Annotated in this window: 56 protein-coding genes and 2 tRNA genes (2 of these 58 only partly in view); 22 read left to right on the forward strand and 36 right to left on the reverse strand. The window is 60.1% G+C overall.

The annotated features are described in order from the left end of the window. Positions 1-871: the 3' portion of an MFS transporter gene (locus C4J91_RS03460; RefSeq protein ID WP_124361166.1), read on the forward strand. It extends 419 nt beyond the left edge of the window; only the last 871 of its 1,290 coding nucleotides appear in the window; its start codon lies beyond the left edge, outside the window; its stop codon occupies positions 869-871. A 155-nt stretch (positions 872-1,026) separates the two neighbouring features. After that, complete coding sequence (locus C4J91_RS03465; RefSeq protein ID WP_124361167.1) at positions 1,027-2,343, forward strand: PAS domain-containing methyl-accepting chemotaxis protein; 1,317 nt, start codon at positions 1,027-1,029, stop codon at positions 2,341-2,343. Between the two features lie 174 nt (positions 2,344-2,517). On the opposite strand, the gene C4J91_RS03470 is transcribed toward C4J91_RS03465, so the two are convergent. The 3 genes from C4J91_RS03470 to ggt form a co-directional block, all read right to left on the reverse strand. Further along, complete coding sequence (locus C4J91_RS03470) at positions 2,518-2,754, reverse strand: hypothetical protein (RefSeq protein WP_124361168.1); 237 nt, start codon at positions 2,752-2,754, stop codon at positions 2,518-2,520. 465 nt (positions 2,755-3,219) lie between these two features. Beyond that, on the reverse strand, positions 3,220-4,029 hold the full coding sequence (locus C4J91_RS03475) for an AraC family transcriptional regulator (protein WP_124361169.1): 810 nt from the start codon (positions 4,027-4,029) through the stop codon (positions 3,220-3,222). A gap of 141 nt (positions 4,030-4,170) precedes the next feature. Next, positions 4,171-5,982 (reverse strand): gamma-glutamyltransferase, encoded by a 1,812-nt coding sequence (gene ggt / locus C4J91_RS03480; protein ID WP_372238298.1) that lies wholly within the window; start codon positions 5,980-5,982, stop codon positions 4,171-4,173. 197 nt (positions 5,983-6,179) lie between these two features. On the opposite strand from ggt, the gene C4J91_RS03485 reads away from it, so the two are divergent. Beyond that, complete coding sequence (locus C4J91_RS03485) at positions 6,180-10,496, forward strand: AvrE-family type 3 secretion system effector (protein ID WP_124361171.1); 4,317 nt, start codon at positions 6,180-6,182, stop codon at positions 10,494-10,496. Between the two features lie 58 nt (positions 10,497-10,554). On the opposite strand, the gene C4J91_RS03490 is transcribed toward C4J91_RS03485, so the two are convergent. Beyond that, a tRNA-Met gene (locus C4J91_RS03490) sits at positions 10,555-10,631 on the reverse strand. A gap of 212 nt (positions 10,632-10,843) precedes the next feature. Further along, complete coding sequence (locus tag C4J91_RS03495) at positions 10,844-11,392, reverse strand: RNA polymerase sigma factor (RefSeq protein WP_124361172.1); 549 nt, start codon at positions 11,390-11,392, stop codon at positions 10,844-10,846. A gap of 264 nt (positions 11,393-11,656) precedes the next feature. On the opposite strand from C4J91_RS03495, the gene C4J91_RS03500 reads away from it, so the two are divergent. Genes C4J91_RS03500 through sctU form a run of 11 tightly spaced genes read left to right on the forward strand, consistent with a single transcriptional unit; the run spans position 11,657 to position 21,797 of the window. Continuing rightward, positions 11,657-12,721 (forward strand): HrpJ domain-containing protein, encoded by a 1,065-nt coding sequence (locus C4J91_RS03500; RefSeq protein WP_124361173.1) that lies wholly within the window; start codon positions 11,657-11,659, stop codon positions 12,719-12,721. Then, positions 12,718-14,811 (forward strand): type III secretion system export apparatus subunit SctV, encoded by a 2,094-nt coding sequence (gene sctV / locus C4J91_RS03505; RefSeq protein WP_124361174.1) that lies wholly within the window; start codon positions 12,718-12,720, stop codon positions 14,809-14,811. Before C4J91_RS03500 ends, sctV begins: the two co-directional genes overlap by 4 nt. 37 nt (positions 14,812-14,848) lie before the next feature. After that, the gene (locus C4J91_RS03510) at positions 14,849-15,748 is read left to right on the forward strand and encodes an FHA domain-containing protein (protein WP_164484576.1); all 900 of its coding nucleotides are present in this window, start codon (positions 14,849-14,851) and stop codon (positions 15,746-15,748) included. After that, positions 15,745-17,103, forward strand: a complete 1,359-nt coding sequence (locus C4J91_RS03515; protein WP_124361176.1) for a FliI/YscN family ATPase — start codon at positions 15,745-15,747, stop codon at positions 17,101-17,103. Before C4J91_RS03510 ends, C4J91_RS03515 begins: the two co-directional genes overlap by 4 nt. After that, positions 17,090-17,518 carry a YscO family type III secretion system apparatus protein gene (locus C4J91_RS03520; protein WP_124361177.1) on the forward strand — a complete coding sequence of 143 codons (429 nt, stop codon included), beginning with the start codon at positions 17,090-17,092 and terminating at the stop codon, positions 17,516-17,518. Before C4J91_RS03515 ends, C4J91_RS03520 begins: the two co-directional genes overlap by 14 nt. Beyond that, on the forward strand, positions 17,515-17,973 hold the full coding sequence (locus C4J91_RS03525; protein ID WP_124361178.1) for a type III secretion system HrpP C-terminal domain-containing protein: 459 nt from the start codon (positions 17,515-17,517) through the stop codon (positions 17,971-17,973). Before C4J91_RS03520 ends, C4J91_RS03525 begins: the two co-directional genes overlap by 4 nt. Next, a complete protein-coding gene (locus tag C4J91_RS03530; RefSeq protein WP_124361179.1) occupies positions 17,970-18,983 on the forward strand; it encodes a FliM/FliN family flagellar motor switch protein in 1,014 nt (337 codons plus the stop codon). The genes C4J91_RS03525 and C4J91_RS03530 overlap by 4 nt, the downstream gene beginning before the upstream one ends. Next, positions 18,980-19,633: a type III secretion system export apparatus subunit SctR gene (gene sctR / locus C4J91_RS03535; protein WP_124361180.1), complete on the forward strand. Its 654-nt coding sequence runs from the start codon at positions 18,980-18,982 to the stop codon at positions 19,631-19,633. Before C4J91_RS03530 ends, sctR begins: the two co-directional genes overlap by 4 nt. Before the next feature lie 7 nt (positions 19,634-19,640). Further along, the gene (sctS, locus tag C4J91_RS03540) at positions 19,641-19,904 is read left to right on the forward strand and encodes a type III secretion system export apparatus subunit SctS (protein WP_124361181.1); all 264 of its coding nucleotides are present in this window, start codon (positions 19,641-19,643) and stop codon (positions 19,902-19,904) included. A 10-nt stretch (positions 19,905-19,914) separates the two neighbouring features. Beyond that, a complete protein-coding gene (gene sctT, locus C4J91_RS03545; protein ID WP_124361182.1) occupies positions 19,915-20,703 on the forward strand; it encodes a type III secretion system export apparatus subunit SctT in 789 nt (262 codons plus the stop codon). Next, on the forward strand, positions 20,700-21,797 hold the full coding sequence (gene sctU / locus C4J91_RS03550; RefSeq protein WP_124361183.1) for a type III secretion system export apparatus subunit SctU: 1,098 nt from the start codon (positions 20,700-20,702) through the stop codon (positions 21,795-21,797). Before sctT ends, sctU begins: the two co-directional genes overlap by 4 nt. Here the strand turns inward: sctU and C4J91_RS03555 are convergent, their stop codons facing one another. The 19 genes from C4J91_RS03555 to C4J91_RS03645 form a co-directional block, all read right to left on the reverse strand. Continuing rightward, a complete protein-coding gene (locus tag C4J91_RS03555; protein ID WP_256658910.1) occupies positions 21,798-22,163 on the reverse strand; it encodes a transcriptional regulator in 366 nt (121 codons plus the stop codon). It abuts the gene before it with no gap. 2 nt (positions 22,164-22,165) lie between these two features. Next, positions 22,166-22,369, reverse strand: coding sequence for an HrpT family type III secretion system protein (hrpT, locus tag C4J91_RS03560; protein WP_124361185.1), 204 nt, complete (start codon positions 22,367-22,369; stop codon positions 22,166-22,168). After that, positions 22,366-24,498, reverse strand: a complete 2,133-nt coding sequence (gene sctC / locus C4J91_RS03565) for a type III secretion system outer membrane ring subunit SctC (protein WP_124361186.1) — start codon at positions 24,496-24,498, stop codon at positions 22,366-22,368. Before sctC ends, hrpT begins: the two co-directional genes overlap by 4 nt. 14 nt (positions 24,499-24,512) lie before the next feature. Further along, on the reverse strand, positions 24,513-24,905 hold the full coding sequence (locus tag C4J91_RS03570; protein ID WP_124361187.1) for a type III secretion protein: 393 nt from the start codon (positions 24,903-24,905) through the stop codon (positions 24,513-24,515). A gap of 1 nt (position 24,906) precedes the next feature. Continuing rightward, positions 24,907-25,125, reverse strand: a complete 219-nt coding sequence (locus C4J91_RS03575) for a type III secretion protein (RefSeq protein ID WP_124361188.1) — start codon at positions 25,123-25,125, stop codon at positions 24,907-24,909. 87 nt (positions 25,126-25,212) lie between these two features. Beyond that, complete coding sequence (gene sctL, locus C4J91_RS03580) at positions 25,213-25,806, reverse strand: type III secretion system stator protein SctL (RefSeq protein WP_124361189.1); 594 nt, start codon at positions 25,804-25,806, stop codon at positions 25,213-25,215. An 11-nt stretch (positions 25,807-25,817) separates the two neighbouring features. After that, positions 25,818-26,390: a type III secretion protein gene (locus C4J91_RS03585; protein WP_256681647.1), complete on the reverse strand. Its 573-nt coding sequence runs from the start codon at positions 26,388-26,390 to the stop codon at positions 25,818-25,820. Beyond that, positions 26,380-27,180, reverse strand: coding sequence for a type III secretion system inner membrane ring lipoprotein SctJ (gene sctJ / locus C4J91_RS03590; RefSeq protein ID WP_124361190.1), 801 nt, complete (start codon positions 27,178-27,180; stop codon positions 26,380-26,382). Before sctJ ends, C4J91_RS03585 begins: the two co-directional genes overlap by 11 nt. A 5-nt stretch (positions 27,181-27,185) precedes the next feature. Then, entirely contained in the window at positions 27,186-27,551 is a 366-nt protein-coding gene (locus tag C4J91_RS27680; RefSeq protein ID WP_256681648.1) for an EscI/YscI/HrpB family type III secretion system inner rod protein, read from the reverse strand. A gap of 114 nt (positions 27,552-27,665) precedes the next feature. Then, entirely contained in the window at positions 27,666-27,863 is a 198-nt protein-coding gene (locus C4J91_RS03600) for a hypothetical protein (protein ID WP_124361191.1), read from the reverse strand. A gap of 181 nt (positions 27,864-28,044) precedes the next feature. Further along, on the reverse strand, positions 28,045-28,977 hold the full coding sequence (locus tag C4J91_RS03605; RefSeq protein ID WP_124361192.1) for a sigma 54-interacting transcriptional regulator: 933 nt from the start codon (positions 28,975-28,977) through the stop codon (positions 28,045-28,047). Between the two features lie 303 nt (positions 28,978-29,280). Continuing rightward, positions 29,281-30,381: a redox-regulated ATPase YchF gene (ychF, locus tag C4J91_RS03610; protein ID WP_124361193.1), complete on the reverse strand. Its 1,101-nt coding sequence runs from the start codon at positions 30,379-30,381 to the stop codon at positions 29,281-29,283. 21 nt (positions 30,382-30,402) lie between these two features. Further along, positions 30,403-30,987 (reverse strand): aminoacyl-tRNA hydrolase, encoded by a 585-nt coding sequence (gene pth / locus C4J91_RS03615; RefSeq protein ID WP_003188350.1) that lies wholly within the window; start codon positions 30,985-30,987, stop codon positions 30,403-30,405. A gap of 168 nt (positions 30,988-31,155) precedes the next feature. Continuing rightward, positions 31,156-31,761 carry a 50S ribosomal protein L25/general stress protein Ctc gene (locus C4J91_RS03620; protein WP_124361194.1) on the reverse strand — a complete coding sequence of 202 codons (606 nt, stop codon included), beginning with the start codon at positions 31,759-31,761 and terminating at the stop codon, positions 31,156-31,158. Positions 31,762-31,899: 138 nt separating this feature from the next. Continuing rightward, the gene (locus tag C4J91_RS03625; RefSeq protein WP_003208392.1) at positions 31,900-32,841 is read right to left on the reverse strand and encodes a ribose-phosphate pyrophosphokinase; all 942 of its coding nucleotides are present in this window, start codon (positions 32,839-32,841) and stop codon (positions 31,900-31,902) included. Between the two features lie 46 nt (positions 32,842-32,887). Next, positions 32,888-32,962 (reverse strand) — tRNA-Gln (locus C4J91_RS03630). Between the two features lie 37 nt (positions 32,963-32,999). Then, positions 33,000-33,803 (reverse strand): 4-(cytidine 5'-diphospho)-2-C-methyl-D-erythritol kinase, encoded by an 804-nt coding sequence (ispE, locus tag C4J91_RS03635; protein WP_256681682.1) that lies wholly within the window; start codon positions 33,801-33,803, stop codon positions 33,000-33,002. A gap of 49 nt (positions 33,804-33,852) precedes the next feature. Next, positions 33,853-34,470 (reverse strand): lipoprotein insertase outer membrane protein LolB, encoded by a 618-nt coding sequence (gene lolB, locus C4J91_RS03640; protein WP_124361196.1) that lies wholly within the window; start codon positions 34,468-34,470, stop codon positions 33,853-33,855. Positions 34,471-34,474: 4 nt separating this feature from the next. Continuing rightward, positions 34,475-36,199: a tetratricopeptide repeat protein gene (locus C4J91_RS03645; protein WP_124361197.1), complete on the reverse strand. Its 1,725-nt coding sequence runs from the start codon at positions 36,197-36,199 to the stop codon at positions 34,475-34,477. Positions 36,200-36,381: 182 nt separating this feature from the next. Here C4J91_RS03645 and hemA point away from each other — a divergent pair, with 182 nt between their 5' ends. The 6 genes from hemA (at position 36,382) to C4J91_RS03675 (ending at position 41,747) form a co-directional block, all read left to right on the forward strand. After that, a complete protein-coding gene (hemA, locus tag C4J91_RS03650) occupies positions 36,382-37,671 on the forward strand; it encodes a glutamyl-tRNA reductase (protein ID WP_124361198.1) in 1,290 nt (429 codons plus the stop codon). Beyond that, positions 37,668-38,750 (forward strand): peptide chain release factor 1, encoded by a 1,083-nt coding sequence (prfA, locus tag C4J91_RS03655; RefSeq protein ID WP_124361199.1) that lies wholly within the window; start codon positions 37,668-37,670, stop codon positions 38,748-38,750. The genes hemA and prfA overlap by 4 nt, the downstream gene beginning before the upstream one ends. Next, a complete protein-coding gene (gene prmC / locus C4J91_RS03660) occupies positions 38,751-39,581 on the forward strand; it encodes a peptide chain release factor N(5)-glutamine methyltransferase (protein ID WP_124361200.1) in 831 nt (276 codons plus the stop codon). Next, the gene (locus C4J91_RS03665) at positions 39,575-40,330 is read left to right on the forward strand and encodes a molybdopterin-synthase adenylyltransferase MoeB (RefSeq protein ID WP_124361201.1); all 756 of its coding nucleotides are present in this window, start codon (positions 39,575-39,577) and stop codon (positions 40,328-40,330) included. Before prmC ends, C4J91_RS03665 begins: the two co-directional genes overlap by 7 nt. Beyond that, complete coding sequence (murI, locus tag C4J91_RS03670) at positions 40,323-41,129, forward strand: glutamate racemase (protein WP_124361202.1); 807 nt, start codon at positions 40,323-40,325, stop codon at positions 41,127-41,129. Before C4J91_RS03665 ends, murI begins: the two co-directional genes overlap by 8 nt. A 99-nt stretch (positions 41,130-41,228) precedes the next feature. Continuing rightward, a complete protein-coding gene (locus C4J91_RS03675) occupies positions 41,229-41,747 on the forward strand; it encodes an acyloxyacyl hydrolase (protein ID WP_124361203.1) in 519 nt (172 codons plus the stop codon). Between the two features lie 153 nt (positions 41,748-41,900). Here C4J91_RS03675 and C4J91_RS03680 read toward each other — a convergent pair whose 3' ends face one another. The 11 genes from C4J91_RS03680 to C4J91_RS03730 form a co-directional block, all read right to left on the reverse strand. Next, on the reverse strand, positions 41,901-42,206 hold the full coding sequence (locus tag C4J91_RS03680; RefSeq protein WP_124361204.1) for a YkgJ family cysteine cluster protein: 306 nt from the start codon (positions 42,204-42,206) through the stop codon (positions 41,901-41,903). Between the two features lie 53 nt (positions 42,207-42,259). Then, on the reverse strand, positions 42,260-42,739 hold the full coding sequence (locus C4J91_RS03685) for a DUF2878 domain-containing protein (RefSeq protein WP_124361205.1): 480 nt from the start codon (positions 42,737-42,739) through the stop codon (positions 42,260-42,262). Continuing rightward, entirely contained in the window at positions 42,732-44,003 is a 1,272-nt protein-coding gene (locus C4J91_RS03690; protein ID WP_124361206.1) for a cyclopropane-fatty-acyl-phospholipid synthase family protein, read from the reverse strand. The genes C4J91_RS03685 and C4J91_RS03690 overlap by 8 nt, the downstream gene beginning before the upstream one ends. Continuing rightward, complete coding sequence (locus tag C4J91_RS03695) at positions 43,990-44,799, reverse strand: DUF1365 domain-containing protein (protein ID WP_124361207.1); 810 nt, start codon at positions 44,797-44,799, stop codon at positions 43,990-43,992. Before C4J91_RS03695 ends, C4J91_RS03690 begins: the two co-directional genes overlap by 14 nt. Beyond that, on the reverse strand, positions 44,796-46,043 hold the full coding sequence (locus C4J91_RS03700) for an NAD(P)/FAD-dependent oxidoreductase (RefSeq protein ID WP_124361208.1): 1,248 nt from the start codon (positions 46,041-46,043) through the stop codon (positions 44,796-44,798). The genes C4J91_RS03695 and C4J91_RS03700 overlap by 4 nt, the downstream gene beginning before the upstream one ends. Beyond that, complete coding sequence (locus C4J91_RS03705; protein WP_124361209.1) at positions 46,040-46,822, reverse strand: SDR family oxidoreductase; 783 nt, start codon at positions 46,820-46,822, stop codon at positions 46,040-46,042. The genes C4J91_RS03700 and C4J91_RS03705 overlap by 4 nt, the downstream gene beginning before the upstream one ends. Further along, the gene (gene phrB / locus C4J91_RS03710; RefSeq protein ID WP_124361210.1) at positions 46,819-48,258 is read right to left on the reverse strand and encodes a deoxyribodipyrimidine photo-lyase; all 1,440 of its coding nucleotides are present in this window, start codon (positions 48,256-48,258) and stop codon (positions 46,819-46,821) included. The genes C4J91_RS03705 and phrB overlap by 4 nt, the downstream gene beginning before the upstream one ends. Continuing rightward, the gene (locus C4J91_RS03715; RefSeq protein WP_124361211.1) at positions 48,259-49,188 is read right to left on the reverse strand and encodes a MerR family transcriptional regulator; all 930 of its coding nucleotides are present in this window, start codon (positions 49,186-49,188) and stop codon (positions 48,259-48,261) included. A gap of 3 nt (positions 49,189-49,191) precedes the next feature. Further along, positions 49,192-50,151 carry a DUF523 and DUF1722 domain-containing protein gene (locus C4J91_RS03720; protein ID WP_124361212.1) on the reverse strand — a complete coding sequence of 320 codons (960 nt, stop codon included), beginning with the start codon at positions 50,149-50,151 and terminating at the stop codon, positions 49,192-49,194. Between the two features lie 111 nt (positions 50,152-50,262). Further along, positions 50,263-50,478, reverse strand: coding sequence for a TIGR02450 family Trp-rich protein (locus tag C4J91_RS03725; RefSeq protein ID WP_124361213.1), 216 nt, complete (start codon positions 50,476-50,478; stop codon positions 50,263-50,265). Beyond that, positions 50,475-51,461, reverse strand: coding sequence for an NAD(P)/FAD-dependent oxidoreductase (locus C4J91_RS03730; protein WP_124361214.1), 987 nt, complete (start codon positions 51,459-51,461; stop codon positions 50,475-50,477). The genes C4J91_RS03725 and C4J91_RS03730 overlap by 4 nt, the downstream gene beginning before the upstream one ends. A 212-nt stretch (positions 51,462-51,673) precedes the next feature. Here C4J91_RS03730 and C4J91_RS03735 point away from each other — a divergent pair, with 212 nt between their 5' ends. Together C4J91_RS03735 and hemH are read left to right on the forward strand one after the other, a co-directional pair. After that, positions 51,674-52,573, forward strand: a complete 900-nt coding sequence (locus C4J91_RS03735; protein ID WP_124361215.1) for a TIGR01777 family oxidoreductase — start codon at positions 51,674-51,676, stop codon at positions 52,571-52,573. A 14-nt stretch (positions 52,574-52,587) separates the two neighbouring features. Continuing rightward, entirely contained in the window at positions 52,588-53,613 is a 1,026-nt protein-coding gene (gene hemH / locus C4J91_RS03740; protein ID WP_124361216.1) for a ferrochelatase, read from the forward strand. 128 nt (positions 53,614-53,741) lie between these two features. Here hemH and C4J91_RS03745 read toward each other — a convergent pair whose 3' ends face one another. Beyond that, positions 53,742-55,766, reverse strand: the 3' portion of a protein-coding gene (locus C4J91_RS03745) for a TonB-dependent siderophore receptor (protein WP_124361217.1). Its footprint extends 69 nt past the window's final position; 2,025 of the gene's 2,094 nt are visible here — the last part of the coding sequence; the start codon falls outside the window, past its right edge — the gene reads right to left on this strand; it ends in the stop codon at positions 53,742-53,744.

Below are 55,766 nucleotides of genomic sequence, written 5' to 3' on the forward strand. Positions count from 1 at the left end.
CAGCGCCTGGACCTTCGTCGCTGAACACGCCCCGCGCAGCCATCGCGGTTATGCCCTTGGTTTTCTGCAAGCCGGCCTGACGTTCGGCTACTTGCTCGGCGCACTCACGGCCACCCTGCTTGCACAGGTTTTTACCCCGGCCGAGATACTCGACTACGCCTGGCGCTTGCCCTTCCTGCTCGGCGGCGTATTCGGCGTGATTGGCGTATGGCTGCGCCGCTGGCTCAGCGAAACCCCGGTGTTCCTCGAAATGCAGGCCCGCCGCCAGGCCGCTGCCGAACTGCCGCTGCGCACCGTATTGCGCGACCACCGCGCCGTGTTGCTGCCGGCGATGATCCTCACCTGTGTGCTCACGTCGGCTGTGGTGGTCCTGGTTGTCATCACCCCGACCATGATGCAGAAAACCTTCGGCATGAGCCCCAGCCACACCTTCGCCTTGAGCGCGTTGGGAATTGTGTTCCTCAACATCGGCTGCGTGCTGGCTGGCCTGCTGGTCGACCGCATTGGCGCCTGGCGCGCGGTGCTGGTCTACAGTCTGCTGCTGCCGGTGGGGGTGTTTATCCTGTATGCCAGCCTGATCAACGGCGGCGTCTGGCTGGGCGCGGCGTATGCCGTGGCCGGCTTGAGCTGCGGGGTGGTGGGCGCGGTGCCGTCGGTGATGGTCGGACTGTTTCCGGCGCATGTGCGCGTATCGGGGATTTCCTTCACCTACAACATTGCCTATGCGTTGTGGGCGAGCACTACGCCGCTGATGTTGATTGCGTTGATGCCCACTAGTCCGTGGATTTGCGTGGGCTATTGCGTGGTGATGGGGGCGGTGGGAGTGGGGAGCGTGGCGCTGTTCGGCAAGCGCCACACCTTGGCGGGCTGAGGTTCAGGTCAGAAAGTGCCAGAGCAACAACGTGCCGACCATCATCGAGGCCGGAATGCCGGAATATAGTTCGGCCAATGCCGCAAGCCCTCTTCAGAAAAGGCCAGCTGCGCCGATGCAGGTTAGACACCCACCTCACTTGCCATCGGTGCCCCATGTTCAATACCCGCCTGAAGCAGGAGCTGTCGGCTCTTCGCGAAGAATTGTCGAGCTTGCTCCAGGTCAAAGAGAGCCTGGAAAACGAAATGCTGTGTCTGACGCTCGGTCCTGATGGGCGGGTGGAGTGGGCGAATGCCAACTTCCTGCGGGAACTGGCCTACCCGTTGGGCGAGATTGTGGGGCGGCCGATCGAAGACCTGACGCCCGCCCACATCCGCCAGAACGAATTCCAGTTGCGCTTCAAGCATGCGCTGGCGCGTGGCGAACATTTCGCGGGTGCCGTGCGCCTGATGCGTGGCACTGGCAAAGAGGCGTGGCTACGCTCGATCCTACAGCCGGTGCGCAGTTCGGACGGGCGCCTCCTGCATTTTGCGATGTATTCCAGCGACCTCACGCGCACCATCGAGAGTTCGCGTGAACATGAAAACCTGATCACCGCGCTGATGCGCTCCACTGCGTTGATCGAGTTCGACCTGGACGGGCAGGTGCTCACCGCCAACGACCGCTTCCTCAACGCCATGGGTTACAGCCTGGCGCAGATCCAGGGTAAACATCACCGTATGTTCTGTGAACCGCAGGAATACAACAGCCCTGAGTATCAACAATTCTGGAAGCGCCTGAACGCCGGCGAGTTCGTCGCGGCGCGCTTCAAACGCGTGGACAGTCATGGCCGCCTGGTGTGGTTGGAAGCCACCTATAACCCGGTGGTTGACGCCAATGAGCGGCTGTACAAAGTGGTCAAGTTCGCCACGGTGATCACCGACCAGGTCAACCGCGAGCTTGCGGTGGCCGAGGCCGCCAACATTGCCTACAGCACCTCCCGGCAAACCGATGACAGCGCCCAGCGCGGCACCACTGTGGTGACCCAGGCGGTGGAGGTGATGCGTGATCTGGCCGAGCATATGCAGCGGGCCGGCGAAGGTATCGAGGCGTTGAACGCCCAGTCGCAAGTGATCGGCAGCATCGTCAAGACCATCAGCGGCATCGCTGAACAGACCAACCTGCTGGCGCTCAACGCGGCTATTGAAGCTGCGCGGGCCGGTGAGCAGGGACGTGGCTTTGCGGTGGTGGCCGATGAGGTGCGGCAATTGGCTTCTCGGACCAGCAAAGCCACCGAAGAAATAGTCGGCGTCGTGCGTCAGAACCAGGACATGGCCCGCGACGCAGTAGCCTTGATGGTTGGCGGCCGCCAGCAAGCCGAGCAAGGCCTGGCGCTGGCGGCGGAAGCGGGCACGGTGATCGTGGAGATTCAGGATGGCGCGCAAAAAGTGGTGAGCGCCGTCGGGCAATTTGCCAACCAACTGACGAACTGACTGATTAGGTTTTGTCCCTCAAAGCGCGCTCCAGCGCCGTGCGCGGTTTTGAATACAACAGCACTCAAATGTGGGAGGGGGCTTGCTCCCGATAGCAGTGTGGCAGCCAGCTATCTGTCGCTGATACACCGCTATCGGGGGCAAGCCCCCTCCCACATTGGTTTTGTAGTGTTTTCAGGTTCGTGGCATGCAGTCGATGGTGCGATTTAGAACGGTTTTGGCGATCTCCAGCAAATGCCACACGGCGTGGATCTTGGCTCGGTCGTGGGGTTGCAGATGGTCGCAACAGTCCCACATCGTGGCCGATGCGCTATGGATCAGATGGGAAATATAAAGTTGGGCATCTTCGAAGCTGAGTTCTTCATTGACGACGAGGCAATCCATGGGTGGATCGGGAAGTGCTTTGGTCATGGTGTGGCTCCTATTGAACAAGGGAGCGACCACCAACGCTGCTAAACGTAGGGTGGCAGCTGTACGCGGGTTAGCAGACCGGTCAATAGGAAACCAGCGCACCCGAAGGTGCCCCACGCACAGCCGCCATAATGCAGTGTGAACGTGTGCCTATTGAACTCAGGCTGCTAAACCCGATCACTGAAATTCAGTGACGGACCGAAGACTAGCCATCGATTCCAACAGGCACAAGGCGGCGGGGATTGTCTCGGAAACGTCCTGCAATTTAAAGGGACACGGCTTGCTGGCCCTTTACAAACCATGACCAAATGCCAGCAACGCCACATTTTTGAATGCATTCCAAGTCAAGATCGTTCCCACGCTCCTGCGTGGGAATGCAGCCCGTGACGCTCCGCGTCACCTGTGCGCTGGCGGGACGCGGAGCGTCCCAGGAGGCATTCCCACGCAGAGCGCGGGAACGATCAATCAGCGCCCGAGCATCTTCACCCAGCGCGACGGCGGCATGCCGTAGGCGCTGCGAAACTGCCGGGTCATGTGGCTTTGGTCGGTGAAGCCGGCGGTCATTGCCGCATCCACCAGTGGCAGGCCCTGGGCCAACAATTGGCGCACCAGGTCCAAGCGACGCATGGTCAGGTAGCGGTAGGGGCTGGTGCCGAACAGCAGGCGGAAATCCCGCGACAATGCCCAGCGGTCGCGCTCGGCGTGCTCGGCCATTTCATCCAGGGTGATGCTGCGGCCCAGGGCGCTGTGGATAAATTCCCGGGCGCGCTCGGCGGCGATGTAGTCAAAGGATTTGCGGCTGGTGATTGCGCCGCACGCGTCGCTCAGCGTTTGGGCCAGGTCGAACATCGCGTCCTGCTCCTGCATCGCGTCGATCGGGCAATCCAGGCTTTGCAGCAACACTTCGCTGGCGCGATGCAGCCGAGGGTCGGTGGACACACCGCCGGGTATGAAGGGCAACGGCTTGCCGCCGAGGATCTGCTGGATCAGCGCCGGCTGTACATAAATCATCCGGTACTTGAAGCCCTCCGCGCTGCCTGCGCGGCCGTCATGGACTTCATCGGGGTGAATGACCATGGTGGTGCCGGGCAAGCTATGGGTCATGCCGCCGCGATAATGAAAACTCTGCACGCCGAACAACGTGCGGCCGATGGCGTAAGTGTCATGGCGATGGGGGTCGAACGCAAAGCCGGCAAAGTACGCCTCGATACGGTCCAGGCCGCTGGCGTGCGGGGCGCGGTGCAGCCAGTCGAGGGTGTGGGTAGGGTTGCCCATGGTGACTTGTCACAAAAGGAGGTGGAAACACGTTAACCCAGTCTGTATGCCTTGTCTGCCGAGGTCTTGTACGATCGTGCAGAGGCTGGCGAGCCTTGGCAAGAAGCCTTGCTTTGAACTCGCCGCGCCACACAGGGCGGGTCAATCGCCCAGTGCTTCGCCTTCGCGCCGTGGGTCTGCACCGCCGCTGAGTGACACCTTGCCCTGAGCATCCCGTGTGCGAACGATCGCCTGGACGCCGCTGGTCATATCGATCTCGCTCAGCGCATGGCCCTTGCTCTTCAATGCTTGCTTCACGCCCGGGCTGAACAACCCGGCTTCCAGTTCGGTGGCGCCGTTGCGGCTACCGAAATTGGGCAGGCTGATCGCAGCTTGCGGGTCGAGTTTCCAATCGAGCATGGCCACCAGTGATTTGCTCACGTACTCGATGATCTGCGAGCCGCCCGGCGAACCCACCGTGGCCAGCAATTCACCGCTCTGACGATCGAACACCAGCGTCGGTGCCATGGCCGAACGCGGACGCTTGCCGGGCTGCACGCGGTTGGCGACGGGCTGGCCGTTTTCCTCGGCAATGAACGAGAAGTCGGTCATCTGGTTATTGAGCAAAAAGCCCTGCACCATCACATGGGAGCCGAACGCTGCTTCCACGGTGGTGGTCATCGAAACGGCGCCGCCCTGGTCATCCACGGCCACCACTTGTGAGGTGGAGATACGCAGCGGCGAACGGTCTGGCGCGTAAGCTACCCGGATGCCCGCCGGTTGGCCTGGCTTGGCCACGCCCATGCTGCGTTCACCGATCAATGCGGCGCGCTGGGCCAGGTAATCGGGGGCGATGAGACCTGCGACCGGCACCGGCGTAAAGTCCGCATCGGCCACGTAAAGTGCACGGTCAGCGAAGGCCAGGCGCCCGGCTTCAGCGATCAGGTGCACGGCCTCGGGCGTTGGTTCAAGCCCGGCGGGCGAGGTGCTCCGGATCGGCGTCATCGGCGCGATGGCCAGGCGTGGATCGCGGGCCTCCAACGCTTGCAACGTCCCGAGGATTTGCGCAACGGCGATCCCACCCGACGATGGCGGCGGCATGCCACACACCTTCCAGTGTTTGTAGTCGGTACACAGCGGTGTGCGCTCCCTGGCGGCGTAGCCCGTAAGGTCGGCCTGAGTCAGGCTGCCAGCGTTGCGATTGCCTTGCACCTTGCGCGCGATCTCATCGGCAATCGGGCCGTGATACAGCGCATCCGGCCCTTCCTTGGCGATGCGTTTGAACACCTTCGCCAGCGCCGGGTTCTTCAACAGCGTGCCGGTGGCTTTTGGCGACCCGTCGGCGTTCAGAAAGTAAGCGGCCATGTCCGGCGATTGCGCGATAAAGCGGTCGGCCGCGATCAAGCTGTGCAAGCGCGGGGAAATCGCGAAACCCTGTTCGGACAAACGAATCGCCGGTTCGAACAGCTTGGCCCATTGCAGATGGCCGTGCTGCTTGTGCGCCATTTCCAGTGCCCGCAATACCCCTGGCGTACCCACTGAGCGCCCGCCAATCTGCGCATCGGTGAATGCCATCGGCGTACCGTCGGCGTTCAGGAATAGCCGCTCTGTCGCCCCGGCCGGGGCGGTTTCACGGCCATCATAGGCGTGCACGTTTGCGCCGTCCCACAGCATGATAAAGGCGCCTCCGCCGATGCCGGAGGACTGCGGTTCCACCAGCGTCAGCACCGCTTGCATGGCGATCGCCGCATCGATTGCCGAGCCGCCCTGGCGCAACATCTCGCGCCCGGCTTGGGCGGCCAGCGGGTTGGCGGCGGCGGCCATATGACGTTCGGCGTGGCGGGGGGCGAGGTCGGTGCGATAGCCCGAACCCAGCTCCGGGGCGGGCGGTGGTTCATTGATTGCGGTGTGGCAGCCGGCCAGGGCGAGGGTGGTGGCAACTATTGCCAGTTGACGGCGGGAAATAAAAAGCACGCGCTGAACTCCGTTCATCTTGAGAATGATCTGGTCTTCCTGTCGGCAGACTTTAACGCACGAAAGACGGGGAGGGGCGAGCGGGCTGCTTTTTCTGGCTGAGCTTGTCGAGGCCTGGTTTTATTTCGCGACGCTGGAACCAAAGCCACGTAAACGCTCACAGCGTTACTGGTATTAAGCTATTTCTGGAGCCAGTTATGCACAGAAGACTAGACAATTTGCCCCACGCGCAGCTCAGTGTTATCAACTACTCCTCCACGCCCGACAAGGCCGCGGTGCCCACCCAGCAGTCACCTCGCTATCAATCGTTGACCCCCGCCTCAATGCTGTTTGATATCCGCCTAAAAGACGGACAGCTGGAACCTGACACGACCAGGGTGGCACGCGATATCGCTCTTCATCTCAACGCGCCAACCAAACACTTTGCCGCCGATGGCGCCAGCGCCGCAGGCACCTTGCGTGTCAGGGATGGGCGAGATTACCTGTTTCATATTCAGTCTACGCCCGCTGTCGCGGCGGTATTCAAAAGCAGCGTGCCCGATCCTGTCGGCGGCGACGGGGGCGTTTCGTCTTTTGACAGCCCTGGTCGCGGGCATTTGGCAAGCGTCAGCGGTGTACAGACGACGGTCGACGGCAAGCAGTTTCGTCTGGACGAACAGCGCGTGTATCGCTTCGAACCTCTCACCCTGTCGTGGTTGCCCGACCCCGACAACCAGGCCTACAGCCGTATTGGGCTGACCGGTGAGGGGCACTTGTCGAAAACACCCCAGGGGGCGCTGGACAGCAGTGCGCAAGGGCGCAGCTCGGTTGTATTGAGTCAGGTTCAGGGCGCGCCGGTGGTGCAGATTCAAGGTGCCGGGGCGGCGGATGTACGCCCGGTTGATGAGACCGGCGCGCCTGTGCAACTTACCCGAATCGGTTTGGCCGGCAGTACGCTGTATGGGGCCACGGTCGACGGCGAACTGCTGCGCGCGGACGTGCGCATGGCTCGGGACGGCGTGTTGCCGATGGCTGCGCAATCGCTCGAATCATTGGAGCAGGCGCTAAAGGGCGCTGTGCGTGTCGAAGGTTTCTTCCATGATGATGCCGGGCAGCTCAATGCCCAGGTTCGCGATGCCCGGCAGCAACTGCACAGTGTCCCCGTGAATAACGCAAGCGGGCTGCGCCCTCAGTGGAACCTGAGCGATGTGTGGGTCAAGGGCATCGAGAAAGGTCTGCCGTTGCCCAGCCAGCAGGCGTTGACGACCGCAGTCGACCTGGGCCCTCGCGGCAAGGTTGCGTTTGACGCAGGCGCGTTATTGAGCTGGGACGCGGCTGCGCAACGTTGGGATCACTCGGGGCTGCAGGGCGTCACACAGCTGGAGCGAGGGTTGGACGGACGTGCCTATGTACTGCAGGAAGGGCAGCTCAAAGCGGTGACCCTGCAAAAGGTGCGTGACCCTGTTTTCGAAGGGGCCAGCCATGAATTGAGCGCACTGCCCAAGCCGCGTCCTCAAGTGTCACTTGACGAGGTGCTGGCGGGCGATCCTCAGCGCCCTGTCACCGGATTCGCTATCGCTGACGGTCGCAACTTTGTAACCGTCGATAAAAACCATCAGCTTCAAGCCTGCGTGGATGGGGTGGTCAACCCGTTACGGCTTTCCCCCGCGCTCGCCATACAAACCCTGGCGCTTGATCATGAAGCGAGTCTTTATGCACACACCCAGGCGGGCGAATTGTTCAAGGCGGATCACCACGCCTGGCAGAGCCGCGACGGTGCCGCGCCAAGCTGGACCCAGATTGAATTACCGCAGGGCCAATCGCTGGACTCCTTGCGGATGGGAGCTGATAAGCATCTGGTTGGCGGATGGGATAAACAGTTCCATCGACTCGATAAGGCGGCCTTGGGCGCAATGGCGTGGGGGCCGTTGGCAGTGGCGGTGCAGCGGCCCTCATTGACCGATACGTTATCGGCCGCTCAGATACGCACGCCGATGGCAGGAGGCGCGCTGACGGCCACAAGCACGGTCGTGGGCCAAACCCGTGAAGGCGTGCCGCTCCAGCGCACGTTTTTCCAGGGACTCAATGCGCACTTTCATCCTCTGGAAGCCATCAGTGAGAAAGGCAAATCCATTCAACATCACGTAAACGGGCGCCGGGGGCTGGAGCACGTTTACGCTGACGATAAGCAACTGCACCAGCAGCTCGCATCGCTTTCCAAGAGCAAGCCGGTTGCCGCTGACCTGAATGCGCGTCTCGCCGCCCTGTGCGGGCCCGGGCCGCGCCAGGCATTGGCCATGCGGATCAGCCAGGCGTTGACGCAGGTAACAGAAAGCAGCCAGTCAAGCGCCCGCCTGTTAGGAGACGTACACGGGCTGGCGTTTGACCCACGGCCCACGCTGAGCCGAGCGCTGACGAGCCCTGAGTCGACGCTGCACCAACTGCATGAGGCATTCAAACGGGTCGCGCCTTCATCGCAGCCTTCAACGGCAGGCCTGCTGGCCAACTTCGAAGGTCAAGGATTGACGCTGCCCAAGTCGAAACCTGAGCGTAAACGCGATCTCGACCACCCTTCGGCCCTCGTCGAGGGCGACCTTATTCACCATGCCAATACGCTCAAGCAACTAAACGACCTGGCCCAGGAACTCGACAGCACTACTGGCCACAGCCCCAGTGCCTTGAAAAGAATCGAAGCGTCCATGGGCACTGTGATGAAAGGGTTTGATGACAGCCCTGTCCATAAACTGGCCAGCCAGAAAGTCGCCAGTTATAGCCAGGCGGAATCCCTGTATGACAATTTCAAGCTATTGGCCAAGGACCTTGGCACGCCGGGGTCTGCCTTGCATTGGCACCTTTCGGGCCTGCTGGGGTTGCCCGCCGAGGCGTCCATTACGCAGGCAATGACACAGCAAGTGCAGCAGATGGAAAGTGGTCAAACCCTTAACCCCAGCCGAACCCAGGGCGAAAGCCTGGGGCTGATGGTGACCGGTATAAAACCTGCGCCAGCCGTAGAGTTTTTTCTGGGAGCCTCCAAGTCTCATACGCATGGTGTGAGTATCACCCGTACCGACAAGGGAGCCAGGGTCCAGATCAGCCGCGACGATATGCGGCGCCTGGCCGGCTCCGTGGCCACGGGGGTGACGTTAGGGCGCGGGGGCGGTGCAGTGGGGCCCGGCCTGAGGGTTGCCGGTGAGTTGACGGCCGCCGTTGTGAAGAACACTGGATCGAACATCAGTTTCGATGTGAAGGAGTCGGACTTCGGCAAGATGATGTCGATATTGATGGGGCAGTCCGGGGGCTTTCACGACTTATTGGCGCTGGGAGAAAAAGGCGCAGCTGGCGAAAGCTCGAAACTCAGTGCTGACGTTAACCTGGATGGGCTCGCGCAACTGCGTTTGATGTACAGCCCGCAGGAAGACATCGCCGAGTTGGACTCAGTGATACGCGCCGGGATTGGAGTGATGGGTAACCTTAACCTTGCGCACACGGATAAAAGCCAAGCCACCACGCGCTCTGCGACGGGCACCAGCCGTGACCAGGCAAGCAGCGCGCAGTGGCTGAGGCAGGGCGGCGTGGGGGCCAACTTTGTGCCGATCAGTGCGCTGGCGTTGGCGGGCAGTGCCGGGGCCGGCGGGCCGGCGACGGTGGTTGCGGCCTCGGCGGACGTATCGGTCATGGTGAAATTTGACCGTGGGCAGTCACAGGCCTTCAGCTTTTCTTTCAAGCCGCCGCAGCCAGTGACTCAATCTCAGGTCGATGACATTCACAGCAGCCTGTCACTGTATTCCCCCCAGTTCAAACGGGACTTGGCCGCCGCTGACCCGTTGGGCGCGCAGGGCTCCCCAAAAGAACAACTGGCCAAGTTGCAGCAGTTTCTTTCCACTCATCCGGCATTGGCGACAAAGCCGGACGCTTATTACGCCATCAGTCAGTCGCTGGACACGTTGATGACCCAACAAGACTTGATGAACAAGGGGCTGCAGCAGTTGGCATCGGTCGAGTCTTCCGTCATGCGCGTGGGGTTACGCGATAACGGGCGGCATGACTGGTTGGACGATGTCGCGCCGGCCAACAAGGCCGCCATCGAACAGTGGCTCAAGGATGACCCGCAGTTTGCCCAGGTGATCGGTCAACTGCAGTGGGGTGAAGGGACTTCAGTGAGGCTTGGCATGGAACTCAAGCCAGAGGCTCTACGCACCATCGAGCGCAGCCTGCTTGCGGGCGCAGATACCGAGCCGCTGATCAAGCAGGCACTGGGAGGTCCGAACCACCTGCGCGTCAAAAGCATGAGCATGAGCTACACCGCGAGCCAGTCCCATGGCATGTCGGTGCCAGCCATGATGAATCTGAGTTTTTCCAGCAGCGTGGCCGTCAGCTATACGCAAAAACAGGTCAACGTCGACTTCGAGTACGGGGTGAATGCGGATAAACCGCTGCGGATGAACTTGAACGATACGCTGAGCAGCCTGCCTGGCCATGACCTGACGATCGACTTGGGGGACCTGCGCATAAGGACGCCGGCTTCCACCGCCTGAAAGGTAAACAGCGGGCATAAAAAAACGGCCTACCTTTCGGTAAGCCGTTTTTAGTACTTGGTGGCTACACAGGGACTTGAACCCCGGACCCCAGCATTATGAATGCTATGCTCTAACCAACTGAGCTATGTAGCCAAGTGGCGCGCATTATTCGCGTAGAACGGGAATGCGTCAAGAGGTTTTGTTAAGTTTTTTCTACGCTTTCAACTGTTTAACGAAAAACAGGCTGATTGGCGACGAGCGGCGGGGGGCTCTTCAGGCTGCGATTCTCGTGCTGTCGCGCTCATCAAGCGTCAATCGCGTTGGGCAGATATCCCTTTCGCCCAACGGTGTTGCTGTGGCGAGACTTACGGCAACGGGTTGCGCGTCACGCGTTTGAGCTGTTCGCGCGCTCGCGACAAACGTGAGCGTACCGTGCCGATGGGGATGTCCAACGCATCGGCGGTGTCCTGATAGCTACCATCGGTCTCGAGCGAAGCGTAAAGCGTTTTGCGCATTTCTATCGGCAGGTGGTCGATGGCGTTCAGGGTCTTTTCAAGCCGTCGGTTGACTTCAAACTCCCAGTCCAGGCTGTTGTGTTCTTCCTGGCCATGCCACAACGATTCATCGAACTCGCAATGCACCGGTTTGGCATACATGCGCCTGAAGTGGTTGCGGATCAAATTCTGCGCAATTCCGCACATCCAGGTGCTGAGTGTGGCCTGCCCGCTGAAACGCTCTCTGTTGCGCCATGCTTCCAGGTAAGTCAATTGCAGGAGATCGTCCGCATCTTCAGGGTTGAGCACGCGTTTATGAATGAAGCGTCGCAGTTTTTTTTGCTGGTCGTCCGTCAGCTGGACCATGAACTGAGGCGAATTGCCGACGAGGTGAACTAGATCGCCAATAGGTATTTTCATGTTGTTTTTCCTCCGGGAAGGCTCGATCGAAATGGTTTCGATAGGGACCCCTTTTGCACCGGCTGTGCCAAATGGGAAAAACACACAACTTATTGATTTATATAGATATATATTTTCTGTTGGGGATTTTTTGTGCCGTAACTTGCAAAGAAGACGATCTGGGTGTGCGGGTATTTTCATACCCCTCGCCGTGAAATGTTTTGATGGAACTGAACCGCAGCGGCTTGCCACATAGGGACACAAACTTCCCATTCTGGCCCGCCCATGAAAGTCGAATCCTTCAACGATGTGCAGCAGATCCAACCTGCGGACAAACCCAGTGTGAGCACTGTCGATGTGCCAATCCGTTCGCAGGGCTTAGATGACATCGCGCAGATTTTCAGCGAAGAAGTGGCGCTCAACGCACAGGCCCTGGGCCGGCGATCCATTGGCACAAAAGTTTCGCCTGTCGCAGAATTCGTGCAGCTCTATGAACAACTGGGTCACCCCGGCCTGGCCACGCTGGAAACCGTTGTTCGTCGGCTTCGGTTCGAGTTGCTGCGCAAGCCCACTGTCGAAAAATTGGTGAGCCATGCCGGGGGTGACCCCGCGCGTGCCTTCGTGGTGCTTCAATTCATCGCCCTCGAAGCGCAAAACAATGGGCTGACAGTAGAAGAGGGCCTGGCGCGCGGGGCCTTGAAAGCGCTGAGGCAGGATTTCGGCGGGCACATCCAGGCAGGCCTGAATATCGCCTTGGCATTGAAGGAGGCCAGCGCTGACCCGCAGGAGCGTCAGGACGTGCGTGCGCTTTATTACGCCTCCGTGGTCGTTCGCCAATCCTTGGCGTTGATGCTGCAGACGCTGTTGAAGATGTACGGCTTAACGGCGTTTTCCAAAGGCGTCGATCTGATGACGCAGGCGCTGAACGGCGATATCGCGGCGCACACCCAGTCGGTGCCCACGGAAAAATTGCACCTGCTGCTTAAGGGGTTGGCGCAGTGTCGTCAATTGCGCTCGGTGCTGGGCAACTGTGATGCGTTGATCCGGCGCCTGAACGTCGATCTGGAGGCGGTGGATTTATTGCAGCGTTTTCTGGGTTATGCCAGTACCGGTATTGATGCGGCCGAGGTGCAAAGGCTGGCCAGTGAGTTTGGGGGGACGCTGCTTGCCGCTCGTCTGCGCTCGCTTAATGAATTGGCCACGGAAGTAAAAAGTCTGCCCAAGGCCTGGTGGCTTGATGCGCAATCCCAGGCTTCTGCCGTGAAAGTGTTCAAGGACGTCATGGTTGAGTGGGCGCGCGAAGAGCGCGGCCATCAGACGTTTTCCGGCGAAACGAGGACGTCCGGGTGACACTGCTGTCATCGGTCAATGGCGTGCTGCTCAAGGTGGCGCGGCGTGCCGAAGTGCTCGGCGCGGTGGTGGTCCTGGCCATCGTGTTTATCTTTATCGTGCCGCTGCCTACATGGCTGGTGGACATTCTGATCGCGTTGAACATCTGTATTTCCTGCTTGTTGATCGTACTGGCGCTGTACTTGCCGGGGCCGTTGGCGTTCTCGTCGTTTCCATCGATCCTGCTGTTGACCACCATGTTTCGCCTGGCCCTGTCGATTGCCACCACACGCTTGATTCTGCTGGAGCAGGACGCGGGCGATATTGTGGAAGCGTTCGGTAATTTCGTGGTGGGCGGCAACCTGGCGGTGGGGCTGGTGATCTTCATGATCCTGACCATCGTCAACTTCCTGGTGATCACCAAAGGTTCGGAGCGGGTCGCCGAAGTGGCTGCCCGCTTCAGTCTGGATGCGATGCCGGGCAAGCAGATGTCGATCGACAGTGACCTGCGCGCCGGGTTGATCGATGGTACGCAGGCTCGCGACAAACGTGAGCAGTTATCCCGCGAAAGCCAGCTGTTCGGGGCCATGGACGGGGCCATGAAGTTCGTCAAGGGCGATGCCGTTGCCGGCCTGATCATCGTGGTCATCAACCTGCTGGGAGGCTTTTCTACCGGCATGTTCCAGCACGGGATGAGCGCGGGCGAGTCGATGGCGCTGTATTCGGTACTGACGATCGGCGACGGCCTGATCGCACAGATTCCCGCGCTGTTGATCTCCCTGACGGCCGGCATGATCATTACCCGAGTGGCGCCGGACGGGCGCAAGGGCGTCACCAACATGGGCGCCGAAATTGCCCGGCAGATGACCAGCGAACCCAAGAGCTGGATGATCGCGTCGGTGGGCATGTTGGCCTTCGCCACGCTTCCCGGCATGCCTACCGTGGTGTTCATTCTGATTTCGCTGATGACCGGCTCCCTGGGGTACTACCTCATGCGCCAGCGTCAGCGCGAGGACTCCCCGGCGGCATCGGACGAAAAAGCGGTCCGTCCGGAAGAGAACGGCAGTGAAGACCTGCGTGGCTTCGACCCGTCACGGCCGTATCTGCTGCAATTCAATAGCCAGATGTACGGGGCCCCCGAGGTCATCGACATCGTGCAAAAAATTCGTCAGGCCCGAAATGCGCTGGTCGCCAATATCGGGCTGACGCTACCCCCGTTCGAAGCCGAGTTCAGTGAGGCGCTGGCCGTCGACGAGATGCGCTTTTGCGTGCATGAAGTTCCGACCGTGACGGCGACCCTCAGCGACCGTGTTGCGGTTGAATACGCCTCCTTGGCGCAGCCCCCGGACAGGGGCGATAGAGGCCTGGCCGAGCGGGACGAGGCGGACTGGCTGTGGCTCGACCCTGATGATCCATTGCTCGATGACCCCCAGATTGAGCGTTTCAGCGCCCAGAGCCTGATCATCGAACGGATGAAGCGGGCGATGTTGCTTAGCGGACCGCGGTTTCTCGGCATCCAGGAATGCAAGTCGATCCTCAGTTGGCTTGAACACAACCAGCCGGAGCTGGTGCAAGAGCTGCAGCGCATCATGCCGCTTTCGCGTTTTTCGTCGGTGCTGCAGCGCCTGGCGAGTGAGGGTGTGCCATTGCGCGCCGTACGTTTGATCGTCGAGTCATTGATCGAGTACGGCCAGCATGAGCGTGAACCGGATGCCCTGGCCGATTACGCACGGATCGCCCTCAAGTCGCAGATTTTTCATCAGTACAGCGAAGCCGATGGCCTGCATGCGTGGCTGCTGTCGCCACAGACCGAGAACATCCTGCGCGAAGCGTTGCGCCAAACCCAGAGCGGGGTATTTTTCGCCCTCGATAACGACAGCAGTGCGGCCTTGGTCGGGCTGCTCAACCAGGCCTTTGTGCTAAGACCGAAAACCAAGAGCGTGTTGTTGGTTGCCCAGGATCTGCGCAGCCCGTTACGGGCGCTTTTGCTGGATGAGTTCAACCATGTGCCGGTGATGTCTTTTGCCGAGCTGGGGAGCAACTCCAAGGTCAAGGTATTGGGCCGTTTCGACCTGGGCCAGGACGAACCAATGCGTGGGGCGGCGGCATGAGCGCGTTATTTTTATCCGGATCGAGGGTCGCCCCATGATGTTCGAGCTGCGGGTGCTGGATGGTATGCATCAAGGCGCCGCGCTGCCGTTGTTTGGTGAGCAGTGGGGCGTGGGTGCCAATTCGGACGCTGATCTTCTGTTGAACGATCCCGGGGTTGCCGAGCATCACGCACGTTTGCGCTTGGCCGATGGCCGGTGGTCGGTGCAGGCCGAGGCGGGGCTGCTTGAAAACAGCGATGGGCAAGTGCTGGCGCAGATCGGCGAGCTTGCGCTGAACACGGTCTTTTTGATCGGCCCCGTTCGCTTGTGCGTCAGCCCTGCCGATCAGCCCTGGCCACAGGCACCCGCGCCTGCACCTGCGGCGCCTGAGCCTGTGGAGCAGGCGCCGCTCGCGTTGAAACTGTCAGCAATTCCATCGTCCCAACAAAAGCGTTTGCTTAGCCTGGTACTTGCGTTCGCCGTGCTCATTGCGGCAGCCGGCATCATCTTTAGTGGCGAGCGCAAGGCCCAGGCATCGTTGATGCCGGTAGTGGTTCAAAAGCCCGAACTGGGCTCGCCCTTTGAGGTGCGCCAGCAATTGCTGAAGATGCTCAGCGAGCGGGAACTGACTTCACGGGTCAGCTTGCAAGTCATCAATGGGCAGATTTCCCTGAGCGGTGATGTTTCCCAGGAAGAGGCGGACTTGGTCGCGCGCATGCTCGACCGCTTTGCCGGGCAGTTCGAAACCGCTGTGCCGGTGATCAGCCGCGTACGCACGCGTGACGGAGCACTGCCGTTCAAGATCGTGCAGATCATCAGCGGACCGAACGGCCACGTTGTGCTGGAAGAGGGCACCCGGTTATTTGTGGGCGACGAAGTCAATGGCCTGCGCCTGGTGCTGATCGATAACAGCAAGGTGGTGTTCGACGGTGTGCAGCGCTATGAGGTGCGTTGGTGAGCGGCGCATGGCAAGAGCGTCTCGAGGCTTGGCAACGCAGTCAGTCGGCGGCGTTGGACAGCTTTGCGCCGGTCACGATGCGCGGTCGCATACAGCGCGTCAACGGCATGCTGATGCAGTGTCGGCTGCCCCAGGCGCGCATCGGCGACCTGTGCCAGGTTGAAAAGCAACCGGGCGATTACATGCTCGCCGAAATCATTGGCTTCGATCAGCAGGATGCGGTGCTCAGTGCCCTGGGGAATCTGGAAGGCGTGAGTGTGGGCGCCAGCGTGGAGCGTCTTGGTGTGCCGCACAGGGTACGGGTGGGTGATGACCTGCTGGGCCAGGTGCTGGACGGTTTCGGCCGGCCGATTGCCGGCAAAGGTCCCAGTGCGTTCGCCGAAGCGGACACGCCCGACGCAACCCCGGTGTTGTGCGAGGCGCCGTTACCCACGGAGCGGCCGCGCATCAACCGCGCATTGGCCACGGGGGTGCGTTCGATCGACGGCCTGATGACGCTGGGAGAAGGCCAGCGCGTCGGACTGTTCGCGGGGGCAGGCTGTGGCAAGACCACCTTGTTGGCCGAGATCGCCCGTAACGTGGACTGCGATGTGATCGTGTTCGGTTTGATCGGCGAACGGGGCCGAGAGTTGCGCGAGTTTCTTGACCATGAATTGGATGACCAGCTGCGGGCCAAGGCGGTGCTGGTGTGCTCCACCTCCGACCGTTCCAGCATGGAGCGCGCCCGCGCCGCCTTCACCGCGACGGCGCTCGCCGAAGGTTTCCGGCGCAAGGGCCAGCGGGTGCTTTTGTTGATCGATTCCTTGACGCGTTTTGCGCGAGCCCAGCGTGAAATCGGCCTGGCTGCCGGCGAGCCGCTGGGGCGGGGCGGTCTGCCGCCTTCGGTGTACAGCCTGTTGCCGCGCCTGGTGGAACGGGCGGGGTTGACGCGTGACGGCGTGATCACGGCCATCTACACGGTGTTGATCGAGCAGGACTCGATGAATGACCCGGTGGCCGACGAAGTTCGCTCGCTGCTGGACGGCCATATCGTGCTGTCACGCAAGTTGGCCGAGCGCGGCCATTATCCGGCCGTGGACGTGCTGGCCAGCCTGTCGCGGATTTTGACCAATGTCTGCGAGCCCAGGCATATCCAGGCCGGTACGGCTTTGCGACGCCTGTTGTCGGCCTACCAGCAGATCGAGCTGATGCTCAAGCTGGGTGAGTACCAGGCAGGCAATGATGCCCTGACTGACATGGCGGTAAGCAGCCGCCAGGCGGTGGATAGCTTCCTGCGCCAAGATTTGCGTGAGCCTTCTGCGATCGACACGACGATGGACCAACTGACGGAGCTGACTGCCTATGTCCCATTCTGAAACGTTGCCCGGTGAGATCGAAACCCTGCGGCGCTTGCGTCGGTACCGGGCCGATCGTGCCGAACGTGCGCTGCGCGAGGCCAAACGATCACAGCAGGCATTGGTGGCGCACATCCAGCAGGCCCAAGACCTGCTGGAGAAAACTCGTCAGGAAGAGAAACGCCAATGTGCACAACTGTTGAGCGAGCACCAAGGGCAGGTTGTGAGCGTTCAGGCGCTGAAGTCGTGGAATCGCAAGGAACAAAGCCTGTCTGCCGGTACCCGGCGTGAAGAAGGCCAGGTGCAACAGCTGCAAGGGCAGCAGGAGCAGCGTGAGGTGGAGGTAGGTATCGCGCAGAAGCACGTCACCCAGTGCCTTCGCCAAGTAGAAAAACTGCAGGAATTGGCCAATTTACTCACGCAGGAACCGCTATGAACGCTATTTCAGCCAATACGCCTGAACGCCAACGCCGACGCGACCCTCGCGAGGACCGTGTCCACGAGGTGGGCGCCCCAGTGCCTTGGGAGCAACGGCAGCTCTTTAGCCAATTGTTCGGTGATGACGAACAGGATTCGGGCCGTAGCGCGTCACAGCCCGGAACCCGGGCCGGCGGCGATCTCGCCATGGTCGAGGCGTTGTCGGAGCAGTTGATACCTCGGCTGCAAAGCGGCTCGACGTGGCCGCTGACAGTGGCCATGTACTTGCCACGCCTGGGGCGGATCAATGCCCGTATTCGTCAAGAAGGGGCGGGGTGGAATATCGAGCTTGAGGCGCAGCAGGAAGCTACAGCGCTCTGGCTCTACGGCGTACGGCACCAATGTGAGCACAGGCTCGCCGCGAGCCTGGCGTTACCGGTGGCGCTGTGCGTGGCGAATTCGGCGCCGGCATGATGTTGCCCTCTCTGGCCTTGCGCACTGTGAGGGCTGATGCAGTGGCTGCCCGGCGACGGCTGGGGCGTGGGTTGCGCATGCCGTTCCAGGTGGCCGAACAGCGCGGTGAATTACGCCTGGAGCCTGGCACTGAGCCGGTTGGCGCTCAGTCGCTGTGCTTTGAAACCACCAGTGGGGTATTGGCGTTCAGCGAACCGGGGCCGCAATTGAGCTTGATGGGTGAGTGCCCGGTGACGTTGGCCCAGGCCGGCAACGATCCGGACTCCTGGTTCTGGGCGTTGTTTCAGCACTACTTGAGCCCGCAGATACGTGACCTGTTCGGCTATATGCGGCTGCTGGAGACGGATCGGCCCGAGGGGTTCGGTTGCCGGCTCAGCGTGTCCCTGGGCGCCTCACGGGTCATGGGCTACCTGTGGCTGAGCGCTGGAAGCTTCCTCGCGTTGTGCGAGGCCGCCCCCTGGCGCTCTGTCGCTGCACCGCTGCCGGGGCAGTTTCAACTGGCGATTGCCGTCACCCTGGGACGCATGCGCCTGACCATTGCACAGGTACGCGGCCTGCGCGCCGGTGATGTGCTGGTCCCCGAGCTCGCGCTGTTCCAGGCGCAGGGCAGCGGTTATGTGCAGGTTGGCAGGCATCGGCTGCGGGGCAGTATTGACGATGAAAACGGGACTCTGTGCCTGACCCTTTCTTCTATCGAGGACACGTCTGTGGACGAGAATTTTGCGGCGCACGCCTACTCCGAGGATGCGCAGGATGAACCTGTGGTGGATATCTTTGGCCACGAGCCATTCGATGAGTTGAGCATGGCGCTGAATGTTCGCTGCGGCACACTCAACCTCACGCTGGGCGAGTTGCGCAATCTGGGGCCTGGTTCCGTGCTGGGCGTTACCGGCTACGCACCTGGCCTGGCAGGCCTGTATTACGGCGATCGGCCGATTGGGCAGGGCCAGTTGGTGGAAGTCGACGGCCGCCTGGGCTTGCAGTTGTCCCGCGTGCTATTCGGCCGATGATACTCCAAGGGCTGGATCCCCTCGTTCTCGCACTGTTTCTCGCCACGCTGACGCTGATGCCGATGCTGTTGATCATCTGCACATCGTTTTTGAAGATCGTGATCGTGCTGATGATTACCCGTAATGCCATCGGCGTGCAGCAGGTGCCGCCGAGCATGGCGATTAACGGCATCGCATTGGCTGCGACACTATTTATCATGGCTCCGGTGGGCTATCAGATCGCTGAAAATCTGAAAATTTCTCCGCTGGACACGAGCAATGTGCAGACGGTGCTGCAGACAGGCGCAGAGGCCATCAAGCCGTTGCGTGCATTCATGCTGCGCAATCTCGACCCCGACGTGCTCACCCACCTGTTGGAGAATACCCACCGCCTCTGGCCCGCGCAGATGGCGCAGGAGGTGCAGCGTGAAGACCTGATCCTGCTGATTCCCGCCTATGTATTGTCACAACTGCAGGCGGGGTTCGAGATCGGTTTTCTGATCTACATCCCCTTTATCGTGATTGACCTGATTGTCTCCAACCTCTTATTGGCGCTGGGCATGCAAATGGTTTCACCCATGACCATTTCCCTGCCGCTCAAATTGCTGCTGTTTGTAATGGTGTCCGGCTGGTCGCGGCTGCTCGACAGCCTGTTCCTTTCTTATCTCTGAGCTGAATATGGAACCGATCGTACTGTTCAAACAGGGCATGTTGCTGGTGGTGGTGTTGACCGCCCCGCCGCTGATCGTAGCGGTGGTGGTGGGCGTACTGACCTCGTTGATTCAGGCGCTGATGCAGGTGCAGGACCAGACCCTGCCGTTTGGTGTCAAGCTGGTGGCGGTGGGTGTCACGCTGATCATGACTGGGCGCTGGATCGGCGTTGAGTTGATCCAACTGATCAACCTGACGTTCGACATGATCGGCCGTTCGGCCCTTAACTGAGGGCACGCCGGTGCTGCATTATTTCGAGTTGCTGCCCAGCCTGGTGATCGGCATGGCGCGCATTTATCCCTGTGCCTTTCTGGTCGCTGCATTCTGTTTTCAACATATTCGTGGCATGCCCCGGCACACGATCGTGATGGTCATGGCATTGATCCCCGCGCCGGGTATCCATGCAGCGTTGGAGGGGCTGGATTACTCGGGCCTCATGCTCGCCGCCTTGGCGCTCAAGGAGTTGGCCCTTGGGGTAGTGCTGGGCGTGTTGCTGTCGATGCCGTTCTGGATGTTCGAGTCGGTGGGCGCGCTGCTGGATAACCAGCGAGGCGCGTTGGCCGGGGGCCAGCTCAACCCGTCGCTGGGCCCGGACGCAACGCCCATCGGGCATATGCTCAAGCAGTTGGCGATTTTTCTGTTGATGGTCACCCTGGGGCTTGGCGCACTGACCCAGGTGATCTGGGACAGCTACCTGATCTGGCCACCGACGGTGTGGTTCCCGTTGCCGGGGCCCAACGGATTCGGTGTATTTATCGCGCTGCTCGGGGATACGTTCACCCATATGATGCTCTACGCGGCGCCCTTTATCGCGGTGCTGCTGTTGCTGGAGTTCGGCATCGCGCTGCTGGGTGTTTACAGTCAGCAGTTGCAGGTGAGCACACTGGCTCCGCCACTCAAGAGCCTCGCAGGTATCGGTGTCCTCTTGCTGTATTTTGCGTTATTGCAGGATCTGATCGTCGGGCGTATGAGTTTGCTGGGTGACCTCAAGCATTCCCTTGGGCTGCTGTTCAAGGTGGCGATGCCATGAGCGACTCGGGAGAGAAAAAACACCCCGCCTCCGCTAAAAAGCTGCGTGATCAGCGTAAGAAAGGCCAAGTCTCCCAGAGCCAGGATGTAGGCAAGTTGCTGGCGCTGACCGCCATCGGCGAAATCGCGCTGTATACCGCCCAAAGCAGTTTGCAACGTTTCGAACAATTGATGGTGTTACCGATTTCACGCATCAATCAGCCCTTCGTGCGAGCGCTGGAAGAAGTGCTGTTCGATGGGGTGGTGGTGTTTCTATCGTTCGCCTTATTGATGGTTGGAGTGGCGATTGCCACGAAGCTGATCAGCAGTTGGTTGCAAGTCGGGTTTCTGTTCGCCCCGGAGGCGCTCAAGCTCGATTTCAATCGGGTCAATCCCATGAGCCAACTCAAGCAAATGTTCTCCGCCCAGTCGGTGATGAACCTGCTGATGAGCGTGGCCAAAGCGTTTCTTCTGGGCCTGATTGTGTATCTGGTGGTCTGGCCCTCTCTGGGCACGCTGATTAATCTGGCCAACAGCGATCTGCAAAGCTACCTGCTGGCGCTGATTGCGCTGTTCCGCTATCTGCTCCATGCCTGCCTCGGATTGCTGTTGGTGTTGGCATTGACCGACCTGACCCTACAAAAGTACTTCTTCGCCAAGCGCATGCGCATGACCCAGGTCGAAGTGGTCAAGGAATACAAGGACATGGAGGGTGACCCGCACGTCAAGGGGCAGCGCCGCTCGTTGGCATACCAGTTGGCGCAGGAGGAACCCAAGGTCAAGTTGCCCAAGCTGGAGGAGTCGGACATGTTGGTCGTCAACCCGACCCACTTTGCCGTCGCCCTGTATTACCGTCGCGGCAAGACGCCATTGCCGCAGTTGGTGGCCAAGGGCACGGATGCGCAGGCGCGAAAACTGATCGATCGCGCCAAGGCAGCTGATGTTCCGGTCATTCAATGCGTATGGCTGGCCCGCACGATTTACGAGAAAAAGCTCGGAGCGCCGATTCCTCGAGAGACGTTGCAGGCCGTGGCGTTGATCTACCGTACCTTGCGTGAGCTGGACGATGAAGCCAAGCGTGAAACCCTCACGTTGCCAGAGCTGGAGCGGCGCTGATCAGCGTGTCACTGAGAGGTCCAGCGCTTGCAGGTTGGCCAGGGACAGCATCCGGCTGAGGATGTTGTCCAGTGCCTGGCGCTGGGTGGGCAGGGCGTGCCAGATAACCAGTGCGCCCTGTTTGTCCAGATAGATATAGCAGCCGTCAAACGCCAACGCCTGTTCAAAACGACGCTCCAGTACCCGTTCCAATTGCCCAGCTTGCAGGGCCATGCTCGCGATTTGCAATGCAACGCCCTTGCGGGCGCCGGCATCGCAGGAGCCGAACGTGATCCCCTGACACAACTGCTGGTGAGCGGACGCACCGCTCACCAGGTTGTCGATGAGCATCTGGCGTTTCAGATAAGCGTCTGACGCTGCCTCCATGCTCATCGCTCCAGCGAGATCGTTTGGTAGTCTGAGCGTTCGCCGGCGGGGCCGGGTTCGACGCGCATCTGGGGCGGCCACCAGACCACCATCTTGTCCTTGCTCGATTGCGGGCGTGAGCAGGAGTCGCCTTTGCAGGTAGGCGTGCAACCGGTGGCAAGCAATACGATGCCCAGCAGTGTGGCGTGCAACAGTTTGTGGTTCATGGTGAGGTTGTCCGGGTTGGGGTGAGCAGGGAAGGGCGTGGCTCGCTCAGATGTTCATCCTTGATGACCGGACGCATGGCGATAAACACTTCAGCTTCTTCACCAGGCTTGAGCCAGGCACGCGGCCAGACGGTGACTGCCAGCGTTTGCGAATTGCTGCATTCCTTCTCATCGATGCGCACATTGCGCTTGAACTGGTTACGCAGCACCACCACCGCCACGTTGTAGTGCGGGCCTGCATACCATTGGCTGCGCTCGGTATTCAGCGCCAGCAAGTCGCGGGTGCTGCACAACGTGTTCAGCCCCAGGGGCATTGGCTCGGCCTTGAACGCCTTGGGCACTTCGCCACTGACCAGGTGCGCCAGGGTGCTGGTGATATCGCTGCGGTTAATCACCGGCTGATGGGGGGCGTAGCGCCGTGCCAATGGCTTGAGCGCAGCTTGCAGTTCGGCCTGATCGTCCTGAGGCAAATAGCGCGAAGGATCCGACTGATCGCCGATCACCCGTGGGGTCAGGATAAACAGCCGCTCACGCCGGTTATTCTGCCGTTCGGTCGAGGAGAACAGCGCCTTGCCCAGTAACGGTATGTTCCCCAGCACCGGGACCTTGTTTTGTTTGTCGGTGCTTTCGGTGACGTGGAACCCACCCACCACCAGCGAGCGCTTTTCCGCCATCACGGCTTGGGTGCTGACCTTGCCCCGGCGTACATCCGGGCCGATACGTTCGGGGTTGGATTCGTCAAAATTACCGTCTTCGATGTCTATCGCCAAATGAATCTGATGGCCGCCCCGGCTGGTGATCACCCGGGGAACCACCTGAAAACTGGTACCCACGGTAATGGGAAGGATCGTTGCGTTTTCAGTGCCAGCGGTCAGGTACTGAGTGCGGTTGAAATCGATGATTGCCGGTTGGTTTTCCAGGGTCAGCACCGAGGGATTGGAGACCATGGTTGCCAGCCCGCGGGATTCCAGCGCGCGGATATCGGCATAGAAGCGATCAAGGCGTCCGATCGATAGTTGGGAAGCGGTACCGGGCGCCATGTTGACGCCGCCACGGAAGCGACTGTTCTGGAAGCCCCATTTGATGCCGAATTCGTTTAGCTGCGTGCGCTCGATGTCGAGGATGATCGCGTCGATTTCCACCAATTTGCGTGCGACATCAAGTTGGCTGATCAACTCGCGATACATCGCCTGTCGTTCCGGCAGGTCATAAATCAGGATGGCGTTGTTGCGCACGTCAGCCTCAACGCGGATTCGGCTGGTGCCCACTGGCGCCCGAGGCGTAATCGACATTCCGGCATCCGTAGATGCCGGTGGGCTGAGCAGTTGCCCCAGCAGCGGGTTACCCAGGCGCGGGAAGCTGGGTGTGACCGGCGCGGGCTGGGACTGGGACGCGGAGCGTTGCGCCAGGCCGGAAAGCGTCGACGCGGAGCGCGGCTCCAACAGCCCGCGCAGCATGCTGGCGACGCCAGGGATGACGATCTTTTCGCTGCGGTACTCTATTTGACGGTCTGCGGCATTGGCGAACTTCAGCGGGAACGTCAGCACGCTCTGTTTTTCATCCGCAGAGCGCCGCTGGCTGCTGAATTGCTTGATCTGTTCGATATAGCTCTTGGGGCCGGAAACCAGAACGATACCGTCTTCGGGCAACTCACCCCAGCCGAATCGGCTATCGAGCAACCCGATATCAGTGAGCGCCTGCTTAAGGTCGGAAACCGTCTCCGAAGAGACTTCCAGGCGTGCGGACTCCTGTTGATCCAGGGTGCTGACGAATAAGGTGTTGTTGTAGAGATACCACTGGAAGCGGTGCTCTACGCCCAGTCTGTCCAGCAGTGACTGCGGCGTGTTCGCTCGAATCTTGCCGTTGACATCGCCCTCCAGCAGGCCTTCGATTTGCAGTTGCGTGCCAAAGGTCTGGGCAAAATCCTCAAGCACTTCCCGTAGAGGCTTGTGTTCGGCTTCATAGGCGTAGGCCGTGTTTTTCCATTCAGAGGGAATAGCGGCCAGCGAGTTTTCTACTGGAGCAAACAGGCAGGAAAGCAGGAGCATGCTGTACCAGGATGTACGTCTGCTTGGAGCACCCGGCGAATCCTGGCGCAAACTGTGGCATTTGTGGTTCTTGTTATACATAGCGAGTTCTCTGGTTAATACGGCAGTGACCGTAGCGAGCTGGGTCTGAGAGGCTGGGCAGGGCGGGCCAGGCGCGTGAACGTGGCACGCCATATGTCGCGTTGGTTGAGCAGGGTTTCTAGGCACGCGAACATGTGGGCCTCTGCTATTCCATCCCGCAGGGTCTGGATGAGCCAAAGTTCGCCACTGTCCGCTTTTCGAACCAACGCGCCCTGGAAAAGACTCAAGCTGGCGGCGCCCAGGCGCAGCCAACTTAGTGGTGTCGTGTTATCTGAAGGTCTCGACGTCAGCTGAGCCGCCACCAGAATAAAGGCGTCTTGGCGCTTCAGAGTGATCTCGTCGTCGCCTTCCACTAACGTGAGTTGTGGCTCGCGACGGTTTAACCAGTCACGGATGAGCGCTTCCATTTTATTGAAAACTTTCGATAGCTGTTTTCAGAGACTGATGCTCAATCCGCAGGTTTTCAGTAAAGAGCGCGTTGGTCACAGTCATCTGCTTCATTAAGTTATAGAAGAACTCGGCATCTTGTTCACCCTGCATGTCTTCGATAGGAAATGAGTCATAATTTTTATACGCAGAGTCGGCATTTTTTAATGCTTGAGAAGAGAGCGACTTAGGTGTGCTCATACTTATTCCTCTAATTAGCGTTGCTCAGATGGTTATTCGTCAGGCCGTGCTGTTGACCGAGGGTGGTTAAAACAGAGTCGTGTGTAATTAGACGTCTGGAGCCATCGCTTCGCCGCGTTTAAAAAAGGCAGTGAGCATGGAGTTCCAGCTGATACGAAAATCTCCCTCATCTGTTTTCAATACCAGCGTTTGGGGCGCTGTTGTCTCGTCAGCGTGAAGTTTCCAAACAGCGGCTTTCTGATAGGCAAGGTGTTGTTTTATCTCGTTCATATCATGGGGGTGGCAGAGCAGGGTTGCGCTGACCTCTGGAACTTGGAGTGTCATTAATTGGTTAAGAAGGGCGACCAGCCTGGCGGGCGCTACCGTCTCATCAAGCAGACGACGAATAGCCTCATTGGTAATTGCACTGGCATATTGTTCGAGCTTGTCGCACATGGCTTGACGGTCACGCTCCCATCGCTTGAGTTGCGCATCGGCGCGTTGCCAGACTTCCACAGACGCCTTCTCGCGCAGCGCTTCGCATTTTTTTTCCGTCAGGCTCAGCAGTTGTTCAGCCTGTTCATTGGCGTCCTTCAACAGCAGTTCTGCCTGCTTCCAATTGGCAAGCTCCTCTCGAGGAATCACGCTGCGTGGGACCCCGGGCGCGTTTTTGAATAGCTCAATGGTACGTCGGCATAGCATGACTTATCTCCTTACCCGTTCAAGCCATGGGCTATCGTTTCACCAGGCAGTGACATGACGCGCCAGACCACCGCCTGCCACAGCGTATCCAAACGGCTGCTCGCGTTTTCAAGGCACAGCTGCCTCTTTTCAACTTCACTCGCGCGTTCACGGGCGAAGCGCAACCTGATGCGCTGCCAGATAATGGGATCGAGCCAGCTATGCAGAAGTCGCAACGGATCGTCCTCGGGTGACAGCATGGCAGGGGGCAGCGCCTTGGAGAGACGTATGCACCACAGGTGGTGCGTGTCGCTCAAGGAGGGGCAGGCCTCAGGGTTGAAGGTGTCGTGAATCAGCGTCAATGCCAGGTCGAGTTGTTCATTTGAAGAGAGTGCCAAGTGCAACACGGTGGGTTGGGGAGCCGGGGGTAAACAGGCTGCCACACCTGTCAGGTCGCCCGGCACCCGACGTCCAAGCTGATAAAGCGCTTCAATCGTGGCGTACTGGTTACCCCTCCAGTCTTCATGGGCATATTTCCAGGGAAATGCCCACCAGTGAGCCCAGGCCAGGTGCTCACGCATTGAGAGTTCGGCGCTAAGCGTCATGAGCCGTACCGCTCAATTCGCTGACTACCGTTGGTTTAGGCACAAAACGCTGACGTCTACGGTATAAAAACACCGTGACGCCCATAGCGGCCATCACACCTAGCAGGAAAATGGTTACGCTGTTTCGCCATAAACCGAGGTCCTCATCGGGTACCAGGAACGGGCCAAAATACACCAGGCGTTGTTGTTCCTGATAAGCCGCGGCGGGTACGAATATCACGGTCAGTTTTTGCGGATTGTCGATGGCTGTGGCCATGCCTGGGATGCTGCTTGCCACCATTCGGCGAACGCGCGCGGTGATGTTATCGGGATCAAGCCGTGGATCATGTTTTATGAATACTGAGGCGGAAGCGGGTTGGACCGGCTCACCGGGCGCGATGCGTTCCGGCAATACCACGTGAACCCGGGCAACGATGACACCGTCAATATTGGACAGCGTGGCCTCAAGTTCTTGCGACAACGCATAGATGTAGCGCGCTCGCTCTTCCAGGGGCGTGGAAATGACACCCTCTTTACGAAACGTATCGCCCAGCGTGGTTCTGGCCACTTTGGGCAGGCCGGCTGCCTCCAACGTGCGCACTGCGCGACCGATGTCGCTGGCGTTTATCGTCACGACGACGCCATCTTTAGCGGGGACCTTTTGGGCGCGAATATGCTTGTCTGCCAATTCTGCGATGACCTCATTAGCTTCTTGTTCTGAGAGTTGGCGATGAAGTTCGACACGGTCGCTGCACCCGTTCAACAGGAGTGCAACCACCAAGAGCAATGCAATAGGCAGGAGATTCGTCATGATCACTATTGCAGGTTGGATATTTTTTCGATGCCTTGAGTTGTCTTGGCAAGGCATTTGACTAACAGCTGGGACGTCAGCTGAATATTGGATAATACACTTGGAAATTTCCTGAATTTTTCTATATCCAGCTCTTGGTTGGTTGACTTCAGTAAAGTCGCCATGCGTTTTTTCGAGTCTTTCAAGGGGGCGACAGCTTCTGCCAGTACGGGAGAACTATACGCTTCGCCAGCGAACGTACTCGTCGTGGAGGCGGGGTCTAGCATTGATGTAAAGAAACAGGCGTCTCCCTGACACGTCGACGGGGCTCGTGTGATGCCGGCGGAATCGAAACCTGCATCTTCTTCGGAGAGCTTGCGGGTTATTTGCATGAGATGCCCATTGAGTTAACGGCTATATATTGGTTTTGAAGGGAGTCGCCACAACCACCCTTTGTATCGAGAGGGTTACCTCTCGGGCTGATAGGCCGGAGAGGTAAGTCGTTCTTATTGGAAACCTTTAGCAGCTTGGTTGATACCCGATATCAATTTAGCTTCAAGTTGCTTCTTGGTGGTGTAGTCGTTGATTTGTTCTCCTTTTTCGAAGTTGTCTTCTGCCTGGCCGGCGCCGCTTGCGCCAGAGCCTGTAGGGTTTTGAGCGTTGTAGTAGCCGTATTGTGGGGAAGAATTATTGACTGGACCCATAACATTACTCCATGTGTCAGTTTTAATGGAAAATTGCGCCAGCGTGAAATTGAAAGGTGTTCAGGTTTCCTTACAAATTACCGCTGGCACTGAATGTGTGGCATGTAAGTGCAGGGCGTTCCATATGACACTGAATTACAGGTTTCTAAATATTTCCATGGCAGCAAAGGTGCGCGGAATGTCATCGACTTTCTCCGAGCGCTATTTCCAGCTGTTTCATCCGGTAGTACAGCGTACGCTTGGCAACCCCCAGTTCAACCGCCACCCTGTCTACGCAGTGCTGATGACGGCGCAACGACTCTTCAATCAAGGCTTTTTCAATTTGCTGCATGCGTGCCTTCAGGTGGGTCTGGGTATCAGCCCCCTCGTTTATGGGGGGTGAAAGCGGCGGCAAACCCAGGACGAAACGTTTTGCTGTCGACCGCAGCTCGCGGACGTTTCCCCGCCAAGGGTGGCACAGCAGTTGTTGCAGCAGGGCTCCCGAAGGCACAGGTGCAGTGCATTCGAAGTGCTCCGCTTCCTGCTGGATCATCTTCAGGAACAAAGGGATGACGCGTTCACGTTGATCTCGCAACGCCGGAAGTTGGATGTTGACCACATTCAGGCGGAAATACAGGTCGCGCCTGAAAGCGCCTTGATCGACCATTTCACATAGCGAGTGCTGGGCAGACGCGATGACACGCATGTCCACCGGGATAAATCGCGTCGAGCCCAGCCGCTCCACTCCACGCGACTCCAGCACGCGCAGCAGTTTGGCCTGCAGGTTCAAGGGCATGCTGTCGATCTCGTCCAGGTACAGTGTGCCCATGTGCGCGGCTTCGACAGAACCTGCCCGTGATTGAATCGCTCCCGTATAGGCCCCGCTGTTAACGCCGAACAATTGGCTTTCCGCCAGGCTTTCGGGGATGGCTGCGCAGTTCAAGGCGACGAAGTTGCCTCGTCGTCCCGACAGGCGATGAATCCGTTGCGCCAAGGTATCCTTGCCGGTGCCGGTTTCTCCGAGCAGCAAAATATCAATGTTGAGGGCGGCAGTGCCGCTCAACATATGTTCAATATCCGGGTCTTCAACAAGTGAAATAGCCGTTTCATTGTCCATGGGGTCGAAGGCCGACATTGAATGATTACTCCCTTATCAGATTGCTTCACTGCTGACAGTACGGCGCGCAGGCTTAGTTCAGTTAACCGAAGTCTATAGGGATCGTCGCGTGGTTAATTGCTGAAGTGGCGTAGGATAAGTTCTGTTGTGTTTGTCCTGAAGTGTATTCAGTAAACAAAACTGTTTTGCAGTAAGAGTTTTCTGAGTGTGTACGGGATTAAGTTGAGAGCGTACTAAAAAAGTGGGCAAACAGACGTCCACAAAAAAGCCGATGCAATGCATCGGCTTTTTATTGACTGCGAAAGATATCGCTGGTGATGTTTACACGTTGAAACGGAAGTGCATCACATCACCATCCTTGACGATGTATTCCTTACCTTCAAGACGCCATTTACCTGCTTCCTTTGCACCCGCTTCGCCCTTGTACTGGATGAAGTCGTTGTAGGCGATCACTTCAGCGCGGATAAAGCCTTTTTCGAAGTCGGTGTGGATCACGCCGGCAGCCTGTGGCGCGGTGGCGCCAACCTTGACGGTCCAGGCACGGACTTCTTCGACACCGGCGGTGAAGTAGGTCTGCAGGTGCAGCATTTCGTAGCCGGCGCGGATCACGCGGTTCAGACCAGGCTCTTCCAGGCCCAGGGCCTCAAGGAACATGTCTTTTTCTTCGCCGTCATCCAGCTCTGCGATTTCCGCTTCAATCTTGTTGCACACCGGGACCACGATCGCGCCTTCTTCGTCGGCGATGGCCTTGACCACGTCCAGCAGCGGGTTGTTCTCGAAGCCGTCTTCAGCGACGTTGGCGATGTACATCACAGGCTTGGTGGTGAGCAGGTGGAAACCCTTGATCACGGCTTTTTCGTCGGTGCTCATGCTCTTCATCAGGCTACGCGCCGGCTTGCCTTCGGTGAAGTGAGCGATCAACTGCTCCAGCAGGCCTTTCTGGACCACTGCATCCTTGTCACCGCCCTTGGCGTTGCGCGCGACTTTCTGCAGTTGTTTCTCGCAGCTGTCGAGGTCGGCGAAGATCAGTTCCAGGTCGATGATCTCGATGTCACGCTTGGGGTCAACGCTGTTGGAGACGTGAATCACGTTCTCGTCTTCAAAGCAGCGGACCACGTGGGCGATGGCATCGGTCTCACGGATGTTGGCCAGGAACTTGTTGCCCAGGCCTTCACCTTTCGAGGCGCCCGCTACCAGGCCGGCGATGTCGACGAATTCCATGGTAGTCGGCAGGATGCGCTTGGGGTTGACGATGGCCGCCAGTGCAGCCAGGCGTGGGTCGGGCATGGCCACGATGCCGCTGTTGGGCTCGATGGTACAGAAGGGGAAGTTCTCCGCTGCAATACCGGACTTGGTCAGGGCGTTGAACAGGGTGGATTTGCCGACGTTGGGCAGGCCGACGATGCCGCAATTGAATCCCATGGTGTTTCCCCTCGGTAAAAGTCAGGCCTTCTGGCTGTGCAGGTTTTTCATCGCACGGTTCCATTCACCGGCGAAGATATCCGGCAGCACGCCGAGGGCAAAGTCGATGCTGGCATCGAGTTTTTCCTGTTCGGCGCGTGGCGCACGACCCAGGACGAAATTTGAAACCATACTGGCAACGCCTGGGTGGCCAATGCCGAGCCGCAGACGGTAGAAATTATTCTGATTCCCCAACTGCGCGATGATGTCGCGCAGGCCATTGTGCCCGCCATGCCCGCCGCCCAGCTTGAGCTTGGCAACGCCGGGTGGCAGGTCCAGTTCGTCATGGGCCACCAGGATTTCCTCGGGTTTGATCCGGAAGAACCCCGCAAGCGCCGCGACAGCCTGGCCGCTGCGGTTCATGTAGGTGGTGGGAATCAGCAGACGAACATCCTGACCCTGGTGCGAGAAGCGCCCGGTCAGGCCAAAATATTTGCGATCGGCCACAAGATTGATGCCTTGGGCGTGGGCGATGCGCTCAACAAAAAGGGCCCCCGCGTTATGCCGGGTCTGTTCGTATTCGGCGCCTGGATTTCCCAGGCCAACGATCAGTTTAATGGCGGTCACGACAGGGGCCCTTCCTTTGGAGTTGTGGATAACATCGCCGCAGCCAACGTGCGGCGAAAGTGGACGACAGGAGCTCACTTATCCAGAGATAAACTTCGCGTTATCGCCCGCTTTCTCGCTACGTTTCGGTCCGCGATGTTTCCTCAAGCTCCGACGCTGCACAGAGCATTACTCGGCAGCGGTTTCGCCTGCTTCATCTTCTGCTACAACACGTGGCGCGTGGACGTTGGCAACAGCCTTGTCGTCGTTGTGAGCCAGTGCAACGAACTCAACGCCTTTAGGGGCCTTGAGGTCGGACAGGTGAATGATGGTGCCGATTTCAGCAGCCGACAGGTCGACTTCGATGAACTCAGGCAGGTCTTTCGGCAGGCAGCTTACTTCCAGCTCGGTAGTAGTGTGGGAAACAACGCCACCTTTCTTGACCGGAGCTTCTTCACCAACAAAGTGCACTGGAACGATGGCGGTCAGTTTCTGACCGGCAATAACGCGTACAAAGTCAGCATGCAGCACGTGGCCTTTGGCCGGGTGACGTTGCAGGGCTTTGATGATCACGTTCTGCTTGGTGCCACCAACGTTCAGTTCGATAACGTGGCTGTAGGCAGCATCGTTTTCGAGCAGTTTGGCAACTTCTTTAGCCAGCATGCTGATGGATTCAGGGGCTTTGTCGCCACCGTAAACTACAGCTGGAACCAGGCTTGCGAGACGACGCAGGCGGCGGCTCGCACCTTTCCCCAGGTCGGAACGCACTTCAGCATTCAGAGTAAAATCGTTCATGTTGTATCTCCAAAATAACCACATTCGCCCCAGCGTTTGCGACCAGCGCTAAAGGCGATATGGGCAAAAAAGCCCCGCCCCAGCGGAATGCTGGGGCGGGGCGCTTTTCGTCAGTGAAATGGTCCGCAGGTTTGACCCTTAGCGGAACATCGCGCTGATCGATTCTTCGTTGCTGATGCGGCGAACCGCTTCGGCAACTACCGGTGCGATATCCAGTTGACGGATACGCGAACAGGCTTGAGCTGCAGCGGACAACGGGATGGTGTTGGTCACCACCAGTTCGTCCAGCATGGAGTTCTCGATGTTCTCGATCGCTCGGCCCGACAGCACAGGGTGTGTGCAGTAGGCGAAGACTTTTGCGGCACCGTGCTCTTTCAAGGCTTTCGCCGCGTGGCACAGGGTGCCGGCGGTGTCGACCATGTCATCAACCAGAATACAGGTACGCCCTTCGACATCACCGATGATATGCATCACTTCAGAGTGATTGGCTTTCTCGCGGCGTTTGTCGATGATACCGAGGTCCACGCCCAGGGATTTGGCGACAGCCCGTGCACGCACGACGCCACCAATGTCCGGGGACACGATCATCAGGTTTTCAAAGCGTTGGTCTTCGATGTCATCCACCAGGACGGGGGAGCCGTAGATGTTATCTACTGGAATATCGAAGAACCCCTGGATTTGGTCAGCGTGCAGGTCAACCGTGAGAACACGGTCAATACCTACCACGGTCAGCATGTCAGCAACGACTTTCGCGCTGATGGCCACACGTGCGGAGCGCGGACGGCGATCCTGACGGGCATAACCAAAATAAGGGATTACAGCTGTGATTCGAGTCGCTGAGGAGCGGCGGAAGGCATCAGCCATCACGACGAGTTCCATCAGGTTATCGTTGGTCGGAGCGCAGGTCGGCTGAATAATGAAGACGTCTTTACCGCGAACGTTTTCATTGATCTCGGCAGTAATTTCGCCGTCGGAGAATTTACCGACAGAGATGTCACCGAGAGGGATATGCAGCTGACGTACGACACGTCGAGCCAGATCGGGGTTGGCATTCCCCGTAAAGACCATCATCTTGGACACGCGCAGTACCTAGAGGCTGAGGGTAACCTGGATGAGTATTAGAAAATGGCAGGGGCGGCTGGATTCGAACCAACGCATGGCAGGATCAAAACCTGCTGCCTTACCGCTTGGCGACGCCCCTGTATCTGTTGCAACGAGTGCCTAACACTCGATTCCTTTTAGAGCAGATTTTGCAGCTTGCGATGCAACATCGAAACGTTGCTTCCTTTTGCTACAAACCCTGTAAGGGTCTCTGTAAGAAGGGCCGAGACTTTATCAGCTTCAGCTTTGCTTGGGAAGCCCCCAAACACACAACTTCCAGTTCCGGTTAATTTTGCTTCGGTAAATTTACCTAACAAATTCAAAGCGTTACGTACTTCTGGATAACGCCTTGCTACAACCGGTAAGCAGTCATTTCGACTGTTTCCCTTGGGAACGGGGCGCACTTTAATGGGAGAAGAGTTACGTGTCAACAACGGATCTGAAAAAATTTCTGCTGTACTTACAGATACTTGCGGCACCAGCACGAGATACCACGGCTCTTCGGGCTCCACGGGGGTCAGTTTCTCCCCCACACCCTCGGCAAATGCGGCATGCCCATGCACGAAAACCGGGACGTCGGCGCCAAGTGTGAGGCCCAGTACGGCCAGGCGATCAGGGTCCCAGCCCAGTTGCCACAAGTGGTTGAGCCCGAGCAGGGTGGTCGCGGCATTTGAGCTGCCGCCACCGATACCGCCGCCCATGGGCAGGACCTTATCAATCCAGATATCGATGCCGAGCGGGCAGCCGGATTGCTGCTGAAGTTTCTTCGCGGCCTTCACGATCAGGTTGCTGTCGTGGGGCACGCCTTCGAACGCGGTGTGCAGCTTGATCACGCCATCGTCCCGCACGGCGAAGGTCAGTTCATCGCCGTAGTCGAGAAATTGAAACAGCGTCTGCAACTCGTGGTAGCCGTCTTCACGACGGCCCAGGATGTGCAGCATCAGATTGAGTTTGGCGGGAGAGGGCAGCGTGAGTTTTGCGACAGTCACGTTATTGCCCCAATTTACGCGGTTGCCAGTCCTTGATCACCAGCGTGACGTCAAGGTCGGTGCCGTGCAGTTTGATGCGCTCGGGCAGCCAGTAGCCGTTCTGCTGCACATAGCTCAGGTACTCGACCTGCCAGCCGTCCTGCTCAAGGGAGGCCAGGCGACTGTCGCCATTGAGGCTCAAGCGGCTTTTGCTGTCCGGCGCCGGCAGGCCGCGCACCCACCAGACCAGGTGTGAGACAGGCAGCTTCCAGCCGATCTGCTGCTCCAGCAGTTCTTCCGGCGAGGCCGCTTCGTAGCGGCCCTGGTTAGCCACTTCAAGGCTGACTTGCCCCGGTCGACCGGTCAGGCGGGCTGCACCGCGACCCAGCGGGCCGGAGAGGCGAATATCGTAGTAATCCTGGCGTTGCAGCCAGAACAAGGTGCCGCTGCCGGAATCTTTCGGCGCGCGCACCCCGACCTTGCCTTCGATCTGCCAGCCGTCAATGCTGCTGAGCTGGTCCTTGTGCTGTTGCCATTGTGCCGGGTTGCCCTGGCCTTCAACGGATTCGCGGTTGCCTACGCCCGCGCAACCGGCGAGCAGGGCGATGAAGCTGAAAACGATAACGTGGCGCAAGAACATAAGCTTATAGGGTCTCGGATCCGGTCAGGCGCTTGATGGTGCCGCGCAGGATGGGGCTTTCGGGTTGTTCCTTGAGGAATTTTTCCCAGATTTGTCGCGCTTCGCGTTGCTTGCCGTTGGCCCACAGCACTTCGCCCAGGTGGGCGGCGACTTCCTGGTCCGGGAAGCGCTCCAGCGCCTGGCGCAGCAGGCGCTCGGCCTCGTCGAGGTTGCCCAGGCGGTAGTTGACCCAGCCCAGGCTGTCGAGCACGGCCGGGTCTTCCGGGTTGAGCTTGTGGGCCTGCTCGATCAGCACCTTGGCTTCGGCGTAGCGCGTGGTGCGGTCGGACAAGGTGTAGCCCAGGGCGTTGAGGGCCATGGCGTTGTCCGGGTCGCGCTTGATGATCAGGCGCAGGTCTTTCTCCATCTGCGCCAGGTCGTTGCGTTTTTCTGCCTGCATGGCGCGGGTGTAGAGCAGGTTGAGGTCGTCGGGGTATTGCAGCAACGCTTGTTGCAACAATTTCCAGGCGCGTTCGCCCTGGTTATTGGCCGACAAGGTCTCGGCCTGGATCAGATACAGCTGGATCGCGTAGTCCGGTTCGGCATCGCGGGCTGCGGCCAGGCGCTTCTCCGCTTCGTCGGTACGGCCATTGCTCATCAGGATATCGGCCTGGCGCAACTGGGCCGGCAGGTAATCATTGCCTGGGCCGACCTGGGCGTACTCGAGCAAGGCCGCCTGCGGGTCGTTGCGTTCCTCAGCGATGCGGCCCAGGTTCAGGTGCGCCGAGTCCACATGGCTTTCGCGCGCGACCAGCTCTTCAAGATAACCCTTGGCCTCGTCCCAGGCCTTGGCTTCCAGGCACACCAGCGCCAGGGAATAACGCAGTTCGTCATCGTCCGGGTATTGCTGGACCAGATTGGCGAACTGCACCTTGGCGTCTTCCATGCGATCCTGCTCAACCAGCATCCGCGCGTAAGTCAGACGCAGGCGCTTGTCGTCCGGATATTTCTTGATGCTTTTTTCCAGCAGTGGAATCGCTTCCTTGCCGCGGTTGAGGTTCTGCAGCAGGCGGGCGCGTAGCAGGATCGGTGCAATCTCACCGTCTTCCGGCGGGTTCTGCTCCAGCAGCTTGAGGGCGGCGTCGGCTTCATCGTCCTGTTGCAGCAGCAAGGCTTTGCCGAAAATCAGCTGGCTGTTCTTCGGATGCTTTTGCAGCAGGCGGTCGAAACTTTTCATCAAGCCATTGCGTGTGTCCTGATCGGTATCGGCGGCCGACAGCGCAAGGAAGTCGAAATGCGTGTCGCCTTTGCCCTGCAAGACTTTTTCCATGTAGACCATGGAATCGTCATAGCGCCCGGCGCGTGCCAGCTGCACAGCTGCCGCCCGTTGGGCTTCCAGGTCGTCCGGGGCATTTTTTGCCCAGATCAGCGAGGCGTCCAGCGCGGCCTGGTCGGCGCCCAGGTACTCGGCGATGCGAAACGCGCGTTCCGAGATACCGGGGTCTTGAGTATTGATGGCCTGGGTCACGTAGTTATCCAGGGCAATATCGAAGCGATTACGCTGGCCGGCCAGTTCTGCGGTCAGCAGGCTGTAGACCGTTTCTTCGCTGAACGAGGAATAAACCTTAGGCTTTTCAGGGGCGGGGGTGCTGTCTTCCACCGGCGCTGTAGCGTCCGGCGACACGGGTGCCATGGCCTGGCAGCCGCTGAGGAAGACAAAAGCAAGGAGCAACGCGGAAGATCTATTCATATAGGAAGAGGACGACTAACCTGCGGTCGGATCATCATGACACAAGCCTTCGGCCAAACATAACCGAGTCTCAATGGATGCCTTTATAGGCACAACGTATAGGGACAATAGACGACGGTGGTTGTTCTGGATCTTTCGAAGTAGGACAATTGTCGGCTTCCCGACATCATCAGCGATAGTGAATGGCCTTTCTCGCACTCGGTATTAACCACAAGACTGCCTCGGTAGACGTGCGCGAGCGCGTAGCGTTTACGCCAGAGCAGTTGGTTGAGGCCTTGCAGCAGCTCTGCCGGCTTACCGACAGCCGCGAAGCTGCAATCCTTTCGACCTGCAATCGCAGTGAGCTTTATATAGAGCAGGAACACCTGTCTGCCGATGTTGTGCTGCGCTGGCTGGCCGATTACCACCATTTGAGCCTCGATGACCTGCGCGCCAGTGCCTACGTGCACGAAGACGATGCGGCCGTTCGTCACATGATGCGCGTGGCGGCCGGTCTCGATTCGCTGGTGCTGGGCGAACCGCAGATTCTTGGCCAGATGAAATCAGCCTATGCCGTGGCCCGCGAGGCCGGCACTGTCGGCCCGCTGCTGGGCCGCCTGTTCCAGGCCACCTTCAATTCCGCCAAGCAGGTGCGCACCGACACGGCCATTGGCGAGAACCCGGTATCCGTGGCGTTTGCCGCCGTCAGCCTGGCCAAGCAGATTTTCAGCGACTTGCAGCGCAGCCAGGCGTTGCTGATCGGTGCCGGCGAAACCATTACCCTGGTCGCGCGTCACCTGCACGAACTGGGTGTGAAGCGCATTGTGGTGGCCAACCGCACCCTTGAGCGCGCCAGCATCCTCGCCGAGCAGTTCGGCGCGCATGCCGTGCTGCTGTCGGACATCCCGGCTGAGCTGGTGCGCAGTGACATCGTCATCAGCTCCACCGCCAGCCAGTTGCCGATCCTGGGCAAAGGCGCGGTCGAGAGCGCGTTGAAGCTGCGCAAGCACAAACCAATCTTTATGGTGGATATCGCCGTTCCCCGGGATATCGAGCCAGAAGTTGGCGAGTTGGACGACGTTTACCTCTACAGCGTCGATGATCTGCACGAAGTGGTCGCCGAAAACCTCAAGAGTCGTCAGGGCGCCGCCCAGGCTGCCGAGGAAATGGTCAGCACCGGCGCTGAAGATTTCATGGTGCGCCTGCGTGAACTGGCGGCGGTGGATGTGCTCAAGGCGTATCGTCAGCAGGGCGAACGCCTGCGCGATGAGGAGCTGATCAAGGCCCAGCGTTTGTTGGCCAATGGCAGCAGCGCCGAAGACGTGTTGATGCAGCTGGCCCGTGGCCTGACCAACAAGCTGCTCCACGCCCCCAGCGTACAGCTTAAAAAATTGACTGCCGAAGGCCGCCTCGATGCGCTGGCCATGGCTCAGGAACTCTTTGCCCTCGGTGAGGGCGCGTCAGACAGCTCTTCGGATAAAAAACCGCAATGAAAGCGTCACTGCTCAATAAACTGGATGTGCTCCAGGACCGTTTCGAAGAACTGACCGCCTTGCTCGGCGATGGCGAGATCATTGCCGATCAAACCAAGTTCCGTGCCTATTCCAAGGAATACGCCGAAGTCGAGCCCATCGTGGCCACCTACAAAAACCTGCTCAAAGTGCAGGCCGACCTCGAGGGCGCCCAGGCGCTGCTCAAAGACAGCGACCCGGACATGCGCGAAATGGCCGTGGAAGAAGTGCGCGAGGCCAAGGAAAAACTCGTCGAGCTGGAAGGCGATCTGCAACGCATGTTGCTGCCTAAAGACCCTAACGACGGGCGCAACGTGTTCCTCGAAATCCGCGCCGGCACCGGTGGCGACGAAGCGGCGATTTTCTCCGGCGACCTGTTCCGCATGTACTCGCGTTACGCCGAGCGTCGCGGCTGGCGCGTGGAAATCCTCTCCGAGAACGAAGGTGAGCACGGCGGCTATAAGGAAGTCATCGCGCGGGTCGAGGGCGATAACGTCTACGGCAAGCTGAAGTTCGAATCCGGCGTGCACCGTGTGCAGCGTGTTCCCGCGACCGAGTCCCAGGGCCGTATCCATACCTCGGCGTGCACTGTGGCGGTGTTGCCCGAGCCGGACGAGCAGGAAGCGATCGAGATCAACCCGGCGGACTTGCGCGTCGACACCTACCGCTCGTCGGGCGCGGGCGGCCAGCACGTCAACAAGACCGACTCGGCGATCCGCATCACTCACTTGCCGTCCGGCATTGTGGTGGAATGCCAGGAAGAACGTTCCCAGCACAAGAACCGTGCGCGGGCGATGTCCTGGCTGTCGGCCAAGCTCAATGACCAGCAAACCAGCGCCGCCGCCAACGCGATCGCCAGCGAGCGCAAGCTGCTGGTGGGGTCGGGCGACCGCTCCGAGCGAATCCGCACCTACAACTTTGCCCAGGGCCGGGTCACCGACCACCGAGTCAACCTCACCCTGTATTCCCTGGATGAAATTCTCGCCGGTGGCGTCGATGCCGTGATCGAGCCGCTGCTCGCCGAATACCAAGCCGATCAATTGGCGGCGATAGGTGAATAAATGACTATCATCGCCAGCCTGTTGCGTGCCGCCGACCTGCCCGACTCGCCCACCGCGCGCCTGGATGCCGAATTGCTGCTGGCCGCTGCTTTGGGCAAGTCCCGCAGCTACCTGCACACCTGGCCGGAAAAGATCGTCAGCAGCGAGCACGCCCTGGCCTTTGCCGGCTACCTGCAACGCCGTCGCGGCGGTGAGCCGGTGGCCTATATCCTCGGCCAGCAAGGCTTCTGGAAGCTGGACCTGGAGGTCGCCCCCCACACGCTGATTCCGCGTCCGGATACTGAACTGCTGGTGGAAACCGCCCTGGAATTGTTGCCGTCAATGCCCGCCGAGGTCCTTGACCTGGGCACCGGCAGCGGCGCCATCGCCCTGGCCCTGGCCAGTGAACGGCCGATGTGGCAGGTCACGGCCGTCGACCGCGTGCTTGAAGCGGTGGCTTTGGCCGAGCGCAACCGCCAGCGGCTGCACCTCAATAACGCCGTGGTGCTCACTAGCCATTGGTTCGGCGCGTTGCAAGGCCACACCTATGACCTGATCATCAGCAACCCGCCGTATATCGCCGCCAACGATCCACACCTGGCAGCCGGCGATGTGCGCTTCGAGCCGGCCAGTGCGCTGGTGGCCGGCGATGACGGGCTGGACGACCTGCGCCTGATCATCAAACAGGCCCCGGCTCACTTGAATGCCGGTGGCCGCCTGTTGCTGGAGCATGGTTACGACCAGGCCTCGGCCGTGCGCGAGCTGTTGCTCGGTGAAGGCTTTGAAGAGGTGCACAGCCGCATCGACCTTGGCGGCCATGAGCGCATCACCTTGGGACGCCGCCCGTGCTGAGCGACCAGGAGCTATTGCGCTACAGCCGACAGATTCTGTTGCAGCATGTGGACATCGACGGCCAGTTGCGCTTGAAAAACAGCCGCGCCCTGATCGTCGGCCTGGGCGGGCTGGGTGCGCCGGTTGCGCTGTACCTGGCCGCCGCTGGCGTAGGTGAGTTGCATCTGGCGGATTTCGACACTGTCGACCTGACCAACCTGCAGCGCCAGATCATCCACGACAGCGACAGCGTGGGGCAGACCAAGGTCGATTCGGCCATGGGGCGGCTGAGCGCCCTCAACCCCGAGGTCGCGCTGCTCGCTCACCGCGCCGCGCTGGATGCCGATTCGTTGGCGGCAGCGGTCGGCGCAGTCGACGTGGTACTCGATTGCAGCGACAATTTTTCCACCCGCGAAGCGGTCAACGCGGCCTGTGTCATGGCCGGCAAACCCTTGATCAGTGGCGCGGCGATTCGCCTTGAAGGGCAGTTGTCGGTCTTCGACCCACGGCGCCCCGAAAGCCCGTGCTACCACTGCTTATATGGGCATGGCAGCGACACCGAACTGACCTGCAGCGAAGCCGGTGTAATCGGCCCTTTGGTAGGACTGGTCGGCAGCCTGCAAGCGTTGGAAGCGTTGAAGCTGCTGGCCGGGTTTGGCGAGCCGCTGGTAGGGCGTTTGTTGCTGATCGATGCGTTGACCACGCGCTTTCGTGAGTTGCGCGTCAAACGCGACCCTGGTTGCAGCGTGTGCGGGACGCAACATGGTTAACGACGCGCCCATCGGTGTGTTCGATTCCGGGGTCGGCGGCTTGTCGGTACTGGACGAAATCCAGCAGTTGTTACCCCACGAGTCACTGCTGTACGTGGCCGATTGCGGGCACATCCCCTACGGCGAGAAAACCCCGGCCTTCATCCGCGAGCGCGCGCGGCGGGTGGCCGAGTTCTTTCGCGGGCAGGGCGCCAAGGCGTTTGTGATTGCCTGTAACACCGCCACGGTCGCCGCCGTTGCCGATTTGCGCCAGGACTACCCCGATTGGCCCTTGGTCGGCATGGAGCCTGCGGTAAAACCGGCGGCTGCTGCGACACGCAGCGGCGTGGTCGGCGTGCTGGCCACCACCGGTACCCTGCAAAGCGCCAAGTTCGCCGCCTTGCTCGACCGCTTCGCCACCGACGTGCGGGTGATTACCCAACCCTGTCCGGGCCTGGTAGAGCTGATTGAGACCGGCGACCTGAACAGCCCGGCGCTGCGCCAGTTATTGCAGGGTTACATCGAACCGCTGCTCAGCGCTGGCTGCGACACCATCATCCTCGGTTGTACCCACTACCCCTTCCTCAAACCACTGCTGGCGCAGATGCTGCCCCCGAGCATCATCCTGATCGACACCGGCGCCGCCGTCGCGCGCCAGCTCAAGCGCTTACTGGGCGAACGCGGCTTGCTGGCCAGCGGCGCATCGGCCTCTTCACCGCTGCCTGCGCAGTTCTGGACCAGCGGCGATGTGTATCACCTAAGAAATATCCTACCGACACTTTGGAAACATCCTGGAGTTGTGCGAAGCTTCGCCTCGTGAAAATTTCGTGAAATCTCGCTGAACTTCTGGCTCTACGTCAGCTTCTATAGCGAGATGGCCTGTAAATAACCAACAACTTCGTTCGCAAAGGTAGTTTCTATGAAGCGCTTGTTCTGTATGGCTGCTATTGCGGCTGTGATGGTGGGACACTCTATTACCACCCAGGCCGCCGGCCTGGAGTTCGGGCTGGGCAGCACCAGCGATTCAACGCTGACCTACCGTCTGGGCCTGACCTCGGATTGGGACAAAAGCTGGATGCAGAGCAATGTCGGTCGCCTGACAGGCTACTGGAGCGGCGCTTATACGTATTGGGAAGGTGATGACCGTGCAGGCGCCAGCAGCCTGTCGTTCTCGCCGGTGTTTGTGTATGAGTTTGCCGGCGAGTCGGTCAAACCCTACATCGAGGCCGGGATCGGCGTGGCGTTGTTCTCCCGCACCCAACTGGAAAACAACAACATCGGCCAGTCCTTCCAGTTCGAAGACCGCCTGGGTTTCGGCCTGCGGTTTGCCGGCGGGCATGAAGTGGGCATTCGCGCCACGCACTATTCCAACGCCGGGATCAGCAGCAACAACGATGGGGTAGAGAGCTACGCGCTGCACTACACCATGCCGTTGTAACGTTCAAGAACACCGAAAAACCAATGTGGGAGGGGCGGTGCGACGATTCGACTTGCCCCCGATGGCAGAGTGTCAGTCAACAGATTTGCTGGCTGACCCACTGCTATCGGGAGCAAGCCCCCTCCCACATTTGGATTTGTACTTATCGCCGTATCAGCGATAAACCGTAGCAATACCTGCACGCTCTTCCAGACACTCCGGCGCCCCCATCTCGAATTCCCGGCAAATCAACGGCCGAAGCTCATAGATCGTGCACATCATCGTGTTCCGGTCCAGCGCCGCACACCAGCCGTCATCCAGGCGCAGCATCACCTCGCCGCCCCAGTCGTCGGTATCGATATAGCGTTGCGGCACGCCGGTGTCGGTGATCAGCATGACTTCCAACTGGCAACAGCAGGCCGCACACGTCGAGCAGGTGACGGCGGGTTCGGTAATTTGAATGTGAGGGATGTTGGTCATAGGCGCGCAGTGTAAGCCAAGCACGCCATGGGTGTAGGAATGCGCGACGGACGTCAGTGAGCCAGCCGCTGCATGCCGACGAACACGGCGGCCCAAAGTACCGCCAGCCCGGCCATTGTCGGCCCCAGTCCATAGCCAAACTGCACGCCAGCCAATTGGCTGCCGGCGTAATACGACAACGGCCCACCCACCGCGCCCAACAGGGCGGCACGCCACCAGGGCCGGGCGCTCCAAGCCAGGCAATGGCGCAGGGTGGTCGCCAGCAATGCCCACAGCAACATCAACCAGAACGGAATCAACGGCCCCGGTTCGCTGAAGTGGAAAACCCCAAGTGTGCGCAACAGCGTGTCGAGCAGCGTGCCGGCGAGCGTCACGCCGATGATCAGCACCCCGTCATCCGCCAGCGGACTTATCCACAGCAGGTTGATCACCAATACCGCCAGCCCCACCAGCAGCCACAGGCTGTCGCCGCCGAGCACACAGGCAAACCAGCCGCACTGGAACAACGCGGCATTCGCCAGGGATTTAAGCACTGAAGCGCCCGAGCAACGGCGGGTTGATTGCCGCAGGCTTGGCCAGCAGTAACTGCGCGGTGCCAATCGTGCGCTCCATGAAGCCGCCCTCGCAGTAGCACAGGTAGAACTCCCACAAGCGCAGGAAGTACTCGTCGTAGCCAAGCTCGGCGAGGCGGCCATGGGCGCGGCGAAAGTTCTCATGCCACAGGCGCAGGGTTCGTGCGTAGTGCAGGCCGAAATCCTCCATGTGCAGCAGGTTCATGTCGGTGTCGCGGCAGACGATCTGCAGCATGTTCTGCACACTGGGCAGGGCGCCGCCGGGAAAGATGTAGCGTTGGATGAAGTCGACGCTGTGCTTGGCCTGCTCAAAGCGTTGTTCGCGAATGGTGATGGCTTGCAGCAGCATCAGGCCGTCGGGTTTGAGCAAATGCGCACACTGCTTGAAATACGTAGGCAGGAAGCGATGGCCTACCGCTTCGATCATTTCGATGGACACCAGCTTGTCGTACACACCCGTGAGGTCGCGGTAGTCCTGCAGCAGCACCGTCACCTGACTGTGCAGGCCCGCCGCCGCGATGCGCTGCGCGGTGTAGGCAAACTGCTCTTTGGACAAGGTGGTCGTGGTGACCTTGCAACCATAATGCTGCGCCGCGTACAGCGCCATGCTGCCCCAGCCGGTGCCGATTTCCAGCAGGTGATCGCTGGGCTTGAGCGACAGTTTCTGGCAGATGCGTTCCAGCTTGTTCAGTTGCGCCTGTTCCAGGGTGTCGTCGGCGCTGAGAAATTGCGCTGCCGAATACATCATGGTCGGGTCGAGAAACGCCTCGAACAGGTCGTTGCCCAGGTCGTAATGGGCCGCGATGTTTTTCTGCGAGCCCTTGCGCGTGTTGCGGTTGAGCCAGTGCAGGCCCTGGGTGAACGGCCGCGCCAGGCGGGCCAGGCCACCTTCCATCGCATCAAGCACATCGAGGTTGCTGACCATCACCCGCACCACGGCGGTCAGGTCCGGGCTGCTCCAATAACCGTGGATAAATGCCTCGCCGGCGCCGATAGAGCCGTTGGCGGCCACCAGGCCCCACGCCGCCGAATCCAGGATCTGGATTTCCCCCAGCAGGTGCGCTTCCCGTGCGCCGAACACTTGTCGCTCGCCGTCCTCGACGATCACCAATTGGCCGTGGCGCAATTGGCTGAGTTGGCGCAACACGCCTTTGCGCAATAGCGCAGCGCTGATGCCGTTGACGTTCAGGCGATTGGTCTTGACCGATAAGCTAGGGGATTTCATGGCGGCGGTCCTTGGTATACCCGACTGCGGTGCTGGAGACGCCATCGGCGGCTCGGTGGGGGAAAATCGGTGTGCGTTTGAGCAGCAGGCGCAGGGCCTGCCAGTAAATCGCGAGGCAAGTTTTGGCGGTCATCCAGGGAAAGCGCCATAGATAGCGATGCAGGCTGGCGCGGGTCAGGGCCTCTTTTTGCAGGCTCAAGGTGGCGTCGAAGACTTTATGCGCGCCTTGCCAATCGGCCATGTGCACGCCGAGCCGGGCGGCCGGCGGGCTGAAGCTCATGCGATATTCCAGGTCGCGTGGCAGGAAGGGCGATACATGGAACGCCTTGGCCACGGCGAAGTGCTGATGCTCATCGGCGCCCATTGCCTGGGTCGGCAACACGTAGTGATAGCGCTCGCGCCACGGTGTATTGGTGACTTCGCACAGGATCGCCGCCAGCTGCCCGTCGGCCTCGAAGCAATAGAAGAAACTCACCGGATTGAACGCCAGGCCCCAACTGCGGGCCTGGGTCAGCAGGCAGATAGCGCCCTGCGGGGTGCGTCCCAGGGTCTTGCCGACTTCCTGGCGCACCGCGTCGCTCAAGCTCATACCGTGGCGCGTGAATTGGCGCAGGTAATCCTGCTGGCGAAAGCCGAACGGCGCCAGGCGGTTCGCGCCGGCCAGGGGGGAGAGCGCAAGCACCGCGTTCTCTTCGCTGAGGTCCAGGTACAGCAGGCCGATGCGGTAGCGAAAGGCATGGGCCTTGGGCGTAAACCGACGATGGGCGATCCAGCCGCTGTACAGGGCGCTGTTCACAGGGTTTCCCCAAAGGCCTGGGTCACGCGCAGGGCGCTGACCACGCCATCTTCGTGGAAACCGTTGGCCCAGTAGGCGCCGCAGTAGAACGTGTTGCGCGCGCCATGCAATTCTTCCCAGCGCGCCTGCGCGGCCACCGCTGCCAGACTGTATTGCGGATGGGCATAGGTGTAGCGCGCCAGGATCTTCAGCGGATCGATCATCGGCGTTTGGTTGAGGCTCACGCAAAAGGTGGTGGCGCTGTCGATGCCTTGCAGGATGTTCATGTCGTAGGTGACAGCGGCCTGATGCTGCTGACTGCCGCTCAGCCGGTAGTTCCAACTGGCCCAGGCCAGCTTGCGGTCGGGCAGCAGTCGCGTGTCGGTGTGCAGCACCACGTCGTTGTCGGCGTAGGGCAGGGCGCCAAGAATTTGCTGTTCGGCCAGGCTGGGGTCGGCGAGCAATGCCAGGGCCTGGTCGCTGTGGCAGGCGAAGACCACGCGATCGAACGTCTCGCTGCCGGCCGCGCTGTGGATAACCACACCGTCGTCGGTGCGTTGCACGTTATGCACAGGGCAGTTGAGGCGCACGTGATCGCGGAAACTGCGGGCCAGCGGTTCGATATAACAGCTGGAGCCGCCTTCGATCACGCACCACTGCGGGCGATTGCTCACCGACAGCAAACCGTGGTTCTTGAAGAAACGCACGAAGAACTGCAAGGGGAACTTGAGCATGTCGGCCAGAGACATCGACCAGATCGCCGCGCCCATCGGCACGATGTAGTGGCGGATAAAGCGCGGGCCATAACCGCCGGCGTCGAGATAATCACCCAGGGTCATGTCGGCGCTGATGCGCTGCGCTTGCAGGTCCTGCGGCGCCTGACGATTGAAGCGCAGAATATCGCGCAGCATGCCCCAGAACCCTGGCGACAGCATGTTGCTACGCTGGGCAAACAGGCTGTTGAGGTTATTGCCGTTGTATTCGAACCCCGCGCTCGGGTCGCACACCGAGAAACTCATCTCGGTAGGTTTGAACCTGACGCCGATCTGCCCCAGCAGGCGGATGAAATTGGGATAGGTCCAGTCGTTGAACACAATAAAGCCGGTGTCCACCGCATAGCGTTGGCCTTCGACCGTCACGTTGGCCGTATGGGTATGCCCGCCGAGGCAGTCACCCGCCTCGAACAGTGTGATGTCGTGGCGCCGACTGAGCAGGTAGGCGCTGGTGAGCCCGGCGATACCGCTGCCGATAATGGCGATCTTCACAGGTCGTCCTTGTGCGGCGGCGGGCTGCGCAACATGCGTTTGCCGATGATCAATTGGGCCCGGTTAGGCAGCTTCGACAGTGGCCACAAGGTGGCGATGAACATAGCCGGAAAGGCGATCTCCAGCGGGCGCTTTTCCAGTTTGGCGAAGATATGTCTCGCCGCCTTGTTGGCCGACCAGCTTAACGGCATGGGGAAATCATTGCGTTCGGTCAGGGGCGTGTCGACAAACCCCGGGCTGATCACCGTGACGTCGATGTTCTCGGGCGACAGGCTGATGCGCAGGGATTCGAACAAGTAGCGCAGCCCCGCTTTCGAGGCGCCATAGGCTTCGGCACGTGGCATGGGCAGGTAGGTCACGGCGCTGGCCACGCCCACCAGGTGTGGCGTACGCCCGGCACGCAACAGCGGCAGCGCGGCTTCGATGCAATAACTGCTGGCCAGCAGGTTGGTGCGCACCACGTGTTCGATGATCGATGCATCGAACTGCCGGGCGTCGACGTACTCACAGGTGCCGGCGTTGAGGATCACCGTATCCAGCGAGCCCCAGGCTTCGCCGATTCGTTCACCGATCTCGCGTACGGTCTGGCTGTTGGTCAGGTCGCCGGCCACCACCAGCACTTGCCCCGGATAACGCTGGGCGAGTGCTGCCAATGGGCCTTTGGTGCGCGAGCTGAGCGCCACATGGGCGCCGCTGTTGAGCAACTCCACGGCCAGCGCGGCGCCGATGCCACTGCTGGCGCCGGTCAACCAATAACGACGGGGCGGTGTCAGGCTCATCCCATTCTCCTCTCTGGACGCGTGGGCAGGCTGCGAAAGGCGGCAAGGGCGCGCTCGCGGGAGTGTTTCAGGTCAACGATAGCGCGCGGGTAATCGGCCACTCCAAACAAACCGCCGGCGGCTTGCGGGCTGTGCACGTCCTTCTTATTCAGCGCGGCCAGCTCCGGCAGCCAGTGCTTGATGAACATGCCTTCGCTGTCGAATTTTTCCGACTGGCTCAACGGGCTGAAAATCCGGAAATATGGCGCCGAATCGGTACCCGTCGATGAACTCCACTGCCAGCCACCGTTGTTGGCCGCCAAGTCGCCGTCGATCAAGTGCCGCATGAAGAAGCGCTCACCTTCGCGCCAGTCGATCAGCAGGTTCTTGGTCAGGAACATCGCCACCACCATGCGCAGGCGGTTGTGCATCCAGCCGGTTTCCAGCAGTTGGCGCATGGCCGCGTCGATAATCGGCAAACCGGTGCGCGCTTGCTGCCAGGCGGCCAGGTCCTCGGGCGCGTTGCGCCAGGCCACGGCTTCGGTTTCGGGGCGGAACGCACGATGGCGCGAAACCCGTGGGTAACCCACCAGGATGTGTTTGTAGAACTCACGCCACAGCAGTTCGTTGATCCAGGTGATCGTGCCGATGTCGCCGCTTTCGAACTCGCCCTGGTTGAACTGCAACGCCGCGTGCAGGCACTGGCGTGGCGACACGACTCCGGCGGCCAGGTAGGCGGACAGCTGGCTGGTGCCGGGCTTGGCGGGGAAGTCGCGCTCGTCTTTGTAATAGCTGATTTGCTCGTCCGCAAAGGCGTCGAGGCGACGGCGCGCTTCGTCTTCACCGGCGGGCCACAGGGCACGCAAGGTTTCACTGGGTGACGCGAAACCTTCAACGCGGGTGGGGATGACGTCGCTTTTTACGTCGAGCCGGGCCTGGGCCTTGGGGCTCACCACCAGGCGCGGCAAGGCGCTGTGCAGGCGGGTGTAGCAGACTTTTCGGAACTGGCTGAACACCTGGAAGTAAGTGCCGGACTTAGTCAACACGCTACCCGGCTGGAAAAACAATTGGTCCAGGTAGCGCTGGAAGGTCACGCCCTGGGCTTCCAACGCCTGGGCCACGGCGGCGTCGCGGCGGCTCTCGTGGATACCGTATTCCTCGTTGACGTGCACCGATTGCACCTTGAGCTCCCGGCACAGCTGGCTCAATACGCCGGGCGCCTGGTCCCAGGTGTCGGCGTGGCGGATCAACAGCGGGATGTTCAGGGCTGCCAGCGCCTGGCTCAGCGCTTGCAGGTTGCGTAGCCAGAAGTCGACCTTGCAGGGCGCGTCATCGTGGGCCAGCCATTGTTGCGGCGTGATCAGGTAAACCGCCGCGACCGGGCCTCGCTGGCTTGCGGCAGCCAGGGCGGTGTTGTCGTGAAGGCGCAGGTCGGTGCGCAGCCAGATCAAGTGCATTTAGACAATTCCACGCTGGAGCAATATCTGATGGGCCGACAACGGGTCTTCGGCGACGAACACGTCGGGGAGGTCATGGGTGAGTGCGGCCAACTCGGCGTGGTGGATGCGCACCGTGGGGCCGGCAATCAGTATCGGGCAACCAACGCCGGCCAGCAGTTTGGTGAGTGCCGGGACCTGCAGCGCTTTGCTTGAATACAGCAGCACCGCGCGCGGTTGCAGGTGTTCTACCGCCAGGGCCAGTTCGCCGGCGGGCAGCGGCCAGTCGAACACCTCCACCGGGCAGTCGGCGCTGCTGGCCAGCCAGGCGCTGAGCCACAAGTGCGGTTCCAGGAGTAAGTCGGAGTGGTTGACCAGCAGCAACGGGGCGCCGTGGAGTTGACGATTGTTGTGGTAAATCCGCGCGCCAAACTTGCTGCGCAGCCACGACAGGAAAAACACCCGCTCCATCTGCGCGCCGAATTGACCCTGCCATTTCTGTTCAAGCTCGCGAAGCAGCGGCAACATCAATTGCTCGCACAGTGTGCGTGGCGGGTAGAGCGCCATGGCTTGGTTGAAGGCATCGTCGACCCGGCGTTCAGCCAATTCGCCAATGGCAGTGATCAAAGTTTGACGCAAGGCGTACCATTCATTTTCCATCGGCTCGGGGTTGGCCTGGGCGGAGTCGATCAAGCCTTTTACCTGGCTGACCGGCACGCCCCGATTGAGCCAGGTGAGGATGGCGTGGATACGCTGCACATGTTCGGCGCTGAACAACCGATGCCCTTTGGGCGTGCGCTGGGGCACGATCAGGCCGTAGCGGCGTTCCCAGGCGCGCAGGGTCACGGCGTTGACGCCGGTCTGGCGCGCCACCTCGCGGATCGGTAGCCAGCCATTTTTCAGGGCTTGGGCGATGTCTTCGCCGGTTTCGTCTTGCAGGGCAACGTTCATGGCTTAGATCGCATTACGCAGGCTGAGATTTTCCGGGTGCGGTTGCAGGTAGGCCTGCTGCGCAATGTAGCGGTCCGGGTGTTGACGAAAGTGATGCTTGAGCAGGGTAAGCGGTACCACCAGAGGCACGATGCCTTGGCGGTATTGGCCGATGATGGTTTGCATTTCCTGCTTGTCGTCGACGCTGATCGACGCCTTGAGGTAGCCGCTGATGTGTTGCAGCACATTGGTGTGGGTACCGCGGGTGGCGCACCTTTTAAGGCCCGTCATCAGTTCGCAGAAGTAGCAGGTGGCCAACTCGTCGAGGTTGTCATCCTTGCCCATGGTGCCGAGCAACTGGCCGAGGCTTTTGTAGTGCGCCGGGCTGTGGGCCATCAGCAAGTATTTGTAGCGCGAGTGAAAGGCCAGCAGGCGATGACGCGTCAGGCCATCGGCGAGCAGTTGCTGCCAACTGGCGTAGACGAACACGCGGGTGAGGAAATTTTCTCGCAATACCGGGTCATTCAGACGGCCGTCTTCTTCCACCGGCAAGTTGGGATGGCGCGCGCAGAAGGCCTGGGCGTAGATACCGCGCGCCCCACCATCCACCGGTGCGCCATTCTCACGGTAAACCTTGACCCGCTCCAGGCCACAGGACGGCGATTTCTGCATAAAGATGTAGCCGCACAGGTCGGTATGTTCACGCGCCATCGCCTGCCCGTATTCATCCAGTGGCTGGGTCACGTTGAGTTCGCGGTGGACGGTGCCCACGGCCTGGGGATTATCCGCGTCGCCGACCAGGCGAATGGTTTCGCGGGGGATGCCCAGGCCGATTGCGACTTCAGGGCACAGCGGCACGTAGTCGAAGTAGTCGGCCAGGGTCTGGCTGCACAATAGGGATTGTTTATGCCCGCCGTTGAAACGCACGTTCTCGCCCAGCAGGCAGGCACTGATGCCGATCTTGGGTTTCACGGAATGGGGCATGGGCAAACCTCTGTGAAATTCCTGTACAGGTGAGAATTACTGTACAACTAATTTCATCATAGATTTGATCTTGTACAAGTCAATTATTTTGTACAGGTTTTTTCGCAGGGCTTACTGCCATCCCATTTTCCAGCTATTCGTATTCTGCAATGTTTGCCAGCCAACGCGCTCGGTTCGTCGGGTCATCACCGCCTGCAGCTCGATCTCCAGCACGGTGCCTTCCTCGTCACGAAACAGTTCGGTGACGAGGAAGTGTTTTTCCTTGTTTTTCGGCAAGGTGGCTGTCCATTTCGACAATAGCAATTTGGCTGGGTTGATGCGATTCATTGCAGATGCTCGATCAATCGTCGCGCCGCCTCCTGGCCGCTGAGCCAGGCGCCTTCGACACGCCCCGACAAACACCAGTCGCCGCAGACGAACAGGCCCAGGTCGGCATCGGCCAGCACGCCGAATTCATGACTGCTGGACGGTCGGGCGTAGAGCCAGCGGTGCGCCAGGCTGAATGAGGGCGCGGGCATGGCGCAGTGCAGCAACTCGGCGAAGGCGCCGTGCAAGTGTTCGATCACGGCCTCTTTAGGCAGGTCCAGATGCGCCTTGCTCCAGGTGCTGGTGGCATGCAGCACCCAGGTGTCGACGGTAACGTCACGCCCCGGTTTGCTGCGGTTGCGCGCCAGCCAGTCGAGGGCGCTGTCTTGCACGAAGCAGCCTTCCATCGGTGTATCCAGGGGCGTGTCGAAGGCCAGGGCGATGGCCCAGGTCGGGTCCATTTTTACCCCGGCCACGGCGCTCGCCAGTTTCGGTGCGGCGGCCAGCAGGGTAGTGGCCTGGGGCGCCGGCGTGGCGATGATCACATGGCTGAACGGGCCGTGATGGCCGCCATCGGCGTCGAGCAGGTTCCAGTGCTGGGTGCCCTGGAACACCTCGGTGATGCGGCAACCGAATTCCACCGGCAGGTCATCGAGCAGGGCGCGGGTAATGGCACTCATGCGCGGTGTACCGACCCAGCGGATCTGTTCATCGGGGGAGGGCGTCAGTTGGCCGGACTTGAAGTTGTACAGCTGGGGTTTCCACTGTTGCGCCCAGCCATGGCTTTGCCAGCGCTGCACTTCGTTGACGAAGCGCCTATCACGCGCGGTGAAGTACTGTGCGCCCATGTCCAGGGCACCGGCATCGCTGCGCTTGCTGGACATACGGCCGCCGCTGCCGCGGCTTTTATCGAAGAGTTGTACAACGTGCCCCGCGTCTCGTAACGCTCGGGCGGCGGAGAGACCGGCAATGCCGGTACCGATGATCGCAATGGGGACAGTCATGGGAGGCCTCGTTTTACCGTTGGGTACAGACTACGCCGACACCAATAGCTGTACAATATTGTTTTTTGGTATAAGTTTTGGCGTGCCTGATTGTGTGGCGTGACCTATGGTTAAGCTAAGGCCTGAATGGCCGCCACGCTCGATTATTAAATTGATCCCTGCTTATAAAATAGACCAGTGAGCGGCGGCGAACGTTACATGAGGAGCGTCCCATGCATATTTTGCTGACCGGCGGTACCGGCTTGATCGGCCGTCAACTGTGCCGGCACTGGCTTGCCCAGGGCCATCGCTTGACCGTGTTGAGCCGCAAACCCGATGCCGTTGCGCGGGTCTGCGGCGCGCAAGTGGCGGGTGTCGGGCGCTTGCAGGACGTGATCGGCGGCGTCGATGCGGTGGTCAACCTCGCCGGTGCGCCCATCGCCGACCGTCCCTGGACCCACAAGCGCAAGGCTTTGCTGTGGAGCAGCCGCATCAGCCTGACCGAAAGCCTGCTGGCATGGCTGGAAGGCCTCGAGCAAAAACCGGCGGTGCTGATCTCCGGGTCTGCCGTGGGTTGGTATGGCGACGGCGGCGAGCGCGAACTGACTGAAGCGTGCGGCCCGGTGCAGGACGATTTCCCCAGCCAGTTGTGTATCGCCTGGGAAGAAACCGCCGTGCGGGCCGAGGCCCTGGGCATTCGTGTGGTGCTGGTGCGTACCGGCCTGGTGCTGGCGGCCGAGGGCGGCTTTTTGTCGCGCCTGCTGCTGCCGTTCAAACTGGCGCTGGGCGGGCCGATCGGCAATGGTCGGCAATGGATGCCGTGGGTGCATATCCAGGATCAAATCGCCCTGATTGATTTTCTTCTGCACAAGGCGGACGCCAGCGGTCCTTATAATGCCTGCGCGCCACACCCGGTGCGTAATCGCGAATTTGCCCAGACGTTGGGCCAGGTGCTGCACCGCCCGGCGTTCATGCCGATGCCGGCCTTTGCATTGAGGGTCGGCTTGGGCGAGTTGTCGGGCTTGTTGCTGGGCGGGCAAAAGGCCCTGCCTGAGCGGCTGCTGGCGGCGGGTTTCACTTTCCAGTTCACTGAGTTGCGTGCGGCCCTGGACGACTTGTCCAGCCGCCTCTAGAGATAGGATGTTGCATGACGGATCACGCGTTGTTACTGGTCAACCTGGGCTCACCGGCCTCCACTTCGGTGGCCGATGTGCGCAGCTACCTCAATCAGTTCCTGATGGACCCTTATGTGATCGACTTGCCGTGGCCGGTGCGTCGCTTGCTGGTGTCGCTGATCCTGATCAAGCGCCCCGAGCAGTCGGCGCATGCCTATGCGTCCATCTGGTGGGAGGAGGGCTCGCCGCTGGTGGTCCTCAGCCGTCGCCTGCAGCAGCAGATGATCACGCAATGGACCCAGGGCCCAGTGGAACTGGCGATGCGTTATGGCGAGCCTTCGCTTGAAACGGTGCTGACACGCCTGGCCGCCCAGGGCATTCAGAAAGTGACCCTGGCGCCGCTGTACCCGCAGTTTGCCGACAGCACCGTGACCACGGTGATCGAGGAAGCCAGGCGCGTGGTGCGCGACAAGAAACTCAAGGTGCAATTCTCGATCCTGCAGCCGTTCTACGATCAGCCTGAGTACCTCGATGCCTTGGCGGCGAGTGTGCGGCCGTATGTAGAACAGGATTACGACCACCTGCTGTTGAGTTTCCACGGCTTGCCTGAGCGCCACCTGACCAAGCTCGACCCCACGGGCCAGCATTGCTTCAAAGACGCTGATTGTTGCAGGAACGCGTCCCCGGAGGTGCTTGCCACCTGCTATCGCGCGCAGTGTTTCAGCGTTGCCCGGGATGTGGCCGCGCGTTTGGGGTTGCCGGACGGCAAGTGGTCGGTGGCGTTCCAGTCCCGCCTGGGCCGCGCCAAGTGGATCGAACCCTACACTGAGGCGCGTCTTGAGGCGTTAGCGCAACAAGGCGTGAAGAAACTGCTGGTGATGTGCCCGGCGTTTGTCGCCGATTGCATCGAGACCCTGGAGGAAATCGGTGATCGCGGGCTGGGACAGTTCCGTGAGGCGGGGGGCGAGGAGTTGGTGTTGGTGCCCTGCCTGAATGATGACCCGCAATGGGCTGCGGCGCTCAATACCTTGTGTGAACGGGCGCCTGTTTCACTGTAATTAAGCCGTGCGAATAGCCAAATGTGGGAGGGGGCTTGCTCCCGATAGCAGGGTGTCAGTCTCAGTATTGCTGATTGATACACCGCTATCGGGAGCAAGCCCCCTCCCACATTTAGTACGGCGTTTGCTTAGAGATTTAGGGTCAGGCTGAGCGTGAGGTTGCGCGGCTCACCGGGGTTGACCCAGTAGCTGCTGTAGGACCGTTCGTAATAGTGCTCATCGAACAGGTTGTTGAGGTTCAGGCCCACGGTGACATTTTCCGTCGCCTTGTAATGCGCGAGCAGATCGACGGTGTGGTAGGCGGGCAGTTCGAAACCTGTGCCCGCTTCACCGGAGCGATCACCGACATAGGTAAACGCCGCCCCCAGGTCCGAACCGCGTAACGCGCCGTCCTGGAACTCATACACCCCCAACAGACTGCCGCTGCGCTTGGCCACGCCGAGGATGCGGCTGCCCGCTGGAATGGTGTTATCACCCTTGGTCACTTCGGCGTCGATGTAGGCGAAAGCGCCGATCACGCGGATGGCGTCGGTGACTTGCCCGGTCAGTTGCAGATCGAACCCCTGGCTGCGTGCCTTGCCCATGGCGCGGTTGGTGTTGGTCGACGGGTCCAGGGTCAGCACGTTTTCCTTTTCGATATGAAAGGCGGCGAGGGTGGCGCTGAGGCGGTCGTCGAACAGCTCGGTCTTGACTCCAACTTCATAACCCACGCCCTCTTCGGGTTTGAAGGTTTTGCCAGTGGCGTCCAGGCCACTGTTGGGTTTGAACGAGGTCGAGGCGTTGGCGAACACACCGATTTCGGGCGTGAGCTGGTAAAGCAGGCCGGCGCGCTGGGTGAGTGCGTCGTGGGTTTGCCGGCTGGGTGGGGCGTTACGGGTGAAGTCGTCGACCGTTTGTTCGAAATGCTCAAAGCGCGTGCCAATCATGCCGCGCAGGCGGTCGGTGAAGATGATCTGGTCTTGCAGATTCAATGCGTGGCTTTTGGTTTGCTCGAAGAAGTCGGTGCCGGAGCGTTTGTCGTTGGGTTTGGGCTGGCCGTAGACCGGGTTGTAGAGGTCGATGGGGTAGCTGCCGTCGGTAGAGGTCACGCGTTCCTGCTTGCGGTAGTCCTCGTATTCGGTGCCCACCAGCAGTTCGTGCTGCCAACTGCCGATATCAATCAGGCCACGCAGTTCCAGCTGGGTGATGCTGTCGTGCCAACCCATGGAGCGTTCGCGGTAGCGGCGGTTGAGAGTGTGGCCGTCTGCATTCAGCGCACGGCTTTCCGACGCATCGCCCCATAGGCTGCCTTGTTTGTAGTGGCTGGCCAGGCGCAGTGTCCAGGCGTCGTTGAGGTGATGTTCCAGGGTGGCCTGGATGCGATTGTTGTGGTTGTCGATGTCGCCGTCGTTGGGTTCGCCGAGGAAGGTGGAGCGTGATACCCCAGGGACGTCGACGATGCCGCGATCGAAGGTCGAGCTGTGGCGCACGAATTCGCTTTCCACCAGCAGGCTGGTGTCCGGGTTCAGCTGCCAGCTGAACGAAGGCGCGACGAACACGCGCTTACTCTCGACGTGATCACGGAAGCTGTGGTTGTCTTCCACTGCCAGATTCACCCGTGACAGCACATTGCCCTCGGCGTCCAGCGGTGTGTTGACGTCGAGGGCTGTGCGATAGCGGTCCCAACTGCCGGCACTGGTTTGCAGGGTCGTGAAGGCTTCCGGCTCGGGCTTCTTGGTGACGATATTTACCGTGCCGCCCGGATCACCACGCCCATACAAACTGGCGGCAGGCCCCTTGAGTACTTCGATGCGTTCTATATTCGCGGCATCCGGCGTGCTCGGGTAGCCCCGGTTGGCACTGAAGCCATCCTGATAGAACTCCGAGGTGGTGAAGCCGCGTACGCTGTATTCGTAAAGGGTCAGGCCGCCGAAGTTGTTCTGTTTGGAGACGCCGCCCGCAAACTCTAAAGCGCGTTCCACGCTGGTACTGCCCAGGTCCTTGAGCACCGTGGCGGGGATCACGCTGATCGATTGCGGGATGTCGCGCAGGGCGGTATCGGTCTTGGTGGCACTGGCGGAGCGGGTCGCGCGGTAGCCCTGCACCGGGCCGGTCGCCGACTCATAAGCGCCGGTGGTGACGCTGATGGTGTCCAGTTCCAGGGTGTTTTCTTC

This window comes from Pseudomonas sp. R3-52-08, from assembly GCF_003851745.1.
Lineage (GTDB): Bacteria > Pseudomonadota > Gammaproteobacteria > Pseudomonadales > Pseudomonadaceae > Aquipseudomonas.

What these genes read in the sequence shown, in the direction of transcription:
- C4J91_RS03605 (WP_124361192.1), bottom strand. Translation starts at nt 28,977, where the DNA reads ATGTCGGCCTTCGACCCCATGGACAATGAAACGGCTATTTCACTTGTT.
- sctJ (WP_124361190.1), bottom strand. Translation starts at nt 27,180, where the DNA reads ATGACGAATCTCCTGCCTATTGCATTGCTCTTGGTGGTTGCACTCCTG.
- C4J91_RS03510 (WP_164484576.1), top strand. Translation starts at nt 14,849, where the DNA reads ATGTTCGAGCTGCGGGTGCTGGATGGTATGCATCAAGGCGCCGCGCTG.
- sctS (WP_124361181.1), top strand. Translation starts at nt 19,641, where the DNA reads ATGGAACCGATCGTACTGTTCAAACAGGGCATGTTGCTGGTGGTGGTG.
- sctU (WP_124361183.1), top strand. Translation starts at nt 20,700, where the DNA reads ATGAGCGACTCGGGAGAGAAAAAACACCCCGCCTCCGCTAAAAAGCTG.
- C4J91_RS03475 (WP_124361169.1), bottom strand. Translation starts at nt 4,029, where the DNA reads ATGGGCAACCCTACCCACACCCTCGACTGGCTGCACCGCGCCCCGCAC.
- C4J91_RS03690 (WP_124361206.1), bottom strand. Translation starts at nt 44,003, where the DNA reads ATGAAATCCCCTAGCTTATCGGTCAAGACCAATCGCCTGAACGTCAAC.
- C4J91_RS03555 (WP_256658910.1), bottom strand. Translation starts at nt 22,163, where the DNA reads ATGGAGGCAGCGTCAGACGCTTATCTGAAACGCCAGATGCTCATCGAC.
- C4J91_RS03715 (WP_124361211.1), bottom strand. Translation starts at nt 49,188, where the DNA reads ATGAACGTTGCCCTGCAAGACGAAACCGGCGAAGACATCGCCCAAGCC.
- C4J91_RS03620 (WP_124361194.1), bottom strand. Translation starts at nt 31,761, where the DNA reads ATGAACGATTTTACTCTGAATGCTGAAGTGCGTTCCGACCTGGGGAAA.
- hrpT (WP_124361185.1), bottom strand. Translation starts at nt 22,369, where the DNA reads ATGAACCACAAACTGTTGCACGCCACACTGCTGGGCATCGTATTGCTT.
- lolB (WP_124361196.1), bottom strand. Translation starts at nt 34,470, where the DNA reads ATGTTCTTGCGCCACGTTATCGTTTTCAGCTTCATCGCCCTGCTCGCC.
- C4J91_RS03520 (WP_124361177.1), top strand. Translation starts at nt 17,090, where the DNA reads ATGTCCCATTCTGAAACGTTGCCCGGTGAGATCGAAACCCTGCGGCGC.
- C4J91_RS03680 (WP_124361204.1), bottom strand. Translation starts at nt 42,206, where the DNA reads ATGACCAACATCCCTCACATTCAAATTACCGAACCCGCCGTCACCTGC.
- sctC (WP_124361186.1), bottom strand. Translation starts at nt 24,498, where the DNA reads ATGTATAACAAGAACCACAAATGCCACAGTTTGCGCCAGGATTCGCCG.
- C4J91_RS03495 (WP_124361172.1), bottom strand. Translation starts at nt 11,392, where the DNA reads ATGAAAATACCTATTGGCGATCTAGTTCACCTCGTCGGCAATTCGCCT.
- C4J91_RS03470 (WP_124361168.1), bottom strand. Translation starts at nt 2,754, where the DNA reads ATGACCAAAGCACTTCCCGATCCACCCATGGATTGCCTCGTCGTCAAT.
- prmC (WP_124361200.1), top strand. Translation starts at nt 38,751, where the DNA reads ATGACTATCATCGCCAGCCTGTTGCGTGCCGCCGACCTGCCCGACTCG.
- C4J91_RS03465 (WP_124361167.1), top strand. Translation starts at nt 1,027, where the DNA reads ATGTTCAATACCCGCCTGAAGCAGGAGCTGTCGGCTCTTCGCGAAGAA.
- C4J91_RS03645 (WP_124361197.1), bottom strand. Translation starts at nt 36,199, where the DNA reads ATGAATAGATCTTCCGCGTTGCTCCTTGCTTTTGTCTTCCTCAGCGGC.
- C4J91_RS03735 (WP_124361215.1), top strand. Translation starts at nt 51,674, where the DNA reads ATGCATATTTTGCTGACCGGCGGTACCGGCTTGATCGGCCGTCAACTG.
- C4J91_RS03525 (WP_124361178.1), top strand. Translation starts at nt 17,515, where the DNA reads ATGAACGCTATTTCAGCCAATACGCCTGAACGCCAACGCCGACGCGAC.
- C4J91_RS03570 (WP_124361187.1), bottom strand. Translation starts at nt 24,905, where the DNA reads ATGGAAGCGCTCATCCGTGACTGGTTAAACCGTCGCGAGCCACAACTC.
- C4J91_RS03720 (WP_124361212.1), bottom strand. Translation starts at nt 50,151, where the DNA reads ATGCCCCATTCCGTGAAACCCAAGATCGGCATCAGTGCCTGCCTGCTG.
- C4J91_RS03600 (WP_124361191.1), bottom strand. Translation starts at nt 27,863, where the DNA reads ATGGGTCCAGTCAATAATTCTTCCCCACAATACGGCTACTACAACGCT.
- C4J91_RS03725 (WP_124361213.1), bottom strand. Translation starts at nt 50,478, where the DNA reads ATGAATCGCATCAACCCAGCCAAATTGCTATTGTCGAAATGGACAGCC.
- C4J91_RS03530 (WP_124361179.1), top strand. Translation starts at nt 17,970, where the DNA reads ATGATGTTGCCCTCTCTGGCCTTGCGCACTGTGAGGGCTGATGCAGTG.
- prfA (WP_124361199.1), top strand. Translation starts at nt 37,668, where the DNA reads ATGAAAGCGTCACTGCTCAATAAACTGGATGTGCTCCAGGACCGTTTC.
- C4J91_RS03675 (WP_124361203.1), top strand. Translation starts at nt 41,229, where the DNA reads ATGAAGCGCTTGTTCTGTATGGCTGCTATTGCGGCTGTGATGGTGGGA.
- sctR (WP_124361180.1), top strand. Translation starts at nt 18,980, where the DNA reads ATGATACTCCAAGGGCTGGATCCCCTCGTTCTCGCACTGTTTCTCGCC.
- C4J91_RS03485 (WP_124361171.1), top strand. Translation starts at nt 6,180, where the DNA reads ATGCACAGAAGACTAGACAATTTGCCCCACGCGCAGCTCAGTGTTATC.
- C4J91_RS27680 (WP_256681648.1), bottom strand. Translation starts at nt 27,551, where the DNA reads ATGCAAATAACCCGCAAGCTCTCCGAAGAAGATGCAGGTTTCGATTCC.
- hemH (WP_124361216.1), top strand. Translation starts at nt 52,588, where the DNA reads ATGACGGATCACGCGTTGTTACTGGTCAACCTGGGCTCACCGGCCTCC.
- C4J91_RS03575 (WP_124361188.1), bottom strand. Translation starts at nt 25,125, where the DNA reads ATGAGCACACCTAAGTCGCTCTCTTCTCAAGCATTAAAAAATGCCGAC.
- murI (WP_124361202.1), top strand. Translation starts at nt 40,323, where the DNA reads ATGGTTAACGACGCGCCCATCGGTGTGTTCGATTCCGGGGTCGGCGGC.
- phrB (WP_124361210.1), bottom strand. Translation starts at nt 48,258, where the DNA reads ATGCACTTGATCTGGCTGCGCACCGACCTGCGCCTTCACGACAACACC.
- ispE (WP_256681682.1), bottom strand. Translation starts at nt 33,803, where the DNA reads ATGCTGCACATCCTGGGCCGTCGTGAAGACGGCTACCACGAGTTGCAG.
- C4J91_RS03705 (WP_124361209.1), bottom strand. Translation starts at nt 46,822, where the DNA reads ATGAGCCTGACACCGCCCCGTCGTTATTGGTTGACCGGCGCCAGCAGT.
- hemA (WP_124361198.1), top strand. Translation starts at nt 36,382, where the DNA reads ATGGCCTTTCTCGCACTCGGTATTAACCACAAGACTGCCTCGGTAGAC.
- ychF (WP_124361193.1), bottom strand. Translation starts at nt 30,381, where the DNA reads ATGGGATTCAATTGCGGCATCGTCGGCCTGCCCAACGTCGGCAAATCC.
- sctL (WP_124361189.1), bottom strand. Translation starts at nt 25,806, where the DNA reads ATGCTATGCCGACGTACCATTGAGCTATTCAAAAACGCGCCCGGGGTC.
- C4J91_RS03730 (WP_124361214.1), bottom strand. Translation starts at nt 51,461, where the DNA reads ATGACTGTCCCCATTGCGATCATCGGTACCGGCATTGCCGGTCTCTCC.
- C4J91_RS03585 (WP_256681647.1), bottom strand. Translation starts at nt 26,390, where the DNA reads ATGACGCTTAGCGCCGAACTCTCAATGCGTGAGCACCTGGCCTGGGCT.
- C4J91_RS03500 (WP_124361173.1), top strand. Translation starts at nt 11,657, where the DNA reads ATGAAAGTCGAATCCTTCAACGATGTGCAGCAGATCCAACCTGCGGAC.